We start from the raw sequence: 57,434 nt of genomic DNA, 5'->3' as shown, positions 1-57,434 counted from the left end.
CTCTTCTCCGTCCAGACCATGGGCTTCTTCCGGGGCTTCTAAACCCCGAAAGCGTTACCCATGTCCTGGCACACCCGTTACCTATGTCCCCGGTCTATACACGGCGCCAGAAGAAAGTTACCCGCCCTCGCGGGGCGGATTCCCGCGGCACTGCACGCGAGTCATGAGGACGCCTGCAAGAGCAAACCACACCAACTCACTTCCCGTACAACACCATCTGCGTACACCTGAACAAAGCCATCGTCTTCCCGGTCTCCTTGTTCGTCACCACCGCATCCCAGATCTGAGTCGTCTTGCCCAGGTGCACCGGCCGGGCCACGCAGGCGATAGTCCCTTCGCGCGCCGTGCCCAGGTGGTTGGACTTCAGCTCGATGGTCGTGAAGCCCACCGCGCCCGGCGGCAGGTTGGCGATGCAGCCGTAGCCGGCGCAGCTGTCCGCCAGCGTGACGATGCTGCCGGCGTGCAGATAGCCGTTGGGTGCCATCAGCTCCTCGCGCACCACCAGCTCGGCCTTGATCTCGGCGGGGTCGGCCTGGGTGAAGACGATGCCCAGATAGCCAGGCAGGTTCCTGGCACCGAATTGATTCAGTTTGTCGGGTGTGGACATGGCGGATCCCTCGAAGTGGCGGCCATGCTAAGACAAGAAAAAAGGCCGGCATGAAGCCGGCCTTTGATTGAGCACGAAGCCGATCAGCTGCGCACCAGCGACGCCTTCAGCATCGAATTCAGCATGTCCAGCGTCTCCGCCAAATGCGCACGCGTCTCGACCGACAGGCCCGGCTTGGCCGAGGCCACACGCAGCTCGTTGGCGAGCTGAGTCGCGTGCCAGCGTGCCATCGAGAAAGCGTCGGCGTACACCGTCGCCCCATTGGTCGCACGGTTCAGCTGGCCTTGCAGGCGGCGCAGGTATTCGCGTTGCAGGCTGCGGCGCATGCGGTCGATCTCGGCGCCGGTCTTCAGCTCACTGAAGATCGCGCCCTGCAGCGTGCCATAGACCTCGCTCAGCGACACCGCGCCCTTGCGCTGGGCCTCGGGCAGGTAAGCGCCCTGCTCGATGAGGCGGCGCGCCGTGTTGGGCGACATCAGGCGGTCCAGCACCCGGCCCTGCAGCGCACTGACGCTGTCCGGGATGGAGATGGGCAGGCCGCGGTCCCACTCGTTGTAGTCCAGCGTCTGAGTGACGAGGAACTCGGGCTTGAACTTGAACGAATCGCTGGACAGCAGGCCGCTGGCAATGAAGCGCAGGGCCTCGCGCTGCTGGGCGTTGTCGACCGGCTTGAAAGCCGGACCGGTCGTGATGCCCGGCACCACGCGCTCGGCCTGCATGCCGCCCACGTATTTGCTGACGTTGTTGGCCGTCATGCCCAATTGGCGGAAGCTCTCAAAGATGGAGCGGCGGTTGCGCAGCGGGTCGTCACCAACGGCGGCCTGGCGCGACTGCACGCGCTCCCACAGCTCCTGGCTGAGCTTGAGGCGCTTCTTGGCATAGGCCAGTGGGTCGTCGCCCAGGTCGCGCTGGTTGGTGCGCGGGTCGAAGCCATCGTAGGGGCCGCCGACGCCCTGGTCGAAGTCGTCGCCATAGGCCAGCTTGGGCTCGGTCGAGCGCGCAGCGATCTTGGCGAGTTCCGCCGCTTCCTGCTCCGCAACGATGGGCTTGTAGGCGTACTCGATGGCCCAGTAGTCGTAGGCGCCCAGCGTGGTGTTCGTCAGGCTGGCCTTGGCCTCGCCCTTGAGCGGCAGGTTGTAGGCGTTGTAGTCCATCACCGAGTTGGAGATGCCATTGGCCTCGGTGAAAGCCTTGTCCTTGAGCTGGGCCTGGGTGACCGTCGTGGAGGACTTGAAGTTGTGCTTGAGGCCGAGCGTGTGGCCGACCTCATGCATGACCACGTCCTTGATGACGGCCTGCGCCAGGGCCTCGGCCTCGGGGCCGTTCATGTCCATGCCCTCTGCCCCGCCCCGCAGGGACAGCAAATCCAGCGCGAAGCCGAACTCGTTGGCCTGGTCGGCCATGTAATTGCATTGCTGCTCGGAAAGCCGCTGGCTGCGCTCACTCATCCAGCTGCTGGCGGCATGGTCGTGTCCATGGAAGCCGAGCACGTCGTCCGAAGCCAGGCGGCGCGAGCCGCGGCCGAAGACGTCGCTCATGCCGATGTCGGCGTCCAGGATTTCACCGGTGCGCGGGTCCTTGTTGCTAGGGCCGATGGCAAAGCCGACGTCGGCGCCGGTGAACCAGCGGACGGACGCGTGCGTCGAATCCATGTTGTCCCAGTCAGCGTCGTCGGGCTGCTGCCTGGCCTGCACGGCGTCCTTGAAGCCGATCTTCTCGAAGGCCTTGTTCCACTCCTCGATGCCGGCCTTGACCGCCGCGCGGTATTTGGTCGGGATGTTCTTGTCCATCCAGTAGACGATGGGCTGCACGGGCTCCGACAGCGCTGCGCTCGGGTCCTTCTTCTCCAGGCGCCAGCGGGCGATCATGTGCACGCGCGGGTTGGCTTTCAGGTCGTCGCCGAAGTCGCTGTAGCTCTCCATGAAATGACCCAGGCGCGGGTCGGCATGGCGCACGGCGGCCGGCTGCTCCGGCAAGGCACGGAAGCTGTAGACGAAGCTGAAGAACATCGAACGCGGGTCCGGCGTCGCCTGAGGCGGCGTGGGCACAGGCACGGGCACGGGAACCAGCGGCGGCGCGGGAATGCGCGGCGTGGCGAAGTGCACGCGTGAAGTCAGCGTGGAAACCTGGGCATCAGCGCGGGTGGCTTCGATGAATGAGTTGCCTCGGTCGGGCGCAAACGGCAGGCGGTAGGCAAATTCCAGGCGCGTGGAGTAGCCCGGAATGTCGCCCAGCAGCAGGTTGCTGGCGTCGATCAGCACCGACTTGCGGTCCGGGTGGTCGGCGCTGGCGACCGGCACGCCGCCGATCAGGCTGGGCGAGAAAGCCTGCTCGATGGCCAGCTTGCTGGACGGGTTGTCCGTGCGGAACTTGGTGTTCAGCGCAATCAGCTGCACATGGTTGCCAATGCGACGCCATTCGGCCAGCTCGTCGCCCAGCATCTGGCTGGCGTACAGGCCGCGCTCGCCGACGGCGTTGGCGACGTTGACACTGAACAGGAAGGGCTTGTTGAAGGCTTCCTTGGGGATCTCGATCCAGACCTTCTCGTCCTTGCGCCAGATCGGGAACAGGCCGGGCTGCTCCTTGGCGCCCTTGATGATCTCGGCAAAGGGCTTGGGCGCCGTCGGGTCGGCGGGCGGGCGGGCGGGAGCGGGTGCCGAAGCGGCGGCGCCGGGGGCCGAAGCGGCGCCATTGGGCGCGGGCGGGGTCTGGGCTTGGGCAACCGAAGCCAGCGCGAGCAGGGCGGCGGCGGCCAGGGCGGTGCGGGGCATCGGAATCATGGGGTGACGGTCCGGGATTGCGGAAAGGCAGGCACTGTGGCTGGGAGCGACACTCGCGTCAATCGGAGCCCTCCCCCGTCGCGGAGCGGCAGAAATTCACGCAAAAACTTCCGTCATGTCGTTGACTCATCTGCTCTATTTGCACGGCTTTCGCTCGTCGCCGGCCTCGGCCAAAGCGCTGCGAATGGCCGCCTGGGCGGCCACACAGCCGGGCCTGACCTTCGCCTGCCCGCAGCTGCCGCCCTCCCCGCTGGAGGCGATGGCCCTCGTCGCCGGAATCGTGGCGGCCTGGCCATCCGAGGGTGCCGCCGTCATCGGCAGCTCGCTGGGCGGTTTCTACGCCACCTCGCTGGCCGAGCAGCACGCCCATCGCGGCTGGCGCGTCGCGGTGCTGAACCCCGCCGTCGACCCGGCGCGCGACCTGTCCCGCCACATCGGCACGCTGACCGCCTGGCACGACCCGCAGCTGAAGTTCGAGTTCACTGCCCAGCACGTGGCCGAACTGGCCGCGCTGACGCCGCCGGCACGGCTGACGAAGCCGCTGCGCTACTACGCGCTGATTGCCAAGGGCGACGAGCTGCTGGACTGGCGCGAGATGCTGGCCCGTTATGCCGGCTGCGACGGCGAGGTGCTGGAGGGCAGCGACCACGGGTTGTCCGACTTCGAAGACCACCTGCCCGGCTTGCTGAAACACCTTCAAGGCTGAGGCGACAATCGCCCTCCTATGTTTGCGCTGTTTGATGACGCCGGGAAATTTCTCGCCGGCCGGGTGATGTCGGAGGCCGATGCCTCGCTGCAGGTCGAGCTGGACTCGGGCAAGCGGGTCAAGGTCAAGTCCGCCAACGTGCTGTTGAAATTCGAGCAGCCGGCGCCAGCCGTGTTGCTGGCGGAGGCCCGCAAGCTGGCCGACGACATCGACCTCGACCTGGCCTGGGAATTCGCCCCCGAAGGCGAATTCGGCTTCGCCGACCTGGCGCGCGACTATTTCGACGCCAAGGCCGGCACCCTGCAGCAAGCGGCCGCGCTGTTTCGTCTCTACGAAGCACCGCACTATTTCCGCCGCGCCGGCAAGGGCCAGTTCAAGAAGGCGCCCGAGGAGATCGTCAAGGCCGCGCTGCTGGGCATCGAGCGCAAACGCCAGCAACAACTGCAGATCGAGTCCTGGGCCGACGAGCTGGCGGCGGGCACCTGCCCCGCGCCCATCCAGGACCAGATCTACAAGATCCTCTTCAAGCCCGACAAGAACGGCCCGGAATACAAGGCTGTCGTCGAGGCCAGCAAGAAGTCGCACAAAGCGCCGCTGGACCTGTTGCAGGGCGCCGGCGCCATCACCAGCGCCTACCAGTTCCACTGGAAGCGCTTCCTGTTCGAGAACTTCCCCAAGGGCGCCGGCTTCCCCGCGCTGACGGCGCCGGAGATCAAGGACGAGCTGGCGCTGTCGCCGGCGCGCGCCTTCTCCATCGACGACTCGCAGACCACCGAGATCGATGACGCGCTGTCGGTGCAGGGCCTGGGCACGGGCACCGTCACCTTCGGCGTTCACATCGCTGCACCGGGCCTGGCCATCACGCCAGACTCTGCCGTCGACAAGGTCGCCCGCGAGCGGCTGTCCACCGTCTACATGCCGGGCTGGAAGCTGACCATGCTGCCCGACGACGTCGTGCAGGCCTACACGCTGATCGAGGGCCGCGACTGCCCGGCAGTCTCCATCTACTTCACGATGGATGAGGCCACCTTCGAGATCAAGGCACGCGAGACCAGGCTGGAGCGCGTGCACATCGCCGCCAACCTGCGCCACGACAAGCTCGACGGCATCGTCACCGACGCCACGCTGTCGGGCGAGGCGCCGGCCGACTACGCCTTCGCACGCGAACTCGCCTTCACCTGGCGCCTGGCCAAGCACTTGAAGGCCCAGCGCGAGGTCGTGCGCGGCAAACCCGAGAACTTCAACCGGCCGGACTACAACTTCCGCCTTGCCGGCGAACGCTCGGAGGCGCCGAACGGCACGGAGTCCGTCGAGATCAGCATGCGCGCCCGCGGCAGCTCGCTGGACCTGATCGTGGCCGAGGCCATGATCCTGGCCAACTCCGCCTGGGGTGGCTGGCTGGCCGAGCTGGGCCTGCCCGGCATCTACCGCAGCCAGGCCAGCCTCGCGCCGGGCATCAAGGTGCGCATGGGCGTCAAGGCCCTGCCCCATGCCGGCATGGGCGTGGCGCAGTACACCTGGGCCACGTCGCCGCTGCGCCGCTATGTCGACCTGGTCAACCAGTGGCAGATCATTGCCTGCGCCCGCCACGGCAAGATGGCAGCACTGGCCGCGCCCTTCAAGCCCAAGGACGCACAACTGTTCTCCATCATCTCGGGCTTCGAGTCCGCCTACATGGCCTACAACGGCTTCCAGAACGGCATCGAGCGCTTCTGGACGCTGCGCTGGCTGCAGCAGAACGGCACGACCGAACTGACCGCCGCCGTCATGAAGGACGGCCTGGTGCGCGCCGACGACCTGCCGCTGGTGTTCAAGGCGCTGGGCTGCGACTCGCTGCCGCGCGGCAGCCATGTGAAGGTGCGCATCACCGGCCTGGACGAGATGACGCTGGACGTGCATGCGACGCTGATCGAGCGGCTGGATGAAGCGCCGGCCGCGGAGGAAGCGGAAGGCGATGAGGACGAGCTCGAGGCCGCGGCGGCACCGCTGACACTGGCCATCGACCTGAATGATGGTTCCGGCGAGGCAGAACCCGCCGAAGCGGCCTCGCAAAGCTGAGATGCGCAAACCGAGCACGCTGCAGATCGCGCTCGCTTTTTCGCTCGGCGTGCACGGCGCGCTGCTGAGCTTGCGCATCGCCGCGCCCGAGGCTTTCAACCGCATCTTCCAGGACACGCCGCTGGAGGTCGTGCTCGTCAACACGCGCTCCAACGAGGCCCCCGTCAAGGCCCAGGCCCTGGCCCAGGCCAACCTGGCCGGCGGTGGCAACATGGAAACCGGCCGCGCGACTTCGCCACTGCCACCGGCGCGGCAAAGCGAAGTGGGTGATGCGGCCGAGGCGCAAAGCTCGCAGATCGCCCAGTTGCAGCAGCAGCAACAGCAGTTGCTGACCCAGGTGAGGCGCGAGCTGGCCCTGCTGCCCCCGCCTGACCCGCGCCGCGAAAAGACCGACGCTGCCGAGCGCGCCCTGGCCGAGAAACGCCGACAGCTCGTGGACCTGCTCGCCGAGATCGAGAAGCGCGTCAACGATGAGAGCGCCCGGCCGCGCAAGCGCTACGTCAGCCCAGCCACGCGCGAGGTGGTCTACGCCCAGTACTACGACGGCCTGCGCCGCCGCATCGAGGAGCGCGGCACGCGCGACTTCCCCGAGGCGCGCGGCAAGAAGCTTTATGGCGAACTGACGATGAACATCCACATCGACCACAAGGGCCGCGTCATCGAGACCGAGATCGTCGCATCCAGCGGCAACCCGACGCTGGACAAGCGCGCCGTCGCCATCGTGCAGGCGGCCTCGCCCTTCGGCAATTTCAGCAAGGAGATGCTGCGCGGGGCTGAGGTGCTGGTCATCACATCGCGCTTCAAGTTCACGCGTGACGAAAGCCTGGAAACGACTTTGCAGGGGCAGCCGCAATGACTGATCGATATGCCGTTGTCGGTCATCCGGTCGAGCACAGCCGCTCGCCGGCCATCCACGCGATGTTTGCGGAGCAGACGGGGCAGCAGCTCGTCTATGAGCGGCTGCTTGCGCCGCTGGATGGCTTCGAGGCCACGCTGCGCGCGTTCGCGGCCGCTGGCGCCAAGGGCTGCAACATCACCGTACCCTTCAAGTTCGATGCCTTTGCGCTGGCCACCGAACATACGGAACGCGCCGCGCTGGCCTGCGCCGTCAACTCGCTGCGCTTCGACGAAGGCGGCTGGGTGGGCGACAACACCGACGGCGTCGGTCTCGTCAACGACATCCAGCGCAACGCCCGCCGGCCGCTGGAAGGCCTGCAGGTGCTGCTGGTGGGCGCCGGTGGCGCGGCGGCGGGCGTGCTGGGCAGCCTGATCGCGGCCAGGCCGGCGCGCATCACCATCGCCAACCGCTCAGTGGGCAAGGCCCAGGCCTTGGTGGCCAGCCATGCCGACCTGGGCGTCCCCCTTGCCGCGGTCACCTTGGCGGAGGCCCCCGCTGCGCAAGACATCGTCGTCAACGCCACCAGCACCAGCCTCGCCGGCGCGTCCTCGCCGGTCGATGCCCGCGTGCTGGCCCGCGGCGCGCTGGCGCTGGACATGATGTACGGCCCCAAGGCGCAAGGTTTTCTGGACTGGGCCGCCGCCCACGGCGCCGAGCCGCGCGATGGCCTGGGCATGCTTGTCGAGCAGGCGGCCGAGGCCTTCTTCTTCTGGCGCGGCGTGCGGCCGGACACGGCGCCGGTGCTGAAAGCGCTGAGATCCGAGCTGAGGGCCGCGCTGTGATCCGCCACATCGGCCGACTCGTCGCTGTGCTGGCCCTGGCCGTCATTTGCCTGCAGCTCTGGTTTGCTGGCCGCATCGCGCTGATGAACGTCCTCGCACCGCAGTCCACCAGCTTCCAGCGCAGCGAGGCCGTGCGCCTGTTGAAGGAAAAACAGCAGGTCGCCTGGAGCCAGCAGTGGGTGAACGACGCCCAACTGGCCACCACGCTCAAGCGCGCCGTCATAGCCAGCGAGGACGACGGCTTCGCCCAGCACGGCGGCGTGGACTGGGAGGCCCTCAAGGGCGCCTGGAAGAAGAACGAGAAGGCACAGGCCCGCGTGGAAGCTCGCGGCAAGGGTGTGGCCAAGGTCATCGGCGGCTCGACGATCACCCAGCAGCTGGCCAAGAACCTGTTCCTTTCCGGCGAGCGCACGCTGTTGCGCAAGGGCCAGGAGCTGATCCTCACGTTGATGCTGGAAGGCCTGCTGAGCAAGCAGCGCATCCTGGAGATCTACCTGAACAGTGTCGAATGGGGGGAAGGCCTGTTCGGTGCCCAGGCCGCGGCGCGGCATTACTTCCGCACGGATGCGTCACGCCTGGGCGCCTTCGAGGCCGCGCGGCTGGCGGTGATGCTGCCGGCGCCCAAGCGCTTCGAGCGCCAGCCGGGCTCGGCCTATGTCATGGGCCGGGCCGGCCTCATCGTCGGCCGCATGAACAGCGCCCAAACGCCATGACCACCCCCACGCTCGCTTCGCTCACTGCCCCCCGAGGGGGCGCGTCAGTGCTTCGGACGGCCGTGCGCCACTGACATGAGCGACTTCACCGAAGAAATCGCCGCTGCCGCCGCCCGCCTCATCGTCGACGAGGGCATGGACTGGGGCCCGGCCAAGCAGCGCGCCGCCCGCGACCTGGGCGCGCCGCGCGCCGCCCTGCCTGGCAACGACGAGGTCGAGGACGCCGTGCGCGAGCACATCGCCATCTTCCATGCCGACACTCAGCCGGCCGAGTTGCGGGCCCTGCGCGAACTGGCCGCGCAGTGGATGGCGCGCCTGGCCGAGTTTCGCCCGCACCTGACTGGCGCCGTCTGGCGCGGCACGGCGACACGGCTGTCCAATGTTCACCTGCAGCTGTATTGCGACGACAGCAAGGCCGCCGAGATCGCGTTGCTGGATCGCGGCATCAACTTCGACGTGGCCGAAACGACAGCCGGCCGTGGCCGGCAGGTCGACATGCTCATCCTGGATGCACCTTGCGCCGCCCTGGGCGAGCGGGTGACGCTGTGCCTGACCATCCTGGACTTCGACGACCTGCGCGGCGCCCTCAAGCCCGACGCGCGCGGCATGACCGAGCGCGGCGACCTGGCCGCGCTGCAAAACCTGCTGGAGGCCGCCGAATGACGCCCATCAACCGCCGCCTGATCCTGACTGGCGCCGGCGTCGGGGCCGCAGCCCTGGGCGCCGCCTTCGCCTGGCGCAAGTTGAACCCACCGGTGGCTTCCGTCGTCGCCCAAGCATTCTGGGCGCGACGCTTCCCTGCCCTGGACGGTAGCGACCTGGACGTCGCCCGCTGGCGCGGCCAGCCCCTGCTGGTCAACTTCTGGGCCACCTGGTGCCCGCCTTGCGTCAAGGAACTGCCGGAGATCAACCAGTTCTACAAGGAAGCCAAGGGCAAGGGCTGGCAGGTCCTTGGCCTGGCGGTGGATCAGGCCGAGCCGGTCAAGGCCTTCCTGCAGAAGACGCCGCTGGACTTCGCGGTCGCGCTGGCCGGGCCGGAAGGCCTGGGGCTGGTGCGGGAACTGGGCAATCCGGCCGGCGGCCTGCCCTTTTCCGTCGTTTTCGACGAGACCGGCGAGATCAGTTGGCGGCGTCTGGGCGTGAGCCGCCTGGAAGAACTGCGCCAATTGACCCGAAGCTGACGCGCCCCCGAGAATTTCCCTATCCAGCAGGAAATCGGGTCCAAAACGCGTAAAGTTCGCCCTTCCTCAATTTAGTGGCGACTCTCTAGACCTTCGGGCAGGCGCGCCGCCACATGTTTGATGCAAGTTCTCGTCCTGCATGGCCCCAACCTCAACCTGCTCGGCACCCGCGAGCCCGAGGTCTACGGCGCGCAGACTCTCGCGCAGATCGATGCCGAACTCGGCAAGATCGCCACGGATGCCGGCGCCACGCTGAACAGCTTCCAGAGCAACCACGAGGGAGCATTGGTCGACCGCATCCAGGCTGCGCGCACCGACGGCACGCGCTTCATCATCATCAATCCGGCCGCCTACACCCACACCAGTGTCGCCATCCGTGACGCGCTGGCGGCTGTGGCCCTGCCCTTCATCGAAGTTCATTTGTCGAACATCCACCGCCGCGAAGCCTTCCGCCACCACAGCTATATGAGTGAGCTGGCGGTGGGCGTCATCTGCGGCCTCGGCGCCAACGGCTACCGCCTTGCGCTGCGCCACGCCCTCGAATCGTTGGAAGCTGGCGCCTGACCTCCGGTCTCGCGCCGCTTTTTCTCTTCCCCCACAACAACAACACCGCCTGGAGCCAAGATGGACCTTCGCAAGCTCAAAACCCTGATCGACCTGGTTTCGGAATCCAATATTTCCGAACTGGAAATCACCGAGGCCGACGGCAAGGTCCGCATCGTCAAGGCTGACCCGGCCGCCGCCGTGGCCATGCAGCCGGTCTACGCCGCCGCTCCCGTCGCCCATGCACCGGCCCAGGTCGCCATGCCCGCCGCCGCAGCGGCCCCGGCCGCCGCGCCGGTCGAGACCGGCCATATCGTCAAGTCGCCGATGGTCGGCACCTTCTACCGTGCGTCCAGCCCCAACGCCAAGCCGTTTGCCGACGTTGGCCAGCAGGTCAAGGAAGGCGAAGCCATCTGCATCATCGAAGCGATGAAGATCATGAATGAGATCGAAGCCGACAAGAGCGGCACGATCACCAAGGTCATGTGCGAGAACGGCCAGGCCGTAGAGTTCGGACAACCGCTGTTCGTGATCGAGTGAGGCCACTCGATGTTTAAGAAGGTCCTTATTGCGAATCGCGGAGAGATCGCTCTGCGCATTCAACGAGCGTGCCGAGAACTCGGCATCAAGTCCGTCGTCGTCTATTCAGAAGCCGATCGCGACGCCAAATATGTGCGCCTCGCCGACGAGGCCGTCTGCATTGGCCCGGCGCCCTCGGCCCAGAGCTACCTCAGCATGCCGGCCATCATTGCGACGGCCGAGGTGACGGACGCTGAAGCCATCCACCCCGGGTACGGCTTCCTCAGCGAGAACGCCGATTTCGCCGAGCGCGTCGAGCGCAGCGGCTTTACCTTCATCGGCCCGACGCCTGAGTCCATCCGCCTGATGGGAGACAAGGTCTCGGCCAAGCAGGCCATGATCCGCGCCGGCGTGCCCTGCGTGCCCGGCTCCGAGGGCGCCCTGCCCGAGGACCCGAAGGAGATCATCAAGATCGCCCGATCGGTGGGCTACCCCGTCATCATCAAGGCGGCCGGCGGCGGCGGCGGGCGCGGCATGCGCGTCGTGCACACCGAGGCGGCCCTGGTGCACGCGGTGCAGACGACACGCGCCGAAGCGGGTGCGGCCTTCGGCAACCCCGAGGTCTACATGGAGAAGTTCCTGGAGAACCCACGCCATGTGGAGATCCAGATCCTCGCTGACACCTTCAAGAACGCCGTCTGGCTGGGTGAGCGCGACTGCTCCATGCAGCGCCGCCACCAAAAGATCATCGAGGAAGCGCCGGCACCCGGCATCCCGCGTCGCAACATCGAAAAGGTGGGCGACCGCTGCGCGGCGGCCTGCAAGAAGATGGGCTACCGCGGCGCCGGCACCTTCGAGTTCCTGTACGAAAACGGCGAGTTCTACTTCATCGAGATGAACACGCGCGTCCAGGTGGAGCACCCGGTCACCGAGATGGTCACCGGCATCGACATCGTGCAGCAGCAGATCAAGATCGCAGCCGGCGAGAAGCTGCCGTTCACGCAGCGCCAGATCGAGATGCGCGGCCACGCCATCGAATGCCGCATCAACGCGGAGGACCCGGTCAAGTTCGTGCCCTCGCCCGGCCGCATCACGATGTGGCACGCGCCGGGCGGGCCCGGCGTGCGCGTGGACTCGCATGCCTACACGAACTACTTCGTGCCGCCCAACTACGACTCCATGATCGGCAAGATCATCGTCCACGGCGACACGCGTGAGCAGGCCCTGGCGCGCATGCGCATCGCGCTGAGCGAGACGGTCGTCGAAGGCATCCAGACCAACATCCCGCTGCACCGCGAGTTGATGGCCGACGCCAAGTTCATCGAAGGCGGCACATCCATCCATTACCTTGAAGGCTGGATGGCTGCCCACAAGCGATGAGCAACCTCTTCGAGTTGGCCCTGGTCTGCCACGAGGCCGACGTCGAGATCGTCAGCGATGCGCTGATGGAGATCGACGCTCTCGCGGTCTCGGTGGAGGATGCCGACGCAGACACCGAGGCTGAGCACGCCTTGTTCGGCGAACCCGGCATGCCGGCGCCCGCAGCCGGTTGGGAGCGCTCGGTCGTCAAGGCCCTCTTTCCCACCGAGCCCGAGGCCACCGAGGCGGCGACGCTGATCCTGGCCCAGGACTGGGCTACGGATGTGCATGTGCAAGCCATCCAGGCCGTGCCCGAGCAGGACTGGGTGCGCCTGACGCAAAGCCAGTTCGCGCCGGTCGAGATCACGCCCGAGTTCTGGATCGTGCCGAGCTGGCACGAGGCACCGCCGCAGGCCCAACGCGTCATGCGCCTGGACCCCGGGCTGGCCTTCGGTACAGGCACACATCCAACGACGCGCATGTGCCTGCGCTGGATCGCGACCCATTCCCAGCCCTGGATTCGCGTGCTGGACTATGGCTGTGGCTCCGGCATCCTTGCCATTGGCGCGGCCCTGCACGGCGCGCGTGACATCGACGCCGTCGACATTGACCCGGCTGCCGTCACTTCGTCGCGCGACAACGCGGCGGCCAATGGCGTCACGCTGAAACCCGGCCTGCCGGAGCTGGCCCGGGGCGAGTACCCGCTGGTCATGGCCAACATCCTGGCCACACCGCTGAAGCTGCTCGCACCACTGCTTTGCGCCCATGTCGCGCCCGGCGGCAACCTGATCCTGGCTGGCATCCTGAGCCGCCAGGCTGAGGAACTGAAGGCCGCCTACGCGCCCTGGCTGGCGCTTGAAGTCAGCGATGAAGAGGATGGCTGGATCCTGATGACGGCCCAGCGAGCGGCATGAGCACCGCACGGCCGCCCGAAGGTGCTCATTCCCGCTTGGCGGGAGTGAGCCCGGACTTGAGACGCCCTGAGGGCATCTCATGCCTGGCGAACGCCTGGCCGCTCCGTCGGCCAGGCAAGCGCGCAGCGCGAAGGGTGCACCCGTGAGCCTCGCGACGCGCTGCACGGCCTGCGGAACGATCTTCAGGATCGTCGAGGACCAGTTGCGCGTCTCCGATGGCTGGGTGCGCTGTGGCCGTTGCGCGGAGATCTTCGACGCCCGCGAACTGCTGTTCGACATCGAGCGGGACGCTCCACCGCCCTGGCCGCCACAGTATGCGCCGGCCACCGTGGTGCCGGAGCCCGAGCCCCTGCCACCGCCTCCCCCTCCGCCACCTCCGCCCCCGGTCTACACACCGCCAGCGGACTGGATGCCGCCCCCCGAACCCGAGCCCCGTGCCGAGGCCTTGCCTACCGGCTGGCCCTCCGAGTACGGTCGGCAGGAAGCCAGGCCCGAGCCTCATTGGGTGGGTGACGACCGTGCCAGCGAGCCGGTTGCCGCCCCCCCGCCCATGGTGGCGCGTGATGCCGGGCCGGAACCGTCGATGGCCGAGATGGCTCCCATCACGGCCGAGCCGGCGGAGCGGCCGGGCAAGCCCGCAAAGGTCGCCAAAGCCGCCAAGCCGCAGAAGCCCGGCAAGGCCGAGGCGCCCGGCAGACTCGTGCCCGAGTTCATGCGCAAGGCCGAGAACACCGCTCGCTGGAATCGCCCTGCCGTGCGTGTGGCCCTCGGCGTCGCATCCCTCTTGCTTGCCGCAATGCTGGCCCTGCAGGTGACGCTGCACTTTCGCGACGCCATTGCCGCCCTGCACCCGCCCCTGCGCGAGCCATTGAAGGCGCTGTGCAGCGCCGCTGGCTGCGAGGTCAAACCGTGGCGGCGCATCGAGGCGCTCAGCATCGAATCAACGGCGCTCAGCCCGGTGGGCGCCGGCAGCTACAAGCTCAATCTCGCGCTGCGCAACAAGACCAGCGTGGACGTCGCCGCGCCTTGGGTGGAATTGAGCTTGACCGATGCCAGCGGCGCGGCTTTCTCCCGCCGCGTGCTCGGTCCCGAAACCCTGACCCCGGTGCTGACGCAGGTCAATGCCGATTCTGAACAGGCCTTGAGCCTGGTGTTCGGAACGGGTGGCCAGAAGGTCAGCGGCTACAGCGTCAACATCTTCTACCCCTGAGAGCGTCGACTCCGACTGCCCATCAACGGCCACCCGCAGTTCGCCTGCGATGGTGCGGTCCGCGTCATGGCCTCGTTGCCGTCCCAATGGGAAAGGCGCAGAGCCCATGCGAGTCCCTGAGACTTGAGCGATTCGACCAACGTCAGACGTCAGGCCGGAACACGCTGGCGTGCTGCGGGGAGAGAGGCAAGGGGTCTACGCCCGGAATTGACTTTAGGTCGGCAGGTTCGCGGGCCCTGTAGGACCATGCCGCATCGCCCGGACAAGCCGTTAGCAGATGCATCCCGGCCCTGCGAAAAGGACGGCGGAAATAAAAAACCCGGCCCCGAAAATTTCGGGGCCGGGTTGCCTGCTTCGCCGGGATCCGGGTGGACGAACCACCCGGCGGCGAGTCAGCGGATCGCCTGGTTAGGGCTTGTTGCCGGTCGGGAAGGGCCAGGCAGCTTGCGGGCTCAGAGCCGTCTTGGCCGCAGGAGCGGTTGCAGCAGCGGCAGGCTTGGCAGCCGGGGCAGGCTTGGCGGCAGCCTTCTTCGGAGCTGCGGCCTTCTTGGCAGCAGGCTTCGCGGCGGGCTTGGCAGCGGCCTTCTTGGSSGSAGCRGCCTTCTTGGCCGGAGCGGCCTTCTTGGCGGGYGCAGCCTTCTTGGCCGGAGCGGCCTTCTTCGCTGCGGCCTTAGCCGGGGTCTTTGCAGTTGCCATGGTTTTCTCCTTGATCAAGTGGAAAAGTCACCGTCCCGCACGGACCGGTCCGTGCGGATACGGTTATTCACCGCCCGAGAGTCGCCCAGGAGGAGCGCCTCGATACGGTGAATGGGATCGCCATGCAGCCCCGCCACGTCTAGCGTGTTGATGCGGGTTTCGCTCGGTGACTGCATTGGCCAGGTCTTGATCTTGTGATGGCTGGGACTTCAGTCCCAGCTCAGTACCCCGCCTGATTGGTACTCGATGACGCGCGTCTCGAAGAAGTTGCGTTCCTTCTTCAAGTCGATCATCTCGCTCATCCAGGGGAAGGGATTTTCTTCGTTAGGGAACAGGGCTTCGAGGCCGATCTGCACCGCACGGCGGTTGGCGATGAAGCGCAGATAGCCCTTGAACATCGAGGCATTGAGGCCCAGCACACCACGCGGCATGGTGTCCTCGGCGTAGCGGTATTCCAGCTCGACGGCCTTCAGGAACAACGCCTTGATCTCGGCCTTGAACTCGGCCGTCCAGAGGTGCGGGTTCTCAAGCTTGATCTGGTTGATCAGGTCGATGCCGAAGTTGCAGTGCATTGACTCGTCGCGCAGGATGTACTGGTACTGCTCGGCTGCACCCGTCATCTTGTTCTGGCGGCCCATCGCCAGGATCTGCGTGAAGCCGACGTAGAAGAACAGGCCTTCCATCAGGCAGGCGAAGACGATCAGGCTCTTCAGCAGCGTCTGGTCGTTCTCCGGCGTGCCGGTGTGAAAGTGCGGGTCCATGATCGCGCCGATGAAGGGGATCAGGAACTCGTCCTTGTCGCGGATGGACTGGACTTCGTTGTAGGCGTTGAAGATCTCGCTCTCGTCCAGACCCAACGACTCCACGATGTACTGGTAAGCGTGCGTGTGGATCGCCTCTTCGAACGCCTGGCGCAGCAGGAACTGGCGAGCCTCGGGTGCCGTGATGTGGCGGTAGGTGCCCAGCACGATGTTGTTCGCGGCCAGCGAGTCAGCGGTGACGAAGAAGCCGAGGTTGCGCTTGATGATGCGGCGCTCGTCTTCGGTCAGGCCGTTGGGATCTTTCCAGAGCGCGATGTCGCGGCTCATGTTCACTTCCTGCGGCATCCAATGGTTGGCGCAGGTGGCGAGGTACTTCTCCCAGGCCCATTTGTACTTGAAGGGCACCAGCTGGTTGACGTCGGTCTGGCCGTTGATGATGCGCTTGTCGGCAGCCTTCACGCGACGCGCGGTGGTTGGTTCGCCGGACAACTTGGGAGCAGGAGAGGAAGCGAGAGCAACTTCAGGCATCAGGGGTGCCGAAGGCAGTGCCGCGACAGGCTTCGCGGTGTGTGTGTCAGTGGACTTCAGGTCTTCGTCCCAATCCAGCATGGTGTGCTTCCTATCACTTCGAATTATCGGCAGTGCTTGTGCAAATCAACAAGAACTAGCTACAGCTATTTGCATCGTTCGCGCAAAGTTTGTTGCGCGAGGGCATCGAAACCGAGGCCTTCACTTGTATAGACAAGTGAAGGCCTCGCTCCGAATTTACTGACAGGCCTCGCAATCCGGATTGTCGATCGAGCAGAACTTCATGTCCGTCGCCGGCAGTTCGGGCTCGACGACGGCAACCGGCGCGACCGGTGCGGCGGCCATTGCTGCGGTGCTGTTGGACACCGCGTTGAGCTGGCCCGAGCGCGTCACCGTGCTCTTCTCGGCCTGCGTCGCGCTGGTCGTGCGCAAGTAGTAGGTCGTCTTCAGGCCGCGCTGCCAAGCGAGCTTGTAGGTCTCGTCGAGCTTCTTGCCCGACGCGCCGGCCATGTAGATGTTCAGGCTCTGCGCCTGGTCGATCCACTTCTGGCGGCGAGCACCGGCCTCGATCAGCCACACGGTGTCGACTTCAAAGGCCGTCGCGTAGAGCGCCTTGATCTCCTCCGGCACGCGGTCGATGCGACGCAGCGAGCCGTCGAAGTGCTTGAGGTCCATGACCATCACGTCGTCCCACAGGCCCAGCGCCTTCAGGTCACGCACCAGCGATTCGTTGATGATGGTGAATTCGCCCGACAGGTTGGACTTGACCGACAGGTTGCCGAAGCACGGCTCGATGGAGGCGTCCACGCCGATGATGTTGGAGATGGTCGCCGTCGGCGCGATCGCCACGCAGTTGCTGTTGCGCATGCCGAAGCTGGCGATGCGGCCGCGCAGGGCGTCCCAGTCCATCGTGGTCGAGCGGTCGACGTCGACGTAGCCGCCGCGGGCCTCGGCCAGCAGGTCCAGCGAGTCGATCGGCAGGATGCCGCGATCCCACAGCGAGCCCTTGTAGGTGGAGTAGCGGCCGCGTTCCTCGGCCAGTTCGGTCGAGGCCCAGTAGGCGTGATAGCAGACGGCCTCCATCGAGCGATCGGCGAAGTCGACGGCAGCCTGCGAGGCGTAGGGAGTGCGCAGTTGGTACAGCGCGTCCTGGAAGCCCATGATTCCCAGGCCGACCGGGCGGTGGCGCAGGTTGGAGTCGCGCGCCTTCTTGACGGCGTAGTAGTTGATGTCGATGACGTTGTCGAGCATGCGCATCGCGGTGCGCGTCGTCTTCTTCAGCTTGGCCTGGTCGATCTGGCCATCCTTGATGTGCTGGGCCAGGTTGACGGAGCCGAGGTTGCAGACGGCGATCTCGCTGTCGTTGGTGTTCAGCGTGATCTCGGTGCACAGGTTGCTGGAGTGCACGACGCCGACGTGCTGCTGCGGGCTGCGCACATTGCAGGCGTCCTTGAACGTGATCCAGGGGTGGCCCGTCTCGAACAGCATCGACAGCATCTTGCGCCACAGGTCCTTGGCCGGCATGCGCTTGAAGAGCTTGATCTCGCCGCGGTCGGCCTTGGCCTCGTAGGCCGTGTAGGCGACTTCGAAAGGCTTGCCGAACAGGTCGTGCAGGTCCGGGCAGGTGCTGGGGCTGAACAGCGTCCAGTCACCGCCTTCGAGCACACGGCGCATGAACAGGTCGGGAATCCAGTTCGCCGTGTTCATGTCGTGCGTGCGGCGGCGGTCGTCGCCGGTGTTCTTGCGCAGGTCCAGGAACTCCTCGATGTCGAGGTGCCAGGTTTCCAGATAGGCGCAGACGGCGCCCTTGCGCTTGCCGCCCTGGTTCACGGCGACGGCCGTGTCGTTGACGACCTTCAGGAAGGGCACGACGCCTTGGCTCTTGCCGTTGGTGCCCTTGATGTGCGAGCCCAGCGCGCGCACCGGGGTCCAGTCATTGCCCAGGCCGCCGGCGAACTTGCTCAGCAGCGCGTTCTCCTTCAGCGCCTCGTAGATGCCGTCGAGGTCGTCGCTGACGGTCGTCAGGTAGCAGCTCGACAGCTGCGAGCGGCGCGTGCCGGCGTTGAACAGCGTCGGCGTGCTGGACATGAAGTCGAAGCTCGACAGCACTTCATAGAACTCGATGGCGCGGGCTTCGCGGTCGATCTCGCCCAGGGCCAGGCCCATGGCCACGCGCATGAAGAAGGCCTGAGGCAGCTCGATGCGCTGCTCTTCGATGTGCAGGAAGTAGCGGTCGTACAGGGTCTGCAGGCCGAGGTAGTCGAACTGCAGGTCGCGCTCGGGCTTGAGCGCCGCACCCAGCTTGACCAGGTCGTACTGCTGCAGCTTCTCGTCCAGCAGTTCGGCCTTCACGCCCTTCTTGATATAGCCGGGGAAGTACTCGGCGTAGCGCTGGGTCATCTCACCCTGCAGCACCTCGCCACCGAGGATCTCGCGGCGGATCGTGTGCAGCAGCAGGCGCGCGGTGGCGCGGCTGTAGCCCGGGTCCTTCTCGATCAGCGTGCGCGCGGCCAGGATGGCGGCCTTGTAGACCTCGTCGATGGCGACGCCGTCGTACAGATTGCGCTGGGTCTCGGCCAGCACGGGATCAGGCTTGACGTCAGCGCCGAGGTTCTCGCAGGCCGACGCGATCAGCGACTTCAGCGCACCCAGGTCCAGCGGGCGGCGCTCGCCGCGGTCCACCACCATCACCACCGGCTCGGCGGCGCGCGTGGCCTCGCCCTGCGCGGCGCGCTCCTGCGTGCGGCGCTCGCGATACAGCACGTAGGCGCGAGCGACTTCATGGTTGCTGCTGCGCATCAGGCCCAGCTCGACCTGGTCCTGCACATCTTCAATATGGAAGGTACCGCCACTCGGACGCGAGCGCAGCAGGGCGCGCACGACGTTCTGGGTCAGCTGCTCCACCGTCTCACGCACGCTGGCCGAGGCTGCGCCGCTGGTGCCATGCACGGCCAGGAAAGCCTTCATCAGCGCAACGGCGATCTTGCTCGGCTCGAACGAGACCACGGCGCCATTGCGGCGAATGATCTGGTAGGCCTGATAGCCGGACAACGCAGGGGCGCTGGGGGCGGTGGCGTCGGATCCAAACGCGACCGGGGACTGCGACGACAGCGAGGCGGAGGTGGCCTGGCCCGTGGCGGCTTCATGCAGCATGAGGGGATCCTTTATCGAGAAATGACGGGCAAATGCGCGGCATCAACCCGAAGGTCGGGCCAGCGCATCGTGCGGTGCTTCAGTGGGGTATTTCGTCCCTGCCGCTCCATTGCCAGGCCGGCGTTTCGGCTTGGTCCCCGGGCGCTTTGCTGCCGTGGCCAAGCCACTGCAAACAGCGAATCCGAGGGGATGGTCATGGGGTCGACTGGCTCAGCAGGATATCACGAAGGAACACTATATCTATGGCCCCCGCCGTCCTCAAGCACTACCGCTAGTGTCAAACCCTGGCCGCGATTTCTCTGGACAAATGCCCTGCGCGCGCCTTTGGCCGATCAGATCGGGGCTTGCAACCGGCAACCCGCATCAACACTGGGCTGGCGGGCCGAAGCGGGCCGCAAGGCCGCGCCAGCGCTGCGTCCGAGCAAGCGCTCTATAGCCTCGCCGCAGATTCAAGCAGGGCAAATCCCGAGAAGGTTTTTCTTTCAGCTGTCACCAGCCGAGATCGCAAGCCGCGCCATGCGGTAGCGGATCTGGCGCAGCGACAGCCCGAGGCTGGCTGCCGCGGCCGTGCGGTTGAAGCGGTGCAGCTCCAGCGCTCGCAGCAGAATGGCGCGCTCGACCTCGTCGAGATAGCGCGCCAGGTCCGACGGCAATTCCTCGGGCAGGGACACGCCCTCGGCCACTGGTGCCGCCCCAAGGGGGGTGTCCAGCGCGGCGAACTGCGACTCGCTGCGGTCCTCGTCCAGCAGCGTGTCGGGCAGGCCAAGATCGTCGGCGTCGATCCACTCACCGCCCGCCAGCGCCAGCGCGCGGTGCAGCAGGTTCTCGAGCTCGCGCACATTGCCGGGAAAGGCATAGCGCGACAGCGTCTGCAGCGCACCCACCGTCAGTCGCGGCGCTGGTGACACGCCAGCGTCCTGGGCGATGCGGGTCAGCACCCGGGTGCTGATCAGGCCCAGGTCCTCCAGGCGCTCGCGCAGCGGCGGCACGCGGATCTGGATGACGTTGAGGCGGTAGAACAAGTCCTGGCGGAAGCGCCCCGCCGCCACCTCGGCGGACAGATCCTTGTGCGTCGCGCTGAGGATGCGCACATTGATCGGCGTCTCGGCGGTGGCGCCGACCGGCCGCACCGAACGCTCCTGAATGACGCGCAGCAGCTTGCTTTGCATCGCCAGGGGCAGGTCGCCGATCTCGTCCAGGAAGAGCGTGCCGCCATCCGCCGCCTGGAAGAAGCCCTCGCGGTCCTCGTTGGCACCGGTGAACGCGCCCTTGCGGTAGCCGAAGAACTCGGCCTCCAGCAGGTTCTCGGGAATGGCGCCGCAGTTGACGGCGATGAAGCCCTGCCCGGCGCGCACGCCGTGGTCGTGGATGGCCCGCGCCACCAGCTCCTTGCCGGTCCCGGATTCACCCTGCACCAGCACCGGCGCCATGCTGCGCGCCACCTTGTCGATCAGCGAGCGAACCGCGCGGATGGCCGGTGATTCACCCACCAGGCGCAGCGCCGACGCCGGCATTGCCGCGCTTTTTTCTTGCGCCGCCGGGCTGGGATCGGGCGCCACGCGGCCCAGTGCCGAACCGACGACGAGGCGGAACTGGCGCAGGTCCACCGGCTTGGTCAGGTAGTCGTAGGCGCCGGCCTTCAAGGCTTCCACCGCGTTCTCGGCCGAGCCGAACGCCGTGATGACGATGGCCTTCTCGGGTCGGCCGGCCTGCTCCAGCCAGCGCAGCAACGCCAGGCCCGAGCCGTCGGGCAGCTTCATGTCGGTGATGACGGCGCTGTAGGTCTGGGCCTGCAGATGCGCCAGCGCCTCTGCCACCGTGCCCGCACTGTCGATCTCATAGCCTTCACGCAGCAGCGTCAGCTCGTAGAGCGTGCGCAGATCGGGCTCGTCGTCGACGACCAGCAGGCGCGGGAGCGTGGCAGTAGTCATGCAGAGGATGCAGATGAGGGCGTGCGCAGTCGAACGCAGAACTCGTTGGCCGCCGCGTCAGTGGCGCGGCGATAGTCGATGCGGGCGCCGTGACGCTCACACAGTTCACGGCAAATGTAGAGGCCCAGGCCCGAACCGCGGCTGCGTGTCGAGAAGAAAGGCTCGAACAGATGGCGCTCGATCTCATGCGGCACCGGCGCGCCCGCGCTGCGCACGACGAGGTCCAGCGCATCGCCGTGGCGGTCCAGCGTCGCCTGGATCGCGCCCGCGCCGGGCTCGGCATGGCGGTGCGCGTTGTCCAGCAGGTTGACGAGGATGCGGCGCAGATGCTCGGCATCGAACAGGCCCGTCAGGCCTGGCGCGCCGATGTGCAGCCGGAAGCGGCTCTGGGCACCCGGCTCGACGCCGTTGACCTGCACCCAGTCCTCGCAGGTCTCCTGCACCAGCGCGCTGACGTCCAGCGGCTGCGTGTCGGGCTGCATGCCGGGCGCCAGCTCGCTGACGTCGTCGACCAGGCGCTTGAGCCTTTGCACATTGGAGGCGACCATCCTGGTCAGCTGCTCGGCGCGCCCGCCGGCGACGTCCTCGGCCAGCAAGGCATTGGCCTGGGCGATGGCCGCCAGCGGGTTGCGAATCTCGTGAGCGATGCCGGCCGACACCCGGCCCATGGCGGCCAGTTTCTCCTGGCGGGTACGCGCCAGCAGCTCGCGGTTGTCCTCGACGAACAGCACGCACAGCTCCTCGCTGCCCTCGCGCTGGCGTGTGAAGCGCAGGCGCAGGCGCAGGCTGCGCGCGGCGCCGCTGTCCAGCGCCAGCGCCACGTCGACTTCCGCTCCCCCCTCGCCGGCGCTGCCACCATAGGCTCGCTCCAACGCGAGCACCAGGGGCTGCCAGTCGGCCCGCCCGCGCAACTGCCAGCTCAACTCTCCGCTGGCGGCGCCCAACAGGCTGCGCGCCGCCGGGTTCATCGCGCGGATGCGGCCACGCCGATCGACGACGAGCACGCCCTCCTGCATCTCATCGATGACCAGGCGGTTCAGCAGCTCCTGCTGGCGGGCGAGCGCCAGGCTGCCCCGTGCGGCCTTCTCCTCGCGAGCGAGCCGCGCGCTGAGCTCACCGGCGAGTAGGCTCACGGCGAACAGGCCGCTGCCCACCAAGCCGGCCTGCGTCGTCTTCAGGCCCACGTCCAGGCCGGCCAGCAGCGACCAGGCGGCCGCACCGAGCAGGCCCAGCGTTGCCATCGCCGCTGTAGCCAGCGCCAGCATGCGCGGGCTCAGCACGGCCGCCATCAGCACCGGCATGACGAAGAGGGCGCCGTAGTTCACCCCACTCGGGTCCAGCGCATGCAGCACGCCGAACAGGATCAAGTCCACGCCGATGGCGCTCCACCAATGGGGGCTGCTGATGCGCGCCAGGCTGCGCGCCGAGGCGCCCCGCCGCAGCTGCGGCGCCAGCCACAGGGCCAGGGCCGCCACGGCATAGGACAGGCTCAGTGCCAGCGTCGAGCGCGCCGGCGTCGTGCCGAGAACGACCGAGATCAGTTGGGCCATCACCAGGGCCAGGCCCAGGGCTGCACGCGCCGACAGGAAGGCGCGGTAAAGACGCTCGAACGAAGCGCTGGCCTCGGCCGGCGGCTCCGCCGGCGGCTGCTCGACGAACCAGCTGCCGGCGCCGGCCACCGTCAGGCCTGCCCCTCGCGGGCCTCGAAGCTGGTGCGATGCGCCGAGCTGCAGAACACGCCACCCTTGCCCGGCAGCGCCTCATCGACGGGCAGATGCATGCCGCATTCGGCGCAGCGCAGCATGGCTTGCGGCGGCGCCGGCGGCTGGGGCTTGCGCGCCTCGGGTTCGCGCGGCCGGCCGCGCTTGATGCCCAGCACAAAGAACAGGCCCGCCAGCAGGGCCAGCAGCAGCAGGTATTTCATGCGCCGCCTCCGTTGACACCGCGCTGCAGGATGACCTCCAGCACGAAGCGCGAGCCGGCATAGGACAACAGCAGCAAGGCCGCGCCGGCGTAGAGCCAGCGCGTCGCACGCCGGCCGCGCCAGCCGTAGATGCGCCGCCCGACCAGCAGGCCGGTCAGCACCAGCCAGCCCAGCACGGCCAGCAGGTTCTTGTGGTCCCAGCGCCAATGCGGTGTGAACCACCATCCCAGCAGGATGGCCAGGGACAGCACGCCGACGCCGGCGGCCACGAACTGGAAGGTCAGGCGCTCAAGCCGCAGCAGCGGCAGCCCGGCGGGTGTCGACTGCTTGCGGCGCAGCTGCGCCTCGGCGCGGTTCATCAGCGCCGCATGCAGCACCGCCACGCCAAACAGGCCGTAGGACGCCAGGCCCAGCACCCAGTGCAACGGCGCCCAGGGCGACGCGGCCAGCGGCCGGCTCTCGCCGGGGAAGCCCCAAGCCAGCAGCACGGCCGCCGCCGCCAGCCAGGCCAGCACGCGCCGCACGCTGTGCAGGGGCAGAAAGCGGCTTTCAACCAGATAGACCGTCAGCACCAGCCAGGTCGTCATCGACAGCGCCGGTGCGAAACCGAAGCGCGCTCCCGGCTCGGCCAGGCCGTAGCCACTGATATCTATATAGAGGGCGGCGAACTGGGCCGTCCAGGCCAGGGCCATGGGCGGCACGGACCGCAGCGGCCGCCGCACGGAGGCATCGTCGCCGGCGCGCGCGCGCAGCAGGCCAACCCAGACATATCCCAGCAGCGCCAGCGCGCTGGCGACGGCCAATGCCGGCCCGGGGCCGAGGCTTTGGGCGCCGGCTGCGGCGTCTCCAGCATCGGCAAGAAGGGCGGGCGATAAACTCATGGCTGCAGTGTACTTTTGGCCTGCCGCCGTTCTGGCGGTCCAGGAGGCTGTCGGGCTTTGGGCGGGGTGCGCGCCGAGGCGAGTTGCGAGGCCAGGCTAGGCGTCGACGAGGCGTTGGGTGGGGCCCAGCAACGAGTCGGCAACGACGCATGGCCCCGCAAATCGCCTCGGCCCTTCGGGTTGGGTCTGCAAGGGGGCTGATGCGTTGTTGCTCCTCCTCGCGGGCACGAGCCCGCAGCGTCGTCGCGCCTAGCCTCAGCCCCCTTGCAGATCCAACGTGCACCCCGCCCAAAGCCCGACAGCCTCCTAGCCCACCTCCCCACCATGGCATCCAACCTCACCGACCGCCTGAGTCGCCTCGTCAAGACGATGCGCGGGCAGGCCCGCATCACCGAGAGCAACGTGCAGGACATGCTCCGCGAGGTGCGCATGGCCCTGCTGGAGGCCGACGTGGCCCTGCCGGTGGTGCGCGACTTCATTGCCCGCGTGAAGGAGAAGGCTCTGGGCCAGGAGGTCGTCGGTTCGCTGAACCCCGGCCAGGTGCTGGTCTCGGTCGTGCACAAGGAACTCGCCGCGACCATGGGCGAAGGCGTGGCCGACATCAACCTCGCCGCCCAGCCGCCCGCCGTCATCCTGATGGCCGGCCTGCAGGGCGCCGGCAAGACGACGACGACGGCCAAGCTCGCCAAGCACCTGATCGAGAAGCGCAAGAAGAAGGTGCTGACGGTCTCCGCCGACGTCTACCGCCCGGCAGCCATCGAGCAGTTGAAGACGGTGACCAGACAGGCCGGCGCCGAATGGTTCGAGTCCACGCCCGAGCAAAAGCCTCGTGACATCGCGCTGGCCGCGCTGGACTACGCCAAGCGCCACTACATCGACGTGCTGCTGGTGGACACCGCCGGCCGCCTGGCCATCGATGAAGCGCTGATGGCCGAGATCAAGGAGCTGCACGCGGTGCTGAACCCGGTCGAGACGCTGTTCGTCGTCGACGCCATGCAGGGCCAGGATGCGATCAACACCGCCAAGGCCTTCAAGGACGCTCTGCCGCTGACCGGCGTCGTGCTGACCAAGCTCGACGGCGACTCTCGCGGTGGTGCGGCGCTGTCGGTGCGCCAGATCACCGGCGCGCCGATCAAGTTCGCCGGCGTGTCCGAGAAGATCGACGGGCTGGAAGTCTTCGACGCCGACCGCCACGCCGGCCGCGTGCTGGGCATGGGCGACATCGTGGCCCTCGTCGAGCAGGTCACGGCCAACGTCGACATGGCCAGCGCCCAGGCGATGGCCGACAAGCTCAAGAGCGGCAGCGGCTTCGACCTGAATGACTTCCTGCAGCAGATCGCGCAGATGAAGAAGATGGGCGGCCTGGGCGGCCTGATGGACAAATTGCCGCAGAACATGATGGGCAACAAGCAGCCCGGCCAGGCCGACATGGACCGCGCCGAGCGCGACATGAAGCGCATGGAAGGCATCCTGCGTTCCATGAGCGCCAAGGAGCGCTCACACCCGGCCCTCTTGATGGATGGCAAGAGCAAGGCCAGCCGCAAGCGCCGCATCGCCACCGGCGCCGGCGTGCAGATCCAGGACGTCAATCGCCTGCTGAATCAGTTCGACCAGATGCAGCAGATGATGAAGAAGATGAAGGGCGGCGGCCTGATGAAGATGATGAAGCGCATGGGCGGTATGAAGGGCTTGCCGGGGATGTAAACCCGCAGGCGTGCGCGCTCGAGCGTTCGGCCAATCCGCCCGCCGACAGCCTCCGGTCAGCGGGGACACAAGTCCACACACTTGGTCCCAAGGTCGAGGGACAACGGAGCATGGTCAAGAACCGGCGCGACCGCTAGCGTCGCGCGCATGCTGAATCTCCACCTTCCCCACGCCGTCAGCGCCTGGCTGAGCAACCTCACCGGGCAAGGCAGAGCGCCTCGCAAGGACGCCAGCGATACCGTGATGCAGTGGCCGCCCACCGCTGCGCGGGTGCTGGTGAGCGCGGAGCGCCATGCCCACAAGTGCATCGCACAAGCCCTGGCACTGGAACACCCCAAGGGCTTCCTGCTGGCCCATGTGCCGCTGCACAAGCTGGTGCGGGTGCCGAAGCAATACTCCTACCGCGAGTGGCTGTCGCGCACGGGTTTGCTGACCGTCGACTTCGCGCTTTGCGACGAACACGGCTATGCGCGCTCCGTCGTTCTGCTGCCCGTCGCCGACGAGCCTCGCCATTCCAGAAAACGGGATCGCCTGTTGCGCGTGCTGGGCGCCACCGAGCTGGCGGTCACACCGTGGAACCGGGAATGGCAGAACGAATCCAGCGACCGACTGCGTGACACGCTGTTCCCCAAGCCGCGCGCATCCGGCTACTACGCCGATACGCCGCACGCGCACTAGCCGAACATCACCAGGGCCGCGCAGCCCAGCAAGCCCAGACCGCCGAGGCGGTTCAGCCAGGGCCCGGCGGGCATGCGGGCACGACGGCGCAGCAGGGCCGCACCTGCGATCAACAGCGCGAACCAGCCGATGTTGATCAGCTCGAACAGCAGGCCCAGGCGCATGAAGCCGCCCAGCCAGTCGGTGTTGTCAACCGTCAGGAAGAGCGGAAAGAAGGCGCCGAAGAACAGGATGGGCTTGGGGTTGAGCAGGGTCAGTAGCAGGGCCGGCCCGAAAGCGCCGCTGACCTTCCCGCCGGATTTCTCCTCCATGGTGGCAGGCGCCGCAGCGCTGCGCAGCATGGTCAGCCCAAGCCATGCGACATACAGCGCGCCGACCATCCGCAATGCCACCGACACCGCCGGCCACTGCCGCAGGAGGCTGGCCAGCCCCAGGCCAGCCGCCGTGATCAGCAACAGATCGCCGGCCACCAGGCCGCCAACGGCCAGCATGGCGCGAGGCACCGCCGTGCGCACCTGGCCCAGCACATAGAGCGTCGCCGGCCCCGGCACGACGATGACGAGCAAGGCGGCCAGCAGGAAGGCGCCAAGGTGTTGGACGCCGTTCATGCGCCCACCCCTTCACCAGCCAGCGCTGCTGCGTGCGTGTCGATGAGGGCATCCAGCCAGTCGTCCAGGGGATCAAACAGCCAGCCCAGCGCCGTCGCGCGACCGGTGTCCAGCGCGTGAAGCGCGGCGTAGTCGAAAGGGCTCGCACCGGCACCAGCTTTCGGCGTCATCAGCGCCTCGCGCCCCAATCTTGTCGCGATACGCGCATGCAGTTGTGGCGCCGTCAGCGTGCCGCGGCTCGCGACGTTGAGCGGGCCGAGAAAGTCCTGGCGGCCAGCCCAGACCAACAGCGCCACCACGCCAGGCACATCGATGAAGGAGGTCGCGCCCGGCACCGCCGCATGCAGCAGCGGTTCGCCACGGAGGACCCGCTCGACATAGCCGCGCAGCCGGCCGGTGAAATCCTCCGCGCCGCCCAGCACGTGGGCCAGCCGAAGCGTCGCGACCGGCAGCTCCCGAGCCCCCAGCAGCTGGACCTCGGCGCGACGCTTGCCGTCGCCATAGGCCGTCGGCGGCCTGTCCACGGACCGCGCCAGGTCGAGATCCTCCTCTCGATAGGCGCGCGCCAGCTGGCCATGCCGCGCGTCATAGACCTCGAGCGTCGACGTCATCAGGTAGCGGCCGACCTTGCCGGTGAACAGGCGTGCGGCGAGTGCGGCTTCATCCGGGCCGTAGCACATCTGGTCGTAGACGACGTCAAAGCGCGCATCGCTGAATGCAGCCTGCATCGCCGTCGCGTCGCCACGGTCCACCGCGACGCGGCGCACGCGCACGCCGAAGGGATCGGGCGTGCGGCCTCGCGTCGCGATCGTCACGCGGTTGCCAGCAGCGAGCAGTGCCTCAACAAGAGGAATGCCGAAAAATCGGGTTCCGCCGATGACCAGGATTTTTTGACTCATGACTCGTCCGTGGAGTGATGGCCAGCAGTCTTCCCTTGCGGGGCGAGAAGCGAAACCGAGATTTGGCTATCCTGAGGATCAGGAAAACTTGCCCTCGCGCCATGCCCAAGCCTTTTGCCAGCCTGTCCGGCCTGCTCGACTTCGAAGCGGCCGCCCGCCACGATGGCTTTCGCGCGGCGGCAGCCGAGCTGCACAAGACGCCGGCAGCGTTGAGCCAGCAGATCAAGCTGCTGGAGCAGTCCCTGGGCCTGGCCCTGTTCGTGCGCCACCCGCGCCATGTCGCCATCACGCCGGCCGGGCGCGCGCTGGCCGCGAGCGTCACGCGCATGGTGGGCGAACTGCGCGAGCAGGTGCTGGCGCTGCGCGAGACGCAGGACCCGCACACCGTGCGTGTATCCAGCACGCATTCGCTGACGATGAAGTTCCTGGTTCCGCGGCTGCATGCGTTCACCGCGACCCATCCGGCGGTCGACGTGCGCGTGCAGGCCAGCGACCAACTCGCCGACCTCGACGGTGGGGGCTGCGACATCGCGCTGCGCTACCAGGCTCTCGACAAGATGGGAGAGCCGCCGCTGTATGCCGAGCAGCAGGTCGTCGTCTACAGCCCTGCCCTCACGCCCAAGCCCGCGCCACTGGCCGAGCTGCTGCGCCAGCCGCTGCTGCACGAGGAAGGGGGGCTGCAGGCCTGGCAGCGCCTGCTGTCGCGCGAGGGGCTGGCCGCGCGGCGGCATCTCGATTTCTCACGCAGCTACAGCCATGGCGGGCTGCTGGTGCAGGCTGCGGTGGCCGGGCTGGGCGTGGGCCTTGTGCCGTTCGCGCTCGCGGCCGAGGACATGGCGCAAGGCCGCCTCGTGCGGGCCCGCTGCGCGCCGCTGCCTTCGGCCTACGGCTACCGACTGCTGCGCGGTGCCGCTCGCGTCGGCGCGCCGGCGGTCGACGCGTTCGAAGCCTGGGTCCGCACGGAGTTCGGGCGGCTTACTCCAGCAGCGCCCGTGCGAACTCGCGCGCGCTGAAGGTTTCCAGGTCTTCCAGCTTCTCGCCCACGCCGATGAAATAGACCGGCACGGGCCGCTCGCGCGCTATTGCCGCCAGCACGCCACCCTTGGCGGTGCCGTCGAGCTTGGTGACGATGAGCCCGGTCAGGCCCAGCGTTTCGTCAAAGGCCTTGACCTGGTTCAGCGCGTTCTGGCCGGTGTTGCCGTCCACCACCAGCAGCACCTCATGAGGCGCACCTTCCTGGGCCTTGTTGATGACGCGCTTGATCTTCTTCAGCTCTTCCATCAGGTGGAGCTGCGTCGGCAGGCGGCCGGCGGTGTCGGCGATGACGACATCGGCACCACGCGCGCGGCCGGCATTGACGGCGTCGAAGGACACGGCCGCGGGGTCGCCGCCCTCCTGGCTGACGATCTCGACCTTGGCGCGGTCAGCCCACACACCCAACTGCTCGCGCGCCGCGGCGCGGAAGGTGTCGGCAGCCGCCAGCAGCACCTTCTGGTCGGCTTCGGCAAGATGGCGGGTCAGCTTGCCGATGCTGGTCGTCTTGCCGGCGCCATTGACGCCGACGACCATCATGACGGTGGGCGTGTGGCGGCCGACTTCCAGGCCCCTTTCCAGCGGCGACAGCAACTCGGTGAGCGCGTCGATCAGCAGACCACGCACGGCCTGCGGGTCGCTGGCCCGGGCGTCCTTCACGCGACGCTTCAGGTCATCGAGCAGGAATTGGGTGGCCTTGACGCCGGCGTCGGCCATCAACAGCGCCTCTTCCAGCTCCTCATAGAGCTGGTCGTCGATCTGGGTGCCGGTGAAGACGCCGGCAATGCTGCCGCCGGTCTTGCGCAGGCCGGCGCGCAGCCGCTCCATCCAGCTCTGGCGCGGCGCAGCGGCGGGTTCGAGCGCCCTCGGCGGCAGGGCGACGGGCAGCGCGGGAGCCGGCGCGGCGGGAACGGGTGCTTGGGGCGCAGCGACCGGTGGTGCAACTGGCTCGGGAGCGGCGGGCGGAGGTGGCGGGCTGGCGGGCTTGGTGACCCAGCCCTCGGGCAGCAGGGTGGGCGCCTCGTCGGGCACCGGCGCCGGCGCCGTCTTCTTGAAGAAACTGAACATGGGGGCATTCTCGCCGGCCCAGGCGAAGGCCCCTTTCTCGCACGCGCTTGATTTTTTGGCGGCGGCGAACCGGGTGACACTGAATCAGGCTCCCCGCACTCCCGGTCCGCTATGCACGCTGCCTTGCCGTTTGCTCCGTCGCCCCGCTCCGCCAGCTGGTGGGCCGCGCTGTTGCTGTGCGGGGCGATCCAGGCGCAGGATCTCCCGGGCCAGCAGGCGCCCACCGCCGTCAGCACGCCGGCGCAAGCGACGTCCCCGGTGGCAAAAAGCGAGCGAACCTATCTGATGTCGGCCTTCATGGCCACGTCGCAAAACACGCTGAGCCTGTTCAGTTCCAACGACGGCGTCAACTTCACCTCGCTGGGCTCGGAGGTCTACACGCCGGCCAGGGAGCTGCTGCGCGACCCGTCCATCATCCGCGCGGCGGACGGGCTGTACTACATCGCCTACACAACCAACTGGAACGGCTCGACCTTCGGCATCGCCAAGTCGGCGGACATGAAAAGCTGGACGCATGTGGCCGACGTGCCCGTGAAGCTGCCGGGTGTGTCCAACGTCTGGGCGCCTGAATGGTTCCGCGACAGCGACGGCAGCTTCAAGCTCGTCGTGAGCCTGTCCAAGGGCTGCACCCAGGGGCCGTTCGCCGCCTATTTCGTGAAGGCGCTGGACGCCGGCTTCACGAAGTTCTCCGACCCGGTGCCCATGCAGGGGTTGGAGAAGAACTACATCGACACCTTCGTCATCCAGCATGAAGGCCGCTACGTCGCCTTCACGAAGAACGAGACGACCAAGTTCATCGAACTGGCCACGGCCCCGTCGCTGGACGGCCCGTGGACGATTCAGAAAACCGGCGACTGGGCCGGCTGGGGCGGCCCGTCGGAAGGCCAGGCGCTGGTACCCATCAAGGGTGGCTGGCGCATCTACTTCGACGACTACACGACCAAGCGGTACTGGTATTCCGACAGCTTCGACGGCCTGCAGACCTGGACGCCCAAGAAGGAACTGGGCGGCGTGTCGGGCACGGTGCGCCACTTCACCGTCATCTCGGAAGAAACCGCGCAGCTGGAGCGCGCGACGGCGCCCAAGGCCAAGCCCAAATCCATCGCCTGGGACCGCCATTCGCTGATCATCGACGGCAAGCGGGAGATGATCTTCGCCGGCGAGTTCCACCCCTTCCGCCTGCCCTCGCCCAGCCTGTGGCGCGACGTACTGCAGAAGATGAAGGCGTCGGGCCTCAACGCCGTGTCGCTCTACTTCAGCTGGGGCTACCACTCGGCCAAGCCGGGCCACTACGACTTCACCGGCGTGCGCAACATCGAGCGCGCCATTCAGATGGCGGAGGAGGAAGGCCTCTACGTCATCGCCCGCATGGGGCCTTATGTGAACGCCGAGCTGACGGCCGGCGGCTTCCCGGGTTGGCTGCTGCGCCAGCGCGCCGAGGCCCGCACCGACGCGGCCGAGTACCAGGCCGCAGCGGATGAATGGATGACGCAGATCAACGCCATCCTGGCCCGCCACCAGATCACCAACGGCGGCGGCACCGTCATCGCCTATCAGTTGGAAAACGAGCTGTTCGCGGTGAACCCCAAGAACATCCGCCACATGCAGCACCTGGCGGACAAGGCGCGCGCCGACGGCATCACCGTGCCGCTGTTCCACAACGCCGCCTCACGGCTGCCGGACTGGACGCCCAAGAACTCGACCGCGCCGTTCGCCAACCCCGGCCCGACCGACCTCTACGCTTTTGACGGCTATCCCGGCGGCGTCTGCGGTGTGGACGCCCAACCCGGCACGCCGGCACCGGCGCCGGACTGGGGCATCTACGGCAAGAACTTCCCCAAGGTCGGCTCGCTGGCCTCCCCCAACACGCCGGGCTTCGTCGCCGAGATCGGCGCAGGCTGGTTCGACTACTGGGGCAGCAACGGCACTTACGAATGCACGGCCCAGCGCCAGGGACCGGGCTACCAGCGCGTGTTCTACGGTAGCAGCCTCATCAACGCGCTGACCATCCATTCCATCTACATGGCCTATGGTGGCACCAGCTGGGGCTGGCAGCCGGGGCCCATCGTCTACACCAGCTACGACTACGGCTCGCCCATCAGCGAGGCCCGCGTCATGCGCGACAAGGCGCTGGTGCTCAAGCAGATGGGCGGCTTCGTGCAGGCGGCCACGCCCGTGCTGGCGCAGATGGACAAGGGCGAGCCTCTTGATTCGGGCAATGCCAAGGTCAGGCTTTATCACAACGTCAATCAGGCGCTGGGCAGCCATGTGCTGCTGGCTCAGCACAACGCGCTGACAGGAACTGAGGCGTTCAGCTTCAAGCTGCAAACGCGTGACGGCAGCTACCAGGTGCCGCAGGCCGGCAAGCTGACGCTGACCGGCCAGGACGCCAAGATGCTGCTGGCCAGCTACGCACTGGAACGCCAGCACCTGGTTTACAGCACGAGCGAGCTGCAGGCGCAGTTGCAGCAAGGCGCCCGTGATGTGGCGCTGTTCTACGGCCGCAACGGCGACGACGGCGAGACCGTGCTGCGCTATGCCGCCAGGCCGACCGTGAAGCTGCTGCGCGGCCAGGCCCAGGTGAACTGGGATGCCAAGCGCGGCGACCTGCGGCTGAACTACCAGCACACCGGCCTCATCGAAGTGCTGATCAGCGGCGCCGGGCGTGCCCCCTTGCTGCTGCTGATCGCTGACGAAAAGACGGGCCAGGAGTTCTGGCGCCTGCAAGCGGTGCTGGTGCGCAGCCCGGCCCTCGTCCGCACGGCGACCGTAGACGGCAAGACATTGAAGTTGAGCGGCGACACGACCGCGCCCAGCGCGCTGCGCGCCTGGGTGCCCGATGACATCACCGGCTTGAGCTTCAATGGCCAACCCATCGCCACTTCGGCACAAGACTTCAGCCTCGCCGCCCGCACCGCCCTGCCTGGCCCGGATGCGATCAAGCTGCCTGACCTGACGCAGCAAGCATGGACGCGCCGCTTCGACTCCCTCGAAGCCACTCCCGGCTTCGACGACAGCGCCTGGCGCAAGGCCGACGCGGGCGCCTCGGCCGCCAATGTCTACACCGCGCCCGACAAAGGCCAGCCGGTGCTGGCCATGAGCGACTACGGCTTCCACCACGGCGACGTCTGGTACCGCGGCCGCTTCGCAACGAGCGACACCAAGCCGCTGCAGCTGGAACTCTTCTTCGGCGGCGGTGGCGCCGGCATGATCCAGGTCTGGCTGGACGGCAAGTTCATCGGCCAGCAGGAGCACGACACCGGCCGCCCCTTCCCCGAGACGACCGACACCTTCAAGCAGTTGCTCAAGGACCTGCCCGCAGGCGAGCATGTGCTGGCCGTCGTCGTGCGCAACAACTCGCACAACTGGGACCTGTTCGCCGACGACGTGCACAAGGAGGCGCGCGGCCTGATCTCGGCGTCCCTCGCGCACAAAGGTGGTCAGCGCTTCGGCGTTCCCATCGCCTGGAAGATCCAGGGCAACAAGGGCGGCGAGGACATTGCCGACCTCGTGCGCGGTCCGATGAACAGCGGTGGCCTGCACGGCGAGCGCATGGGCTGGCATCTGCCCGTTGACCCGACCAAGCCCCAGCCCGGCTGGGAGGCCACGACCGTGAGCGCCGCACCGCCAGCGCCGGGCAGCTACTGGCTGCGCACCAACTTCAAGCTGGACCTGCCGGCCGGCCACGATGTGCAGCTCGGGCTGGCCTTTGGCGACACGACCAAGCCACGTTCCGAGGTCGAGAACCGCGCGCTGATCTTCGTCAACGGCTGGAATATGGGCCAGTTCATCGCCCACATCGGCCCGCAGCGCGTCTTCGTGTTGCCGCCCGGCATCCTGAACCCGAACGGCGAGAACACGTTGACATTGGCCGTCACCACCGACGGCCAGGCGGCCAACGCACTGGAGGCCGTGCGTCTGGTGCCGCTGGCCGTCGCCCGCGGCGGCGTACCGTTGGAGCCGGTGCCCCAACCGCGCAACCTGCAGCGTTGAATACACATCGAGACAAGACCATGCCCAATCAAGTCCTCAAGCCCGTCGATTCCTCGCGCATCCACCCGCTGCTGGCTCATCACACGGCCGGCCTCGGCGCGGACCGCGACGACATTCGCGGCGCCATCGATCGCCTGATCCACAACCTGGTCAACATCGAGGACAAGGACGGCAAGTTCCTGCTGCGCCTGGACGACGGCCGCGTGTTGGACACCAAGGGCTGGAACGGCTTCGAGTGGACCCACGGCGTGGGCCTGTATGGCGTCTACAAGGTCTGGGAGCTGACCGGCGACCCCAAGGCCTGGAGCATCATGACGAGCTGGTTCGAGGCCCGCTTTGCGGAGGGCATGCCCAGCCGCAATATCAACACGGTGGCGCCCTTCCTGACGCTGGCCTACCTGTTCGACCGCACCGGCGAGCGTCGCTTCCTGCCCTACATCGATCGCTGGGCCGAGTGGGTCTACAACGAGCTGCCGCGCACCGAAGAAGGCGGCTTCCAGCACATCGTCTACAACAGCGTGAACCACCAGCAGCTGTGGGACGACACGCTGATGATGTCGGTGCTGCCGCTGGCCAAGTTCGGCCTGCTGCTGAACCGGCCGCACTACGTCGAGGAGGCCAAGCGCCAGTTCCTCATCCACATCAAATACCTGGCCGACCGCAAGACGGGGCTGTGGTTCCACGGCTGGACGTTTGAGGGGCGACACAACTTCGCGAATGCACTTTGGGCGCGGGGCAATTCGTGGGTGACCATCGTCATTCCGGAGTTCATCGAGCTTTTGAACCTGCCCGAGGGTGATGCGTTCCGGGACTTCCTCGTGTCGACGTTGGAGGCGCAGGTGAAGGCGCTCACCCAATGCCAGTCCGAGTCCGGCCTGTGGCCCACGCTGCTGGACGACCCGACCTCCTACGACGAAGCCGCCGCTTCGGCCGGCTTTGCCTACGGCATCCTGAAGGCGGTGCGCAAGGGCTATCTGCCCAAGGAGTTCGAAGCCGTCGGCCTGAAGGCCGCGCTGGCGGTGCGCAGCAAGATCAACGACGCGGGCGAGTTGACCCAGGTCAGCTTCGGCACGCCGGTGTTCAACACGCTGCAGGAATACAAGGACATCCCGCTGACGTCCATGCCCTTCGGCCAGGCGATGGCGTTGCTGGCCATGGGTGAGCTGCTCGTCCGTTTCATCTAAGCCATGCAGAAGAACCTTCACCCCGCCGCCAAAGAGCCCACCTGGATCAACTACTGGGGCTGGGGCAGCGGCGACATGCTGGGCGCCGGCGCCCAGGCCGTCATCACCGGCTGGCTGTTCTATTTCTTCACCACCTTCTGCGGCCTCAGCGCCGTCGACGCGGGACTGATCCTCGGCCTCCCGAGACTGCTCGAAGCCATCACCTGCCCCCTCATCGGCTACGTCTCCGACAACCTGCGCCACACCTGGGTGGGCCGCAAGATTGGCCGGCGCAAGCTCTTCCTGCTGATCACCATCCCGCTGCTGCCCAGCTTCGCGCTGATCTTCCGCGCCGGCCACACCTTCTACTACTACCTGTTCGCCTTCATCTTCTTCGAGCTGCTGTACACGATGTTTCTCATCCCCTGGGAAACGCTGGCGGCCGAGATGACCAAGGACTACAAGCGCAAGGCCAAGTTCGCCGGCGCCCGCATGATCGTCGCGCAAAGCTCGGCCATCCTGGCCTCCTACCTGCCCACGCTGCTCATCAGCCAGTTCGGCGGCAAGGACTCGCCCGACACCTTCTTCTGGATGGCGGCCATCTTTGGCTGCATCTTCTCGGTCGTCGTGACGATCGTCGTGTTGACGACGTGGGAGCGCCCCTACGGCACGCGCGCGCAGGCGGTCATGTCGCAGACCTATGGCGGCGTGACGCTGAAGGCCGCACTGGCCCTGCCGCTCAAGATGTTCGGCGACCTGTTCTCGACGCTGAAGATCCGCGCCTTCCGCCAGCACCTGTCCATCTACCTGGGCGGCTATCTGTCACAGGACATCTTCAACACTGCCTTCCCCATCTTCGTGGCCACGGTGCTGATGGGCGCCACCCTTGTCATCTCGCAGCTGATGACGGTCATGTACGTGGCCCAGCTCATCTCGGTGATGGTGGCCATCCAGATCGTCATCCGCACCGGGCCCGTGCTGGCCTACCGCCTGGCGATCTCCCTGTTCGGCGCAGCGCTGTTGCTGTACCTGGGCTTCTTCCTGGTGCGACCCGAGGGCTTCGACGCCGGCTTCAAGGCGCTGGGCACCAACCTCTTCACCGCGCTGAACCCGGCAAGCGGCAGCTTCAGCCTGGTGTTCTGGATCTTCGCGCCCATCGTCCTCGCGGGCCTGGGCCGCGGCACGCTGAACTTCGTGCCCTGGTCGGTCTACAACTACCTGCCCGACATCGACGAGGCCGTCACCGGCCAACGCCGCGAGGGCATCTTTGCCGGCGTGATGACGTTGGTGCGCAAGATGGCCCAGAGCGCGGCCATCATCGCCAGCGGCTGGATCATCGACCTGGGCGGCTACATCTCGCCCAAGAGCCGCCCCGGCGAGGTCATCGTGCAAAGCCCCGAGGCCATCCAGACCATCACCGGGCTGATGGTGGGCGGGCCCCTCTTGATGATGCTGTTCGGCCTGATCGCCTCCTGGACCTTCCGCCTCAATGCCAGCACGCATGCCGTCCTCGTCAACGAGGTCGAGCGCCTGCGCAGCGGTGCGACCGAAGCCGAGACCGATGACAGCCGCCGCATCGTCGAAGACCTGACCGGCTGGCCTTACGACCGCCTGTGGGGCCGCGGCAGCGGCCACGCCGCCGACTCCTCGCTGCAACCTCTGCAAGCCCGCCCATGACCGACTTCAGCCGCCGCAACTTCTTCAAGACCGCGTCCCTGCCTCTGGGTCTGACCGGCTTGGCCACCACCGCCGGTGCTGCATCGGCGCCCGCACCGACCGTCGCCACGTCGGACGACCTGCTCGGCTTGCGCTGGCTGGATGGCACCGCCCCCGCGCTGGCGCTCGGCGCCACGTTGGGTCTGCCCTGGCCGCGCGGCCAGCACAGGAAGGATCAGGCCTTCCACGCGCTGGACGCGCAGGGCAAGCCACTGGCCTTGCAGACCTGGCCGCTGGCCTGGTGGCCCGATGGCTCGCTGAAGTGGACGGCGCATGCGCTGCCAGCCGGCGTCGATGCCGGTGCCCAGCCCAGCATCCGCCCGGGCAAGGGTGCTGCCGCCGCAGGTGCCACCGTGAAGGTGCGCGAGGAGGCTGACTTCATCGAGGTCGACAACGGCGTCATCCGCTGCAGGCTGCCACGCCAGGGCGCCAAGCTCATCCAGGGCATCGAGCGCGACGGCCGCGAGGTGCTGGGTTCCTGCACCCTCATCGCCCAGACCGACGACAAGCCCGATGCCGAGCAGGGCGCCGTCACGCAGACCGCCTTCCAGAGCCGCATCGCAAAACTGACCGTCGAGCAGACCGGCCCGGTGCGCGCCGTCATCAAGGTCGACGGCCAACACCGCAGCGCCGCCGGCCGCGAATGGCTGCCCTTCTCGGTGCGCTTCTATTTCTACGCCGGCGCCGAATCGCTGCGCGTCATGCACACCTTCGTCTTCGATGGCGACGATCAGAAGGACTTCCTGCGCGGTATCGGCCTGCGCTTCGACGTGCCGCTGCGCGACGCCCTCTACGACCGTCATGTGCGCTTTGCCGGCGAATCCGGTGGCCTGTGGGCCGAGGGCGTGCGCAACCTGACCGGGCTGCGCCGCGACCCGGGTGCTGTCGTGCGTGAGGCCCAGCTGGCCGGCCGCGCCACGCCGCCGGTAGCGCAATGGGGCACGCAGGTGCGCCAGCTGCAACATCGCATCCCCGCCTGGGGCGACTACTCCTTGAGCCAGCTCAGTGCCGATGGCTTCCAGATCAAGAAGCGCACCAAGGCCGGCCATGGCTGGATTCCCGCCGCCTTCGGCAAGCGGGCGCCAGGCAGCGGCTATATCGGCGGCGCCACCGGCGGCGTGGCCTTTGGCCTGCGCGACTTCTGGCAGCGCCACCCGACGCAACTGGACATCCGCAATGCCCACACCGACGCCGCGCAAGTGACGCTGTGGATGCACTCGCCCGAGGCGCCGGCCATGGACCTGCGCTTCTATCACGATGGCCTGGGGCAGGAGACCCACGAGCAGGAGCTCGAGGGCCTGGAGATGACCTACGAGGACTACGAGAAGGGCTTCGGCACGCCGGTGGGCATCGCGCGCAGCAGCGAGATCACGCTGTGGGCGCTGGCCGCCACGCCCACGCGCGAACGCCTGGTGCAGATGGCCGCCGCAGTGCAGGCACCGCCGCAGCTCGCCGCATCACCGCAGCGTTATCTGGCGGCCGGCGTGTTCGGCAAGCTGTGGAGCCTGCCCGACCGCAGCACGCCGGCGCGCCAGAAGATCGAGGACAAGCTGGACTTCCTGTTCGACTTCTACAAGAAGGAGGTCGAGCAGCGCCATTGGTACGGTTTCTGGGACTACGGCGACATCCGCCACACCTACGACAGTGATCGCCACGAATGGCGCTACGACGTCGGCGGCTTCGCCTGGGACAACTCGGAGCTGTCACCCGACCTCTGGCTCTGGTATGCCTATCTACGCAGTGGCCGCGCCGACATCTTCCGCTTCGCCGAGGCCATGGTGCGCCACACCAGCGAGGTCGACATCTATCACGCCGGCCGCTTCCAGGGCCTGGGCACGCGCCACAACGTGCAGCACTGGGGCTGCAGCGCCAAGCAGGCGCGCATCTCCACGGCGGCCTACCGCCGCTTCTACTACTACCTGACGGCCGACGAGCGCATCGGCGACGTCATGCGCGAGGTGCTCAGCGCCGACACCAAGATGGATGAGGTCGACCCCGTGCGCAAGATCGCCGGCCGCGTGGACAAGGGCCCCTGGCCGGCGCGCATCGGCTTCGGCACGGACTGGGGCTCGGTCGTCGCCAACGTGCTGACCGAGTGGGAGCGCACCGGCGATGTGCGCTGGCGCAACAAGCTGCTGCGCGGCATGCAGGGCATCGCCGCCATGCCCCACGGCTTCTTCACCGGCAGCGGTGGCTACGAGCCCACGGGGCCGAACGAAGGCGCCTTTCACAACGTCAGCGGCGACAAGCTCAGCGCCAGCCACCTGAGCGCCGTCTTTGGTGCTGTGGAGATGATGGCCGAACTGGTGGAGCTGATCGATGAGCCCGAGTTCAAGCAGGCCTGGCTGCAGTATTGCGAGCTCTACAACGCGCCGCGCGACCAGCAGGTCAAGGCGCTGGGCGCGCCGCACGGCGGCGGCACGGTGCTGAGCGTGGGCCATTCGCGTCTGAGCGCCTACGCGGCCAAGAGCAAGCAGGACAAGGCCCTGGCCCAGCGCGCCTGGCGCGAGTTCCTGGCCGACGATCCGCGCGGCCACAAGACGCTGAAGACCACGCGCATCGCCGGCCCGCTGGCGCTGAACCCGGTGGACGAAGCGCCCTGGATCAGCACCAATGACACCGCGCAGTGGGGACTGGCCGCCATCCAGAACCTGGCCCTGATCGGCGACCAGCTCACTGACTGACATGACCACATCGATGAACACAGCCACAGAGACACAGAGGCACAGAGGAAATCTGCCCTTTCTCTCCATGCTCTTCTCTGTGTCTCTGTGCCTCAGTGGCTGTGTTTCCCAGCCACGCGCGGCCGAACCGCTCAGCTTCGACTTCACCACGACGCCCGCGCCCACCTACAGCCGTGACCGCGGCGCCGGCTTCGAGCCCGGCGCCGCGCTCAATGCCGCCGGCCAGCCGAGCTTCTTCACGGTGGACGTGCCCGCGGAAGGCAACTACCGCGTCACCGCGACGCTCGGCGCCGCCGCCGCCAGCAACACGACCATCAAAGCCGAGCTGCGTCGGCTGATGCTGGACAGCGTGGGGGTGGCTGCCGGTGCAACTGAAACGCGCAGCTTCATCGTCAACGTGCGCACCGCCCGCATCGCCGCCGTGCCGGGTGTGGAAGCAGGCGTCGTCAAGCTCAAGGAACCGCGCGAAAGCAAGGATGAGATCTGGGCCTGGGACCAGCGCCTGACGCTGGAGATCAACGGCAGCCAGCCGGCGCTGCGCAGTCTCGTCATCGAGCCCGTCAGGGTGCCCACCGTCTTCCTGCTGGGCGACTCCACGGTGGCCGATCAGTCCCGCGAGCCCTACAGCAGCTGGGGCCAGATGCTGACGGCCCTGTTCAAGCCCACCGTGGCCGTGGCCAACCATGCGCAGTCGGGCGAAACCTTCCGCGACTCGCTGGCACGCCGGCGCATCGACAAGATCCTGTCCGTCATGCAACCGGGCGACACCGTGCTGCTGCAATTCGGCCACAACGACCAGAAACAACAGAAGGACGGCAGCGGCAACGCCCAGACCTACAAGGCCGAGCTGTGCACCCATGCCGAGCGCATCCTGGCGCGAGGCGGCGTGCCGGTCGTCGTGTCGTCGATGGAGAGGCGCAACTTCGACCCCGAGGGAAAGCTCAGGCCCAGCCTGACCGAGTACGCCGACGCGGCGCGCGCGGTCGCGCAGGACATGAAGCTGGCCTTCATCGATCTCAACGCGATGAGCCAGCAGTTCTACGCGGCCCTCGGCCCCGAGCGCTCCCAGGCCGCCCATCCGATGAACAACGGCAAGCTCGACAACACCCACCACAACAACTACGGCGCCATGCAGTTGGCGCGTTTGGTGGCCCTGGGTTTGCGGGAAGCCCGTGTGCCGGTGGCCGCACAGCTGCGCGATGATCTTGGCGCCATTGACCCCGCCAGGCCGCTGCCGCCGGAGCAGTTCCACGTTGCAGCGAGCCCGGGCTTCACCCAGCAACGCCCCCTGGGCGATTGAGCCGAATGAGAACCCCCCTTGCCGCCCTGGCGCTGGCCTGCGCCGCGCTGATCCACGCCCCGGCGACCTCGGCCGCACCGCCCAAGGCCGCCGCGGTCAACGTACAGGGCTTCTCGCCGGAACGCCTGCAGCGGCTCGACGCAGCCATCGAGGAGCAGATCGGCAAACAGCAGCTCGCCGGCGGCGTGATGGCCGTGCTGCGCGATGGCAAGCCGGTCGTCTTCAAGGCCTATGGCCAGCGCGACATCGAGAACGCCAGGCCGATGCGCACGGACACGATCTTCCGCATCGCCTCCATGACCAAGGCGCTGACGACGGTGGCGGCGATGATCCTTTACGAGGAAGGCCGCTTCCTGCTGAAGGACCCGGTGGCGCGCTATCTGCCGGCCTTCGCCCACATGCAGGTCGCCTTGGCCCAAGGCGGCACCGAGAAGCCGCGCCGCCCGTTGACCATCCACGACCTGCTGACGCACACGGCCGGCATGAGCTACGGCGGCGGCCCGACCCAGGCCGCCTACAGCGCTGCTGGCATGAAGGACTGGTACCTCGTCGGCAACGACGAGACGTTGGCACAGTGGACCGCCCGCTTCGCCGCGCTGCCGCTGCAGAGCCAACCGGGTGAGCAATTCATCTACGGCTACGCCACCGACGTGTTGGGCCGCCTCGTCGAGGTCGTTTCCGGCCAGCCGCTGGACCGCTTCATCAAGGAGCGCATCACCGACCCGCTGCGCATGCCGGACACGAGCTTCTTCCTGCCCGCTGACAAGGTCGAACGCCTCGCCAATGTCTACGGGCTGGAAGGCGGTCAGCTCAAGCTGATGGAAACGTCTGCGAAGAGCGACTTCGTCAACGGCCCGCGCAAGCTGCTGTCCGGCGGCGCCGGCATGCTGAGCACCGCGGGCGACTACACGCGCTTCCTGCAGATGCTGCTGAACAAGGGCGAGCTGGATGGCGTGCGCATCCTCGCGCCCCACACCGTGGCGCTGATGACGGCCGACCATCTCGGTTCCAAATCCGGCGGCGATGCCGATGGCTTCGGGCTGGGCTTCTGGGTCAACGTGAAACGCGGCGGCTTCAAGGAACTGGGCAGCGAAGGCGCTTTCGGCTGGGGCAGCGCCTATTTCCCGCAGTACACGGTGGACCCGAAGGAGCGCCTCGTCATCCTCTTCATGACGCAGCTGCGGCCCGCGGGAAATTCGACGCTGCATCTGCGCGTGCGCACGCTGACCTACCAGGCGCTGATGAAGTGAGTTGACGCGCTTTGACACCGTGCGCGATGTCGCAACGGTTATCGCAAACGCAGTGGTAGCGCTCCTCTGAGCGAAGCTTCGAAGACGCGAGAGCGGCGCTGTTCAAACGCTCAACGGGTTGAGTACACGCGGAGTCAGGCGCTGCCTACATTCCGCTCCGGTTTGCGGCCAAGTCCACAGACCGTGAACAACGACACGAAACCAGGAGACTCCATGAACACCACAAGCACGCGCCCGCCCTGGGTGCGCTGGCTGGCCGCAGGCCTGCTCGCCGCGGCGGCACCGGCCGCGATGGCCGCCTTCAGCATCACCACCGTCCACGACAACAACAACGCGGCGCGACCGCAGTACGTCATCGACACCGATGGCGGCCTGGTGTTCAAGGTGCGTGGCTGGGACAGCAGCAGCACCACGGCCATCGGCGACTTGTCCAGCATGGTCTACAAGGGCGTGGAGTACGCCGACCCCGCCCGCGGCACGCAGCTCAACTCCGGGGCCGACTGGCTCTACAACGGCGTAAGCGCCGTGGGCCTGAAGGTGGAGGCCGTCAGCGCCAACGGCACCGTGACGCCGGCTTCCAGCAGCAATGGCGGCGTGGTCAACGCGAGCGACTACATCCGCGTCACCCTCACCAGCACCAGCACCAAGGGTGGCGTGCTGACGCACTACTACCTGGTGAAGAAGGGCGAGTCCAACATCCACATGGGCACGCACTTCACCGAAGAGCCGGACGTACACGGCCTGGTGCGCTTCATCGCCCGCATCCCCATCGCCAGGCTGCCCAACGGCGGCCCGGCCAACGCGGCCGGTGGCCTGCGCACCTACAACGGCGAGAGCTTCTGGGCCGAGGACCTGCGCGGCACCAGCGGCGCCATCGAGGCCAGCGACGTGTTCGGCTTCCCGGCCACCGATGCGCGATACGGCCAGTCCCGCTCCAAGCACTACGCCAACCGCCGGCTGAAGGACTGGGAGTTCGTCGGCGGCTCCGGCCCTGGCGTGGGCATCTGGTTCTGGCGCGACAACAACGAAGGCGGCTCCGGCGGCCCCTTCTACCGCAGCCTGCTGCAGCAGATCACCGACACGACCAACGAGCTGACCTACATCGTCAACTACGGCGAGGCCCAGACGGAAGCCTTCCGCATGGGTGTACTGAACACCTACACGATGATCTTCAACGACGGCACGGCCCCCACGGCCCGCCCCGACACCAGCTGGTACGGCAACGTGGGCCTGGTGGGCTACGTGCCTCCGGTGAGCCGAGGCTCGGTCAGCGGCGCCGGCCTCACGGGCCGCATCGCCGGCCTGCCCTACACGGTGGGCTTCGCCAACGCGCAGGCACAGTACTGGGCCGACGCCGACCCCGTCGACGGCCACTTCACGGCCACGGGCATGCTGCCCGGCGTCTACACGATGACGGTCTACAAGGGCGAGCTGGCCGTGCAGACCGGCTGGGTGACGGTGACCGCCAATGCCACGTACGCGCTGAACCCGGTGGCCATCACGGCCGACCCCGAGGCCACGCCGGCGCTGTGGCGCATCGGCCACTGGGACGGCACGCCGCAGGAGTTCATCAACGGCGACAAGCTGACCTTCATGCACCCGTCCGACGTGCGCATGGCGTCGTGGAATATCAGTCCCTTCGTCATCGGCCAATCCAATGCCGCAACGCAATGGCCCGCCTATCAATGGAAGGATGTCAACAACGGCCTGCAGGTGCGCTTCACGCTCAAGCGCGGCCAGAACACCGCGCCGCTGCGGCTGCGCCTCGGCACCACGGCCGACTTCGCCGGCGCCCGCCCACAGGTCACGGTCAACAGCTGGACGTCGGCCATTCCCGCCGCACCGCCCAAGGTGTCGCGCAACCTGACCGTGGGCACCTACCGCGGCTTCAACCGCACCTACAGCTTCGACATCCCCGCCGCGCAGCTGGTCGTCGGCACCAACGTGCTGACCATCAACACCGTCAGCGGCACCGCCGGTGCCGCCTTCCTGAGCCCGGCGCTGTCCTTCGATGCCATCGATCTGATTGCCGCGCAATGAACGCTCTTCCCATGAAAACCATCGCCCTCCTCGCCTCTGCCTTGCTGGCAGCCCACGTCAGCGCTGCCGTCGTGCAGACCACTGGCGCCGGCAGCGCCACGCCGAGCGCAGCGCACCTGACCTCCGCTGCCGACTTCGAGGCCAACATCAACCTGGACAGTCCCTGGTCAGAAGGCGGCCTGCTGTTCAGCCACACGGGCTTTGCCAACGACAACGGCGGCTGCGGCTATGCCGGTGGCAACTGCGTGGACCTGGGCGCCGGGGAGACCTACAGCCAATCCTTCGCGGGCAACTACTTCGCCACCGCAGGCATGAACGCCTATCTGTCCATCCGCAGCACTGCACGCGACCTCAACGGCATCGAGTTCGCCGTCGATTCGGGCTACGCCAGCATCTACCTGATGTGGCAGACCTGGCTGGACGGCGTGCAGACCGGCACCGGTCGCGTGTCCCTGGGCGCGGCGGGCATTGGCGGCGTACTCGGGCTGAGTGACGCCGTCGGCTTTGACGAAGTGCGGGTCTATGCCTTCGACAGCGCGACCGACACGAGCGGCTACAGCGTGCCGGCCATCGACAGCGTGCGTGCCTTCACCATCCCCGAGCCTGGCTCCCTGGCGCTGACCTGCCTGGGCCTGGCCGCGCTTCGTCGCCGCCGCAGCAGCTGATCGAACGAGCCCAACGTCAAAGGGCCGGCCTCGCGAGAGGCCGGCCCTTTTCTCAACATGGGTTGATCAGGTTGTGCCGGCCTCGGTACGCCAGGCCTCGCGGTAAGCACGCCATCCCGGCAGGTTCAATGCGGCCACCGGCGCGGCTGCCGCCTCGGGCGCGCTGCCCCAGGCGTCCAGCAGCCAGGCGCCGCAGGTCGTGCCACTGCTGTCGTCCGACACGGTCACGTCGCGGCCTTCGGCCAGGCCGGCCAGCAGCGGGCCGAACCAGCGGTTGGCCGTGAATGCGCCTTCGACGACGACACGGCCGGTGGTGCCCAGGGCGGCCAGGCAATGGTCGGCCATCAGCACGACGTAGAGCGTGGCCAGCGCGGCCTGTTCGGCGGGCGTCTGGGGTGCTGGGCCGGTGACACGGCCGGGCTGGCCCGCGAACGGCCCGCCGGTTTCGGCAAAGCAGGGCAAGGCCAGGGTGCGCTGTGCAATGAGTCGCTGCAGTTCGTCCAGACCGAAACTGGCCGGTTGCGCACCGGCAATGGCACCGAATTCGCGCCCACCCATGAAACGGATACAGGGCACTGCGTCGCCAAAGACATCGCAGTTGGCCAGCATGTCGTGGGCCTCGACGAGAGGCCTGGTTGCCGAGCCCAGGGCCGCCGCGATGACCCAGGTGCCGGTGGACAGCACCGTGCAGGGGCCGCTCTGCTGCAGGGTCAGCAGATGGCGCAGCAGCGAGGCATTGCTGTCGTGGATGCCGCAGACGATCTCGCAGTCGCCGGGCAGGCCGGTGTCCGCGGCCAGCTCGGGCCGCAGCTTGCCCAAGCGCGACCAGGCATCGCGGCGCGGCGGGAACAGCTTCTCCCAGCCCAGGCGCTCGACCAGGCTGGACCAGCGGCCCACCCGGGGACGCCACAGGTCGGTATGGCAACCCAAGGAAGTGACCTCGCTCGCAGCCACCCCGCACAGCCGCCAGGCCCAGTACTGCGGGTACATCAGCACATGTCGCGTGCGAGCGAACTCCTCGGGAAAGCGCGCCTGCAGCCAGTCCAGCTGGCGGCCGAGGTTGAGGCCGGCCGGCAGCCGCGGCGAACCGCTCTCGTCGAACGGCGGCCGCAGCGTGTCATAGCGAGCGGCATCGACGGCGTCGCCCGGCACATGCTCATAGTCAGGCACCGGCAGCACCAGGCCGGCGCCATCGATCAACGCCGCCGTCGCGCCGTGGGTGACGGGCACGATGGCGCGGATGCGCGCCAGCGTGGAAAGCTCGCGCAGTTGGCCCAGCATCCAGCCCCACAGCCTCTCGGTGTCGTGGTGCGGATAGGGCTCGTCTCGCCGCACGGTATTGGGCGTGCGCGCTTCGGCCAGCGTCTTGCCAGCCGCGTCGATGAGGGTCAGCTTGGCGTTGGTCTTGCCGATGTCGAGGACGACGGTGCCTGAAACGAGATCGCCGGCCCCAGGGCTCAAGACACCAGCCCCGCATGCCGGTGGTAGGAGCCCGACTCCAGCACGGCCGCATAGTCATGCGAGCTCAGCGCCGAAGCCTCCACCACGCGAGGGTCCACGGCTTCAGGCTCCACGGTGATGACGCGCACGCCGTAGTGCTCCAGCAGTTGCACGGCACTGTCGGACGCGCCGGTGTCGGTAATGACGGTGGACACGCGGTTCAAGCCGCACAGCACCAGGCCCGCCTTGCGCTGGAACTTGGAGCTGTCCACCAGCACGATCAGCTCCTCCGCCTGGCTGATGAGGCGCTTCTCCGCCTGGATCAGCAGCGGGTCGGCCTCCATCAGGCCCAGGATGGACAGCCCGTAGACGCCCATGAACATCTTGGCCGCGTAGTGGTGCTGGGCCACGTCGTTCTCGAACGGGCTGAGGATGACGTTCTGCTCGCGGTAAACCTTGCCGCCGGGCAGGATGATCTCGTTGTCGCTGGTGACGAGCAGGCGCTCGGCCATCAGGAAGGAGTTGGTAAGAATCTTCAGCTGCTTCTCGACGAGAAACTCCGCCATCATGAAGGTGGTGGTACCGCCATTGATGATGATGGTTTCGCCGTTATTGCACATCGAGGTGGCATAACGCGCGATGGCGCGCTTGGCGGCGGTATGTTGCTGGGCATTGTTTTGAAAAGTCTCGCTGGACAGCGTGTATGACTTTTTCTTCTGCTCCAACCTTTGCGCGCCGCCTCGAGTGCGGGTCAACTGGTTTTTTGCGGCCAGCCAGGAAATATCCCGCCGCACCGTCGCGGCCGAGGCCGACAACCAGTCCATCAATTGCTGAACGCTGGCGTGCTCGCGTTCGTCCAGCAGTTTGAGCAGACGCTTGTGACGCTTGTGATTGATCATGTGGATCACCTTTATCGGGCGCCCCGGAGAATCGGTGGCGACCGTTGTCTCGTATTTATGGCACCCAGCCTCTGAAGGGCAGGCGTCGCTTGGCTTGGCGGCCCGGCTGAGGCCGGCTCCTTGATCGCAGCCGGTGAGCGTAGGCGCCGGCAGCAACAGCCCAATCCACTCACGCTCAGAAGCAATCAAAGCCTGGGTGAAACGCTGTTCCAAGTGCAGATTACGTCAGCTGCGTGACAAGGTCAATCAGCAAACGCTCACGGCCATGAGCGTTTCGTGAGCGGAGGTGCCGCGGCCGATGCATTCGCTCATCCTTTTGATTTCCTGCACCGGCGCCGACCATGGCGCGCTGTTTCGGCCCACACTGCGCTCCGCTAATCCCGCGAATGGCGGGCTCCGGGTCGCAGGCTGCGCTCACGGAGATGAATGACGGACTGAATACAGGCAAGCTGATGACTGCAAATTCCCAAACTCCCGCCAAATTCTCAGATACGGCTCCCATCGTCTCCAAGTGGGACGATGCCGTGGCAGCCAAGTTGAGCGAACCCGAACTGCTGCTCTACCGCTCCAATCTGTTGGGCTCCGATTTGCGCGTGACGAATTTCGGCGGCGGCAATACCTCGGCCAAGGTTCTGATGCGCGACCACCTGACCGGCGCGGATGTCGAGGTACTGTGGGTCAAGGGCTCGGGCGGCGATTTGGGGTCCATCAAGCTGGATGGTTTCTCCACGCTCTATATGGACAAGCTGCAGGCGCTTAAGCAACGTTATCGCGGCCTGGAACATGAAGACGAGATGGTGGATTACCTGCCGCACTGCACCTTCAATCTGAATCCGCGAGCGGCGAGTATCGATACGCCTTTGCACGCCTATATCCCGAAGGCGCATGTCGACCACATGCACCCTGACGCCATCATCGCCATCGCCGCCTGTGCCGACAGCCGCCGCCTGACCGAAGTGATCTTCGGCGGCCAGCTGGGCTGGCTGCCCTGGCAGCGCCCCGGCTACGACCTGGGCCTCAAGCTCGAAGCCCTGGCCACGTCGCAGCCGAACCTGAAGGGCATCATCCTGGAAGGCCACGGCCTGTTCACCTGGGGCGACACGGCCAAGAGCTGCTACGAGATCACGCTGGAGATGATCCGCCTGGCCGAGCAGTGGCTGGCCGAGAACATCAAGCAGCCGGTGTTCGGCGGCGTCAAGACCATCACCCTGCCCGCCGAAGAGCGCGCAGCCCTCGCCGCCAAGCTGATGCCCGCGCTGCGCGGCCGCATCAGCGCCAGCGAACGCAAGCTGGGCGACTTCAACGACAGCGCCGCGGTGCTGGAGTTCGTCGGCAGCAAGGACCTGGCCGCGCTGGCCGCCCTGGGCACGTCCTGCCCCGACCACTTCCTGCGCACCAAGATCCGCCCGCTGGTGCTGGACTTCGACCCGGCCAGGCCTGACGTCGACGCGCTGCTGGCCGGCCTGGACAAGGCGCTGGACGACTACCGCGCCGACTACGTGGCCTATTACGAGCGCTGCAAGCGCGCCAACAGCCCGGCCGTGCGCGATGCCAACCCCATCATCTACCTGATCCCCGGCGTGGGCATGTTGTCCTTCGCCAAGGACAAGGCCACCGCCCGCATCGCCGGCGAGTTCTACATCAACGCCATCAACGTGATGCGCGGTGCGAACGGCGTCGACAAATACGTCGGCCTGCCCGAGCAGGAAGCCTTTGATATCGAGTACTGGCTGCTTGAAGAAGCCAAGCTGCAGCGCATGCCCAAGCCCAAGAGCCTGGCCGGCCGCGTGGCCCTGGTGACCGGCGGCGCCGGCGGCATCGGCCAGGCGGTGGCACGCCAGCTGCTGCAGGAAGGCGCCTGCGTGATGCTGACCGACATCGACGCCGAGGCGCTGGAAGAAGCCCGCCAGAACCTGCTGAAGGCTGGCGGCAAGGACAACGTGGCCGCCGTGCGCGGTGACATCACGTCCGAGTCCGAAGTGGAAGCGCTGCTGTCAGCCACGGCGCTGCGCTTTGGCGGCCTGGACATCCTCGTTTCCAACGCCGGCATCGCCTCTGCCGCGCCGCTGGAAGACACCACGCTGGAGATCTGGAACCGCAACCAGAACATCCTCGTCACCGGCTACTTCCTGGTCAGCCGCGGTGCCTTCCGCCTGATGAAGCAGCAGAAGATCGGCGGCAGCATGGTGTTCGTGGCCAGCAAGAACGGCCTCGTCGCGTCCGCCGGCGCCTCGGCCTATTGCACGGCCAAGGCGGCCGAGATCCACCTGGCCCGCTGCGTGGCGCTGGAAGGCGCGCCCATCGGCGTGCGCGTCAACGTCGTCAACCCCGACGCCGTCATCCGCGGCTCGCGCATCTGGGACGGCAAGTGGAAGGAAGAGCGCGCCGCGTCCAACAAGATCGAGACCGACAACATCGAAGAGTTCTACCGCCAGCGCAGCATGCTCAAGCTCAGCGTGCTGCCCGAGGACATCGCAGAGGCGGTGTACTTCATGGCCAGCGACAAGTCGGGCAAGAGCACGGGTAACGTCCTCAACGTTGACGCGGGCAACGCCGCCGCATTTACTCGTTAACACGGCGGCCAGGAGACAACCATGACAACCAACATCATCGACACGGCCCAGGTCGAGCAGCACAACGCCAGCCAGCGCACCACGCTGCAGGCCGACTACGACGCGCTGGGCGGCATGCTGTCCCGCCGCGGCGTCGACATCGAGGCTTTGACCGCCACCGCCCAGACCTTCGCTGTCGCCTTGCCCAGCTGGGGCGTGGGCACCGGTGGCACGCGCTTCGCGCGCTTCCCCGGCAAGGGCGAGCCGCGTGACGTGACCGAGAAGCTGGAGGACTGCGCCGTCATCCACCAGCTGACGCGCGCCACGCCCACCGTGTCGCTGCACTTCCCCTGGGACAGGCCGAGCGACCCCAAGGCCCTGCGCCAGCAGGCCGACAGCCTGGGCCTGAGCTTTGACGCCGTCAACTCCAACACCTTCCAGGACCAGCCCGGCCAGGCCCACAGCTACAAGTACGGCAGCCTGACTGCACAAAGCCAGGCCGCCCGCGAGCAGGCCGTGGCGCACAACATCGACTGCATCGAGCTGGGCAAGACGCTGGGCTCCAAGGGCCTGACAGTGTGGGTCGGCGACGGCGCCAACTTCCCCGGCCAGCACAACCTGCGCGGCTCGCTGGAGCGCTACCTGGACAGCGCCAAGGGCATCTACGCCGCGCTGCCGGACGACTGGCTGATGTACATCGAGCACAAGCTGTTCGAGCCAGCGTTCTACTGCACCGTCATCGCCGACTGGGGCACCAGCTTCGCCGCCGCGCAAACGCTGGGCGACAAGGCCAAGTGCCTGGTGGACTTGGGCCACCACGCGCCCAACACCAACATCGAGATGATCGTGGCGCGCCTGGCGCAGTTCGGCAAGCTGGGCGGCTTCCACTTCAACGACAGCAAGTACGGCGACGACGACCTGGACTCGGGTTCCATCGACCCCTTCCAACTCTTCCTCGTCTTCAACGAACTGGCCGACGCCACGCTGCGTGACGCCAGCTTCAGGCCCGCCTACATGCTGGACCAGTCGCACAACGTCACCGACCCCATCGAAAGCCTGATGAGCAGCGCCGTCGAAGTGCAGCGCGCCTTCGTGCAGGCCGCGCTGGTGGACCGCAAGGCGCTGGCGAACTTCCAGGAAGCCAACGACGCACTGCAATCCGCCCAGGCGCTGAAGAAGGCCTTCCGCACCGACGTCAGCCCCATCCTCGCCATGGCCCGCCTGCGTGCCGGCGGCGCGATCGACCCGGTCGCGGCTTACCGCGCAAGCGGCTACCGCGAGAAGGCTGCGGTCAAGCGCCCGCCCAAGGCGGGTGCTTCGGGCAGCGGCATCGTCTGAGGTGGATGCCGAGGCCTTTGGCGCGCGCGGTGACGGCCTCACGCTCGACACGCGGGCGCTGCAGGCCGCCATTGATGCCGCGGCGCTGCAGCGCACGACGCTGCGAATCCCGCCCGGCACCTACCTGACGGGTTCGCTCTTCCTGAAAAGCGGCATGACGCTGCGGCTGGATCGCGGCGCCACGCTGCTGGGCTCGCGCAACCTGGCCGACTACCCACTGCTGGCCACTCGCGTTTCAGGCATCGAGATGCGCTGGCCGGCAGCGCTGGTCAACATCTACGGCGAGCATGACGTCGGCCTCGTCGGCGAAGGCTGCATCGACGGCAATGGCCAGGTCTTCTGGGACAGCTACTGGGCCTTGCGCGCGCTCTACGAGCCGCGCGGCCTGCGCTGGGCGTCGGACTACGACGCGCAGCGCCCCCGCTTGATCCAGGTCTTCGAGTCCGCCCGCATCCACATTGGCGACGGCCTGCTGCTGCGTCGCTCCGGCTTCTGGACGCTGCACCTCTGCTACTCGGAGGACGTGACCGTCGACGCCATCACCATTCGCAACAACGACGGTGACGCGCGCGGCCCATCGACCGACGGCATCGACATCGACTCCTCGCGCCGCGTGCAGATCCGCCGCGCCGACATCGCCGTCAACGATGACGCCCTGGTGCTGAAAGCCGGCCGCGACGCCGACGGCCTGCGCGTCGCGCGGCCCTGCGAAGACATCAGCATCAGCGACTGCATCGTCCGCGAGGGTGCCGCGGGCTTGACCTTCGGCAGCGAGACCTCGGGCGGTTTTCGGCGCATCACGGCGCGGCGCATCGAGGTCCACGCGCCGGTGCCCGTGGGCCTGCTGTTCAAGTCCGCACCCAGCCGTGGGGGTTTCATCGAGGGCGTGACGATCAGCGACCTCGTTCTGCACGACGTGCCCACCGCCGTGCGCGTGACGATGAACTGGAACCCCGCCTTCAGCTGCGCCGACATCCCTGCCGCCGAACGTGCCGGCGCACCCGCTCACTGGCTCAACCTCGCCACGCCGGTGCCCGCTGAACGGGGTCGCGTCCGGGTGGACGGTGTGCGCATCGAGCGCCTCAAGGCGCGCGGCGCGGCAGTCGCCTTCGAGGTCGACGCCTATGCCGAGACGCCGCTGCGGGGCTTCCACTTCACGGGGCTGGACATCGAGGCGCAACGCGGCGGCCATGTGCTGGACGCCGTGGACTGGCGCTTTGCGGACAGTCGCATGTCGCTGGGCGAGCCCATCGCCGTCGGAGCGGGTATCGAACTCACCGGCCTGAGCAGCGCCTGCTGGAGACATGATCCCGCCCTGCGCCGCCGCGACGTGTCGGCCCTGCCGATGGCGGAGCAGGACGTTCAATAAGAAGGAGACAAGCGATGAGCGACGAGACCCTGGCTTTCAAGATGCAGCTCAAGCCCGGCGTCGTGCCGGAGTACAAGCGCCGCCACGACGAGCTCTGGCCCGATCTGGCCGCGGCCCTGCGCGAGGCCGGGATCCACGACTACTGGATCTTTCTCGACGAAGCCACGCTGTCCCTCTTCGCCGTGCTCAAGCGCAAGCCAGGCACCGCCTTCGACGCCCTGCCCCAGCAGCCCGTCATGCGCCGCTGGTGGGACTACATGGCCGACCTGATGGAGGTCGAGGCCGACAGCAAGCCGCGCCAGTGGCCATTGCAGCCCCTCTTCCACTTCAATTGAAGGCGGGTCGTCATGCGCACCTGGATCACCCTCGCCCTGGCCTGGGCCCTCGCCCTACCGACGCTCGCCGCCGACTCGCTGCGCCCATCCCTGCTGCTGACGGCCCGCGCCGCCGACCAGGATCTGTCGGGCCGCTGGACCTATTCCAAGGACCTCTACCGCACGGGCTTCACCGACATCAACGGCTGGCCCGCCAAGCCGCGCATGCAGCGCTTTCGTGACGTTGACGTGGCCGCGGCCGAGGCCAAGGGCGGCGCGGGCTTCTTCGAATACGACCTCGACCGCGCGCCGGCGATGGAGATCCCCGGCGCCTGGAACTCGGCGGTTCCCGAGTTGCGCTACTTCGACGGGCTGATGTGGTTCCAGCGCCGCTTCGATGCGCCCACCAAACCGGGCCGGCGCAGCTTCCTGCGCTTCGAGGCCGTCAACTACCGAACTACCATCTTCCTGAACGGCCAGGAAGTCGGCAAGCATGAAGGCGGCTTCACACCCTTTGTCGTCGAGGTCACGCAGGCCCTGCGCGAGACCGGCAACCGCCTCGTCGTCGGCGTCGATTCCAAGCATGACGCCCAGACCATTCCGGCCGAGATCACCGACTGGGATCTGTACGGCGGCATCACGCGGCCGGTCAAGCTGTTCCAGACGCCCGCCACCTTCATCGACGACGCCACGCTGCGCCTGACCGAGGCCGGCCGCATCGTCGGCAGCCTGCAGCTCAACGGCCCGCAGCCGGCCAATCAGGCCGTGAGCCTGCGCATCGCCGCGTTGAACCTCACGCTGGCGACCCGCACCGACGCGAACGGCGAAGCCCGCTTCGACACTGCCGCGCCAGCGGGGCTCAAGCGCTGGTCGCCCGAGTCGCCGACGCTTTACGACGTCGAGTTCGAGGCCGGCGGTGACCACGTGCGCGACCGCATGGGCTTTCGGACCATCGCCGTGCGCGGCAGCGACATCCTTTTGAACGGCCAGCCCATCACGCTGCGCGGCATCTCCATCCATGAGGAAGAGATCGGCCCCAACCCGGCGCGCCGCATCGACGAGGCCGCCGCGCGCCGCCTGCTCGGCGAGGTGAAGAACGGCCTGCATGGCAACTATGTGCGCCTGTCCCACTACCCGCACAACGAGACCATGCTGCGCGTGGCCGACGAACTGGGCCTGCTGGTCTGGAGCGAGATCCCCGTCTACTGGAGCATCGACTGGGACACGCCCGCCGTGCTCGACAAGGGCCGCCGCATGCAGGCCGAGACCATCTACCGCGACCGCAACCGCGCCGCCCTCATCCTGTGGAGCGTCGGCAACGAGACGCCGGTGGCCGAGAACCGCACGCGCTTTCACACCGCCCTGGCCGAAACCGTGCGCGCTCTGGACGCCAGCCGCCTTGTCAGCGCGGCCCTTCTCGTCGAGCGAAAAGGTGACACCATCCATATCGCCGACCCGCTGCTGTCGCAACTCGACGTCATCGCCGTCAACACCTATGCCGGCTGGTATGGCGACGACACGCTGGACACCGTGCGCCGCCTGCGCTGGGACGTGCCCAAGGACAAGCCCCTGCTGTTCTCGGAGTTTGGCGCCGACGCCTTCGCGGGCTTTCGTGACCCGGCCCTGAGACCGAAGTTCTCCGAGGACTATCAGGCCGACTACTACCGCGCCACGCTGGCCATGGCGGCGAACGTGCCGACGCTGCGCGGCCTGTCGCCCTGGGTGCTGAAGGACTTCCGCTCGCCGCGCCGCGAGCACCCGGTCTACCAGAACGGCTGGAACCGCAAGGGCCTGATCTCCGAGACCGGGCAACGCAAGCTGGCGTTCGACGTGCTGGCCGAGCATTACAAGGCGCAGGCGAAATGAAGCGATGGCTGGCCGCCCTCGCCCTCGCCTTGGCAGCGGCGGCACTGTCGGCCCAATCCGCCCGCGAAACCTACAACTTCAACCCCGGCTGGCGCCTGCATGTCGGCGACGCGCCGGGCGCCGAAAGCACGACATTCGACGACGCCAGCTGGAAGCCCGTCACCCTGCCCCGCGCCTGGAATGAAGACGACGCCTTCGCCAAGGACATCGTCGACCACAGCACCGGCATCGCCTGGTACCGCAAGCGCTTCACGCTGCCCGCCGACGTCGCCACCCGCAAGGTCTTCATCGAGTTCGAAGGCGCCCGCCAGGCCGCCGAGGTCTGGGTCAACGGCCAGCGCATCGGCCTGCATGAGAACGGCGTCACCGCCTTCGGCTTCGACCTGAGCCAGGCCGTGAAACCCGGCAACAACCTCATCGCAGTGCGCACCGACAACCGCTGGGACTACCGCGAGCAGGCGACCAACCAGCGCTATCAGTGGGCTGACCGCAACTTCAACGCCAACTACGGTGGCCTGCCCAAGAACCTGCGGCTGCACCTCACCGACAGGCTCTACCAGACGCTGCCACTGCTCTCCAACCTCGGCACGACCGGCGTCTACATCTATGCCAAGGATTTCGACCAGAAGGCCGGCCGCGCGACCATCACGGCCGAAGCCCAGGTGCGCAACGAGCACGGCCGGCCGCGCCGCTTTGGTTATGAGGTGACGCTGCGCGAGCCGGGCGGCCGCGTCATCGCGACGTTCAGGGCGCCCACCCAAACCATTCCCGCCGGCGCCACCGCCACCGTCAGCGCCAAGGCGCTCGTGACCGGCCTGCAGTTCTGGAGCTGGGGCCACGGCGCCCTCTACGACGTGGAGACGACGCTTAGCACCGATGGCAAGCCCGTTGACCGTGTCGTCACGCGCACGGGCTTTCGCCAGACCGAGTTCACGCAAGGCATGGTCAGGCTCAACGGCCGTGTCATCCAGCTCAAGGGCTATGCCCAGCGCACGAGCAACGAGTGGCCGGCCATCGGCCTGTCGGTACCACCCTGGCTCAGCGACTACAGCAACGGCCAGATGCTGGCCAGCAATGCCAACTTCGTGCGCTGGATGCACACCGCGCCGTGGAAGCAGGACGTCGAATCGCTGGACCGCGTAGGCCTGATGCAGGCCATGCCCGCGGGCGACTCCGAGGCCGACGTGACCGGCCGGCGCTGGGAGCAGCGCATGGAGGCCATGCGCGACGCCATCGTCTACTTCCGCAACAGCCCCAGCATCCTCATGTACGAGTCGGGCAACCGCGGCGTCAGCGCCGAGCACATGCGCGAGATGGCCGCGCTGCGCGACCGCTTCGACCCGCACGGCGGCCGCGCTTCAGGCAGCCGCGAGATGCTGTCCCAAGCCCTGCAGGACGTGGCCGAGTACGGCGGCGAGATGCTCTACGTCAACAAGAGCGCGCGGCGGCCGATGTGGGCCATGGAGTACTCGCGCGACGAGGGCGCCCGCAAGTTCTGGGACGAGCTCTCGCCGCCCTTCCACCGCGACGGCGACGGGCCCGAGCACAAGGGCCAGAGCGCTGCGGCCTACAACCGCAACCAGGATTCCCACGCACTGGAAGACGTGCGCCGCTGGGTGGACTTCTGGCGCGAGCGCCCGGGCACCGGCACGCGCGTGTCGTCGGGCGGCGTCAACATCATCTTCAGCGACAGCAACAGCCACCACCGCGGCGCTGAGAACTACCGCCGCAGCGGCGAGGTGGATGCGATGCGCATTCCGAAGGAGGGCTTCTTCACTCACCAGGTGATGTGGGACGGCTGGGTGGATGTGGAGAAGCCGCGCGTCCATCTGTTGGGCCATTGGAACTACGCGCCGGGCACGGTCAAGACGGTCACCGTCATCTCCAGCGCGCAGCGCGTGCAGCTGACGCTGAACGGCAAGGTCATCGGCACGGCCGAGGCCGCCGAACCCTTTGTCTTCCGCTTCGACAGCGTGCGCTTCGAACCCGGCGAACTGCGTGCCGTGGGCTTGGACAAGGACGGCAACACCGTCTGCGAGGACGTGCGCGTCACCGCCGGCGCGCCCGCCGCGCTGAAGCTGGCGGCTCGGACGCACCCGCAAGGCCTGCAGGCCGATGGCGCCGACCTGGCGCTGGTGCAGGTCGAAGTGGTGGACGCTGCCGGCAGACGCAACCCCATCGCGCTGGACACGGTGAGGTTCACGCTGGACGGCCCAGCCGAATGGCGCGGCGGCATTGCGCAGGGGCCGGGCAACTTCGTGCTGGCGCGCGAGCTGCCGGTGGAAGGCGGCGTCAACCGCGTGCTGGTGCGCAGCACGACCGACGCGGGCGTCATCCGGCTGCGCGCCGAGGCGCCCGGCCTGGCTCCGGCCACGCTGGAACTGCGTTCGCAGCCCGTGCCTGTCATCGGCGGCTTGAGCACCCGCTTCCCTGCGGACGGCCTGGCGCCGCAATCCACACGGGGAACAACGCCGGCCACACCTTCCTTCACGGCAAGCCGCCTGGCCGTTGCCATCGCGTCTGTCGAGGCCGACAGCGGCATGCCGGCCCAGGCCATTGACGATGACGAATCAACCGCTTGGATCAGCGAAGCCGGCAAGGGCACCATCCGCTTCAAGCTGGCCGAGCCGGCCACGCTGAACGAGATCACGCTCAAGCTCGGCGGCTGGCGCGAGCGGCGCTACCCGCTGCGCGTCAGTGTCGACGGCACTG

General features: G+C 67.4%; 42 protein-coding genes and 1 pseudogene (1 of these 43 cut by a window edge). 29 read left to right on the top strand and 14 right to left on the bottom strand.

Going from position 1 to position 57,434, the window contains the following annotated elements:
- Positions 1-196 precede the first annotated feature (196 nt).
- Entirely contained in the window at positions 197-607 is a 411-nt protein-coding gene (locus tag ASC91_RS24830; RefSeq protein ID WP_056203580.1) for a PaaI family thioesterase, read from the bottom strand.
- Between the two features lie 83 nt (positions 608-690).
- Positions 691-3,378 (bottom strand): zinc-dependent metalloprotease, encoded by a 2,688-nt coding sequence (locus ASC91_RS24825; RefSeq protein ID WP_162247861.1) that lies wholly within the window; start codon positions 3,376-3,378, stop codon positions 691-693.
- Between the two features lie 124 nt (positions 3,379-3,502).
- Here ASC91_RS24825 and ASC91_RS24820 point away from each other — a divergent pair, with 124 nt between their 5' ends.
- The 12 genes from ASC91_RS24820 to ASC91_RS24765 all read left to right on the top strand — a co-directional run bounded on the left by ASC91_RS24820 (position 3,503) and on the right by ASC91_RS24765 (position 14,270).
- Positions 3,503-4,093 carry a YqiA/YcfP family alpha/beta fold hydrolase gene (locus ASC91_RS24820; protein WP_056203576.1) on the top strand — a complete coding sequence of 197 codons (591 nt, stop codon included), beginning with the start codon at positions 3,503-3,505 and terminating at the stop codon, positions 4,091-4,093.
- Positions 4,094-4,111: 18 nt separating this feature from the next.
- Positions 4,112-6,151 (top strand): ribonuclease catalytic domain-containing protein, encoded by a 2,040-nt coding sequence (locus tag ASC91_RS24815; RefSeq protein ID WP_056203574.1) that lies wholly within the window; start codon positions 4,112-4,114, stop codon positions 6,149-6,151.
- Between the two features lies 1 nt (position 6,152).
- On the top strand, positions 6,153-7,007 hold the full coding sequence (locus tag ASC91_RS24810; RefSeq protein ID WP_056203572.1) for an energy transducer TonB: 855 nt from the start codon (positions 6,153-6,155) through the stop codon (positions 7,005-7,007).
- Positions 7,004-7,831, top strand: a complete 828-nt coding sequence (aroE, locus tag ASC91_RS24805; protein ID WP_056203569.1) for a shikimate dehydrogenase — start codon at positions 7,004-7,006, stop codon at positions 7,829-7,831. The genes ASC91_RS24810 and aroE overlap by 4 nt, the downstream gene beginning before the upstream one ends.
- Positions 7,831-8,544: a monofunctional biosynthetic peptidoglycan transglycosylase gene (mtgA, locus tag ASC91_RS24800; RefSeq protein ID WP_056203666.1), complete on the top strand. Its 714-nt coding sequence runs from the start codon at positions 7,831-7,833 to the stop codon at positions 8,542-8,544. Before aroE ends, mtgA begins: the two co-directional genes overlap by 1 nt.
- A 75-nt stretch (positions 8,545-8,619) precedes the next feature.
- On the top strand, positions 8,620-9,207 hold the full coding sequence (locus ASC91_RS24795; RefSeq protein ID WP_056203566.1) for a hypothetical protein: 588 nt from the start codon (positions 8,620-8,622) through the stop codon (positions 9,205-9,207).
- Positions 9,204-9,725 (top strand): TlpA disulfide reductase family protein, encoded by a 522-nt coding sequence (locus tag ASC91_RS24790; RefSeq protein WP_056203563.1) that lies wholly within the window; start codon positions 9,204-9,206, stop codon positions 9,723-9,725. Before ASC91_RS24795 ends, ASC91_RS24790 begins: the two co-directional genes overlap by 4 nt.
- Before the next feature lie 117 nt (positions 9,726-9,842).
- Positions 9,843-10,289 carry a type II 3-dehydroquinate dehydratase gene (aroQ, locus tag ASC91_RS24785; RefSeq protein WP_056203560.1) on the top strand — a complete coding sequence of 149 codons (447 nt, stop codon included), beginning with the start codon at positions 9,843-9,845 and terminating at the stop codon, positions 10,287-10,289.
- Between the two features lie 60 nt (positions 10,290-10,349).
- A complete protein-coding gene (accB, locus tag ASC91_RS24780; RefSeq protein WP_056203557.1) occupies positions 10,350-10,808 on the top strand; it encodes an acetyl-CoA carboxylase biotin carboxyl carrier protein in 459 nt (152 codons plus the stop codon).
- 9 nt (positions 10,809-10,817) lie between these two features.
- Positions 10,818-12,167 (top strand): acetyl-CoA carboxylase biotin carboxylase subunit, encoded by a 1,350-nt coding sequence (gene accC, locus ASC91_RS24775; RefSeq protein ID WP_056203555.1) that lies wholly within the window; start codon positions 10,818-10,820, stop codon positions 12,165-12,167.
- Positions 12,164-13,060, top strand: coding sequence for a 50S ribosomal protein L11 methyltransferase (prmA, locus tag ASC91_RS24770; RefSeq protein WP_056203552.1), 897 nt, complete (start codon positions 12,164-12,166; stop codon positions 13,058-13,060). The genes accC and prmA overlap by 4 nt, the downstream gene beginning before the upstream one ends.
- 142 nt (positions 13,061-13,202) lie before the next feature.
- Positions 13,203-14,270: a zinc-ribbon and DUF3426 domain-containing protein gene (locus ASC91_RS24765; protein ID WP_162247860.1), complete on the top strand. Its 1,068-nt coding sequence runs from the start codon at positions 13,203-13,205 to the stop codon at positions 14,268-14,270.
- A gap of 408 nt (positions 14,271-14,678) precedes the next feature.
- Here the strand turns inward: ASC91_RS24765 and ASC91_RS24760 are convergent.
- From ASC91_RS24760 to ASC91_RS24730, 7 genes and pseudogenes are all read right to left on the bottom strand, one after another.
- Positions 14,679-14,972 (bottom strand): annotated as a pseudogene (locus ASC91_RS24760) (histone); the annotation flags it as partial.
- A 203-nt stretch (positions 14,973-15,175) separates the two neighbouring features.
- Positions 15,176-16,336 carry a ribonucleotide-diphosphate reductase subunit beta gene (locus ASC91_RS24755; protein ID WP_056203546.1) on the bottom strand — a complete coding sequence of 387 codons (1,161 nt, stop codon included), beginning with the start codon at positions 16,334-16,336 and terminating at the stop codon, positions 15,176-15,178.
- A gap of 156 nt (positions 16,337-16,492) precedes the next feature.
- Complete coding sequence (locus tag ASC91_RS24750; RefSeq protein WP_056203543.1) at positions 16,493-19,408, bottom strand: ribonucleoside-diphosphate reductase subunit alpha; 2,916 nt, start codon at positions 19,406-19,408, stop codon at positions 16,493-16,495.
- A gap of 482 nt (positions 19,409-19,890) precedes the next feature.
- Entirely contained in the window at positions 19,891-21,339 is a 1,449-nt protein-coding gene (locus ASC91_RS24745; RefSeq protein ID WP_056203540.1) for a sigma-54 dependent transcriptional regulator, read from the bottom strand.
- Entirely contained in the window at positions 21,336-23,018 is a 1,683-nt protein-coding gene (locus tag ASC91_RS24740; RefSeq protein WP_056203537.1) for a PAS domain-containing sensor histidine kinase, read from the bottom strand. Before ASC91_RS24740 ends, ASC91_RS24745 begins: the two co-directional genes overlap by 4 nt.
- Before the next feature lie 2 nt (positions 23,019-23,020).
- Positions 23,021-23,263: a PP0621 family protein gene (locus ASC91_RS24735; RefSeq protein WP_056203534.1), complete on the bottom strand. Its 243-nt coding sequence runs from the start codon at positions 23,261-23,263 to the stop codon at positions 23,021-23,023.
- The gene (locus tag ASC91_RS24730) at positions 23,260-24,144 is read right to left on the bottom strand and encodes an inner membrane protein YpjD (RefSeq protein ID WP_056203530.1); all 885 of its coding nucleotides are present in this window, start codon (positions 24,142-24,144) and stop codon (positions 23,260-23,262) included. The genes ASC91_RS24735 and ASC91_RS24730 overlap by 4 nt, the downstream gene beginning before the upstream one ends.
- A gap of 324 nt (positions 24,145-24,468) precedes the next feature.
- Between ASC91_RS24730 and ffh the strand changes: the two genes are divergently transcribed.
- Together ffh and ASC91_RS24720 are read left to right on the top strand one after the other, a co-directional pair.
- The gene (ffh, locus tag ASC91_RS24725) at positions 24,469-25,848 is read left to right on the top strand and encodes a signal recognition particle protein (protein ID WP_056203527.1); all 1,380 of its coding nucleotides are present in this window, start codon (positions 24,469-24,471) and stop codon (positions 25,846-25,848) included.
- A 147-nt stretch (positions 25,849-25,995) separates the two neighbouring features.
- Positions 25,996-26,526: a hypothetical protein gene (locus ASC91_RS24720; protein WP_056203523.1), complete on the top strand. Its 531-nt coding sequence runs from the start codon at positions 25,996-25,998 to the stop codon at positions 26,524-26,526.
- Here ASC91_RS24720 and ASC91_RS24715 read toward each other — a convergent pair.
- Entirely contained in the window at positions 26,523-27,134 is a 612-nt protein-coding gene (locus ASC91_RS24715) for a LysE family translocator (RefSeq protein WP_056203520.1), read from the bottom strand. The genes ASC91_RS24720 and ASC91_RS24715 overlap by 4 nt on opposite strands.
- Positions 27,131-28,033: an NAD-dependent epimerase/dehydratase family protein gene (locus ASC91_RS24710; RefSeq protein ID WP_056203518.1), complete on the bottom strand. Its 903-nt coding sequence runs from the start codon at positions 28,031-28,033 to the stop codon at positions 27,131-27,133. The genes ASC91_RS24715 and ASC91_RS24710 overlap by 4 nt, the downstream gene beginning before the upstream one ends.
- 101 nt (positions 28,034-28,134) lie before the next feature.
- Between ASC91_RS24710 and ASC91_RS24705 the strand changes: the two genes are divergently transcribed.
- Complete coding sequence (locus tag ASC91_RS24705) at positions 28,135-29,046, top strand: LysR substrate-binding domain-containing protein (RefSeq protein WP_056203515.1); 912 nt, start codon at positions 28,135-28,137, stop codon at positions 29,044-29,046.
- Here the strand turns inward: ASC91_RS24705 and ftsY are convergent.
- The gene (gene ftsY / locus ASC91_RS24700) at positions 29,009-30,133 is read right to left on the bottom strand and encodes a signal recognition particle-docking protein FtsY (RefSeq protein ID WP_056203513.1); all 1,125 of its coding nucleotides are present in this window, start codon (positions 30,131-30,133) and stop codon (positions 29,009-29,011) included. The genes ASC91_RS24705 and ftsY overlap by 38 nt on opposite strands.
- A 111-nt stretch (positions 30,134-30,244) precedes the next feature.
- On the opposite strand from ftsY, the gene ASC91_RS24695 reads away from it, so the two are divergent.
- The 8 genes from ASC91_RS24695 to ASC91_RS24660 all read left to right on the top strand — a co-directional run bounded on the left by ASC91_RS24695 (position 30,245) and on the right by ASC91_RS24660 (position 44,944).
- Complete coding sequence (locus tag ASC91_RS24695) at positions 30,245-34,126, top strand: beta-galactosidase (RefSeq protein ID WP_082532983.1); 3,882 nt, start codon at positions 30,245-30,247, stop codon at positions 34,124-34,126.
- Positions 34,127-34,146: 20 nt separating this feature from the next.
- A complete protein-coding gene (locus ASC91_RS24690) occupies positions 34,147-35,310 on the top strand; it encodes a glycoside hydrolase family 105 protein (RefSeq protein WP_082532982.1) in 1,164 nt (387 codons plus the stop codon).
- A 3-nt stretch (positions 35,311-35,313) separates the two neighbouring features.
- Positions 35,314-36,966: an MFS transporter gene (locus ASC91_RS24685; RefSeq protein ID WP_056203502.1), complete on the top strand. Its 1,653-nt coding sequence runs from the start codon at positions 35,314-35,316 to the stop codon at positions 36,964-36,966.
- Entirely contained in the window at positions 36,963-39,689 is a 2,727-nt protein-coding gene (locus ASC91_RS24680; RefSeq protein WP_056203499.1) for a hypothetical protein, read from the top strand. Before ASC91_RS24685 ends, ASC91_RS24680 begins: the two co-directional genes overlap by 4 nt.
- 79 nt (positions 39,690-39,768) lie before the next feature.
- Complete coding sequence (locus tag ASC91_RS24675) at positions 39,769-40,989, top strand: rhamnogalacturonan acetylesterase (protein ID WP_235532090.1); 1,221 nt, start codon at positions 39,769-39,771, stop codon at positions 40,987-40,989.
- A 5-nt stretch (positions 40,990-40,994) separates the two neighbouring features.
- Positions 40,995-42,239: a serine hydrolase gene (locus tag ASC91_RS24670; RefSeq protein WP_056203490.1), complete on the top strand. Its 1,245-nt coding sequence runs from the start codon at positions 40,995-40,997 to the stop codon at positions 42,237-42,239.
- 213 nt (positions 42,240-42,452) lie between these two features.
- Positions 42,453-44,279 (top strand): rhamnogalacturonan lyase B N-terminal domain-containing protein, encoded by a 1,827-nt coding sequence (locus ASC91_RS24665; RefSeq protein WP_235532089.1) that lies wholly within the window; start codon positions 42,453-42,455, stop codon positions 44,277-44,279.
- An 11-nt stretch (positions 44,280-44,290) separates the two neighbouring features.
- The gene (locus ASC91_RS24660) at positions 44,291-44,944 is read left to right on the top strand and encodes a PEP-CTERM sorting domain-containing protein (RefSeq protein WP_056203484.1); all 654 of its coding nucleotides are present in this window, start codon (positions 44,291-44,293) and stop codon (positions 44,942-44,944) included.
- A gap of 66 nt (positions 44,945-45,010) precedes the next feature.
- On the opposite strand, the gene ASC91_RS24655 is transcribed toward ASC91_RS24660, so the two are convergent.
- Both ASC91_RS24655 and ASC91_RS24650 read right to left on the bottom strand, forming a co-directional pair.
- Positions 45,011-46,405: an FGGY-family carbohydrate kinase gene (locus ASC91_RS24655; RefSeq protein WP_056203481.1), complete on the bottom strand. Its 1,395-nt coding sequence runs from the start codon at positions 46,403-46,405 to the stop codon at positions 45,011-45,013.
- Positions 46,402-47,283, bottom strand: coding sequence for a DeoR/GlpR family DNA-binding transcription regulator (locus ASC91_RS24650; RefSeq protein WP_056203478.1), 882 nt, complete (start codon positions 47,281-47,283; stop codon positions 46,402-46,404). Before ASC91_RS24650 ends, ASC91_RS24655 begins: the two co-directional genes overlap by 4 nt.
- A 452-nt stretch (positions 47,284-47,735) precedes the next feature.
- On the opposite strand from ASC91_RS24650, the gene ASC91_RS24645 reads away from it, so the two are divergent.
- The 6 genes in view from ASC91_RS24645 to ASC91_RS24620 are tightly spaced (at most 21 nt apart) and all read left to right on the top strand, a layout consistent with a single transcriptional unit that may run on beyond the window.
- Entirely contained in the window at positions 47,736-49,856 is a 2,121-nt protein-coding gene (locus ASC91_RS24645) for a bifunctional rhamnulose-1-phosphate aldolase/short-chain dehydrogenase (protein ID WP_056203657.1), read from the top strand.
- Between the two features lie 21 nt (positions 49,857-49,877).
- Entirely contained in the window at positions 49,878-51,173 is a 1,296-nt protein-coding gene (rhaI, locus tag ASC91_RS24640; protein ID WP_056203474.1) for an L-rhamnose catabolism isomerase, read from the top strand.
- A 1-nt stretch (position 51,174) separates the two neighbouring features.
- Positions 51,175-52,542, top strand: a complete 1,368-nt coding sequence (locus tag ASC91_RS24635) for a glycoside hydrolase family 28 protein (protein WP_200955332.1) — start codon at positions 51,175-51,177, stop codon at positions 52,540-52,542.
- A 14-nt stretch (positions 52,543-52,556) separates the two neighbouring features.
- Positions 52,557-52,877: an L-rhamnose mutarotase gene (locus ASC91_RS24630; RefSeq protein WP_056203471.1), complete on the top strand. Its 321-nt coding sequence runs from the start codon at positions 52,557-52,559 to the stop codon at positions 52,875-52,877.
- Between the two features lie 12 nt (positions 52,878-52,889).
- Complete coding sequence (locus ASC91_RS24625; RefSeq protein ID WP_056203468.1) at positions 52,890-54,722, top strand: glycoside hydrolase family 2 protein; 1,833 nt, start codon at positions 52,890-52,892, stop codon at positions 54,720-54,722.
- Positions 54,719-57,434 carry the 5' portion of a sugar-binding domain-containing protein gene (locus tag ASC91_RS24620; protein WP_056203467.1) on the top strand. The gene runs 224 nt beyond the window's last position, so only the first 2,716 of its 2,940 coding nucleotides appear in the window; it begins with the start codon at positions 54,719-54,721; its stop codon lies beyond the right edge, outside the window. The genes ASC91_RS24625 and ASC91_RS24620 overlap by 4 nt, the downstream gene beginning before the upstream one ends.

Source organism: Pelomonas sp. Root1237 (genome assembly GCF_001425055.1).
GTDB lineage: Bacteria > Pseudomonadota > Gammaproteobacteria > Burkholderiales > Burkholderiaceae_C > Pelomonas.
The sequence above is the reverse complement of the archived record's forward strand: the minus strand, read 5'-3'. Positions and strand labels throughout refer to the sequence as shown.

Excerpts from the sequence above, each read along its gene's own strand:
- ASC91_RS24830 (WP_056203580.1), bottom strand. The coding sequence starts at position 607 with ATGTCCACACCCGACAAACTGAATCAATTCGGTGCCAGGAACCTGCCT.
- ASC91_RS24825 (WP_162247861.1), bottom strand. The coding sequence starts at position 3,378 with ATGCCCCGCACCGCCCTGGCCGCCGCCGCCCTGCTCGCGCTGGCTTCG.
- ASC91_RS24820 (WP_056203576.1), top strand. The coding sequence starts at position 3,503 with ATGTCGTTGACTCATCTGCTCTATTTGCACGGCTTTCGCTCGTCGCCG.
- ASC91_RS24815 (WP_056203574.1), top strand. The coding sequence starts at position 4,112 with ATGTTTGCGCTGTTTGATGACGCCGGGAAATTTCTCGCCGGCCGGGTG.
- ASC91_RS24810 (WP_056203572.1), top strand. The coding sequence starts at position 6,153 with ATGCGCAAACCGAGCACGCTGCAGATCGCGCTCGCTTTTTCGCTCGGC.
- aroE (WP_056203569.1), top strand. The coding sequence starts at position 7,004 with ATGACTGATCGATATGCCGTTGTCGGTCATCCGGTCGAGCACAGCCGC.
- ASC91_RS24795 (WP_056203566.1), top strand. The coding sequence starts at position 8,620 with ATGAGCGACTTCACCGAAGAAATCGCCGCTGCCGCCGCCCGCCTCATC.
- ASC91_RS24790 (WP_056203563.1), top strand. The coding sequence starts at position 9,204 with ATGACGCCCATCAACCGCCGCCTGATCCTGACTGGCGCCGGCGTCGGG.
- accB (WP_056203557.1), top strand. The coding sequence starts at position 10,350 with ATGGACCTTCGCAAGCTCAAAACCCTGATCGACCTGGTTTCGGAATCC.
- accC (WP_056203555.1), top strand. The coding sequence starts at position 10,818 with ATGTTTAAGAAGGTCCTTATTGCGAATCGCGGAGAGATCGCTCTGCGC.
- prmA (WP_056203552.1), top strand. The coding sequence starts at position 12,164 with ATGAGCAACCTCTTCGAGTTGGCCCTGGTCTGCCACGAGGCCGACGTC.
- ASC91_RS24755 (WP_056203546.1), bottom strand. The coding sequence starts at position 16,336 with ATGCTGGATTGGGACGAAGACCTGAAGTCCACTGACACACACACCGCG.
- ASC91_RS24750 (WP_056203543.1), bottom strand. The coding sequence starts at position 19,408 with ATGCTGCATGAAGCCGCCACGGGCCAGGCCACCTCCGCCTCGCTGTCG.
- ASC91_RS24745 (WP_056203540.1), bottom strand. The coding sequence starts at position 21,339 with ATGACTACTGCCACGCTCCCGCGCCTGCTGGTCGTCGACGACGAGCCC.
- ASC91_RS24735 (WP_056203534.1), bottom strand. The coding sequence starts at position 23,263 with ATGAAATACCTGCTGCTGCTGGCCCTGCTGGCGGGCCTGTTCTTTGTG.
- ASC91_RS24730 (WP_056203530.1), bottom strand. The coding sequence starts at position 24,144 with ATGAGTTTATCGCCCGCCCTTCTTGCCGATGCTGGAGACGCCGCAGCC.
- ffh (WP_056203527.1), top strand. The coding sequence starts at position 24,469 with ATGGCATCCAACCTCACCGACCGCCTGAGTCGCCTCGTCAAGACGATG.
- ASC91_RS24720 (WP_056203523.1), top strand. The coding sequence starts at position 25,996 with ATGCTGAATCTCCACCTTCCCCACGCCGTCAGCGCCTGGCTGAGCAAC.
- ASC91_RS24715 (WP_056203520.1), bottom strand. The coding sequence starts at position 27,134 with ATGAACGGCGTCCAACACCTTGGCGCCTTCCTGCTGGCCGCCTTGCTC.
- ASC91_RS24710 (WP_056203518.1), bottom strand. The coding sequence starts at position 28,033 with ATGAGTCAAAAAATCCTGGTCATCGGCGGAACCCGATTTTTCGGCATT.
- ASC91_RS24705 (WP_056203515.1), top strand. The coding sequence starts at position 28,135 with ATGCCCAAGCCTTTTGCCAGCCTGTCCGGCCTGCTCGACTTCGAAGCG.
- ftsY (WP_056203513.1), bottom strand. The coding sequence starts at position 30,133 with ATGTTCAGTTTCTTCAAGAAGACGGCGCCGGCGCCGGTGCCCGACGAG.
- ASC91_RS24695 (WP_082532983.1), top strand. The coding sequence starts at position 30,245 with ATGCACGCTGCCTTGCCGTTTGCTCCGTCGCCCCGCTCCGCCAGCTGG.
- ASC91_RS24690 (WP_082532982.1), top strand. The coding sequence starts at position 34,147 with ATGCCCAATCAAGTCCTCAAGCCCGTCGATTCCTCGCGCATCCACCCG.
- ASC91_RS24685 (WP_056203502.1), top strand. The coding sequence starts at position 35,314 with ATGCAGAAGAACCTTCACCCCGCCGCCAAAGAGCCCACCTGGATCAAC.
- ASC91_RS24680 (WP_056203499.1), top strand. The coding sequence starts at position 36,963 with ATGACCGACTTCAGCCGCCGCAACTTCTTCAAGACCGCGTCCCTGCCT.
- ASC91_RS24670 (WP_056203490.1), top strand. The coding sequence starts at position 40,995 with ATGAGAACCCCCCTTGCCGCCCTGGCGCTGGCCTGCGCCGCGCTGATC.
- ASC91_RS24665 (WP_235532089.1), top strand. The coding sequence starts at position 42,453 with ATGAACACCACAAGCACGCGCCCGCCCTGGGTGCGCTGGCTGGCCGCA.
- ASC91_RS24660 (WP_056203484.1), top strand. The coding sequence starts at position 44,291 with ATGAAAACCATCGCCCTCCTCGCCTCTGCCTTGCTGGCAGCCCACGTC.
- ASC91_RS24650 (WP_056203478.1), bottom strand. The coding sequence starts at position 47,283 with ATGATCAATCACAAGCGTCACAAGCGTCTGCTCAAACTGCTGGACGAA.
- ASC91_RS24645 (WP_056203657.1), top strand. The coding sequence starts at position 47,736 with ATGACTGCAAATTCCCAAACTCCCGCCAAATTCTCAGATACGGCTCCC.
- rhaI (WP_056203474.1), top strand. The coding sequence starts at position 49,878 with ATGACAACCAACATCATCGACACGGCCCAGGTCGAGCAGCACAACGCC.
- ASC91_RS24630 (WP_056203471.1), top strand. The coding sequence starts at position 52,557 with ATGAGCGACGAGACCCTGGCTTTCAAGATGCAGCTCAAGCCCGGCGTC.
- ASC91_RS24625 (WP_056203468.1), top strand. The coding sequence starts at position 52,890 with ATGCGCACCTGGATCACCCTCGCCCTGGCCTGGGCCCTCGCCCTACCG.